Origin of the sequence: Colwellia sp. D2M02, from assembly GCF_018860755.1 — a bacterium.
Classification (GTDB): Bacteria; Pseudomonadota; Gammaproteobacteria; order Enterobacterales; family Alteromonadaceae; genus Colwellia; species Colwellia asteriadis.
Window position 1 is genome coordinate 1 of record NZ_JAHKPW010000078.1, and the last position, 57,671, is coordinate 57,671.

The 57,671-nt window shown below is 39.0% G+C and carries 42 protein-coding genes (1 of these 42 running past the window's edge); 13 read left to right on the top strand and 29 right to left on the bottom strand.

Annotated features, from left to right (window positions below; genetic code table 11):
* Positions 1-512: 512 nt before the first annotated feature.
* Together KO495_RS15160 and KO495_RS15165 are read right to left on the bottom strand one after the other, a co-directional pair.
* Positions 513-2,900, bottom strand: coding sequence for a Tex family protein (locus KO495_RS15160; protein ID WP_215981256.1), 2,388 nt, complete (start codon positions 2,898-2,900; stop codon positions 513-515).
* A gap of 216 nt (positions 2,901-3,116) precedes the next feature.
* The gene (locus tag KO495_RS15165) at positions 3,117-4,394 is read right to left on the bottom strand and encodes a diguanylate cyclase (RefSeq protein WP_215981257.1); all 1,278 of its coding nucleotides are present in this window, start codon (positions 4,392-4,394) and stop codon (positions 3,117-3,119) included.
* Positions 4,395-4,504: 110 nt separating this feature from the next.
* On the opposite strand from KO495_RS15165, the gene greB reads away from it, so the two are divergent.
* A complete protein-coding gene (gene greB / locus KO495_RS15170; RefSeq protein ID WP_215981258.1) occupies positions 4,505-4,981 on the top strand; it encodes a transcription elongation factor GreB in 477 nt (158 codons plus the stop codon).
* 10 nt (positions 4,982-4,991) lie between these two features.
* Here greB and traF read toward each other — a convergent pair whose 3' ends face one another.
* Both traF and KO495_RS15180 read right to left on the bottom strand, forming a co-directional pair.
* Positions 4,992-6,476, bottom strand: a complete 1,485-nt coding sequence (gene traF / locus KO495_RS15175) for a conjugal transfer protein TraF (RefSeq protein ID WP_252739003.1) — start codon at positions 6,474-6,476, stop codon at positions 4,992-4,994.
* Between the two features lie 235 nt (positions 6,477-6,711).
* A complete protein-coding gene (locus KO495_RS15180) occupies positions 6,712-7,617 on the bottom strand; it encodes a peptidylprolyl isomerase (protein ID WP_215981259.1) in 906 nt (301 codons plus the stop codon).
* A gap of 76 nt (positions 7,618-7,693) precedes the next feature.
* On the opposite strand from KO495_RS15180, the gene KO495_RS15185 reads away from it, so the two are divergent.
* From KO495_RS15185 to KO495_RS15225, 9 genes are all read left to right on the top strand, one after another.
* Positions 7,694-8,404 (top strand): DUF445 domain-containing protein, encoded by a 711-nt coding sequence (locus tag KO495_RS15185; protein WP_215981260.1) that lies wholly within the window; start codon positions 7,694-7,696, stop codon positions 8,402-8,404.
* Between the two features lie 201 nt (positions 8,405-8,605).
* Positions 8,606-9,796 (top strand): amino acid aminotransferase, encoded by a 1,191-nt coding sequence (locus KO495_RS15190; RefSeq protein ID WP_215981261.1) that lies wholly within the window; start codon positions 8,606-8,608, stop codon positions 9,794-9,796.
* Between the two features lie 115 nt (positions 9,797-9,911).
* Positions 9,912-10,550 carry a guanylate kinase gene (gene gmk, locus KO495_RS15195; RefSeq protein ID WP_215981262.1) on the top strand — a complete coding sequence of 213 codons (639 nt, stop codon included), beginning with the start codon at positions 9,912-9,914 and terminating at the stop codon, positions 10,548-10,550.
* A gap of 127 nt (positions 10,551-10,677) precedes the next feature.
* Positions 10,678-10,974, top strand: a complete 297-nt coding sequence (gene rpoZ, locus KO495_RS15200; RefSeq protein WP_215981263.1) for a DNA-directed RNA polymerase subunit omega — start codon at positions 10,678-10,680, stop codon at positions 10,972-10,974.
* 165 nt (positions 10,975-11,139) lie between these two features.
* Positions 11,140-13,245 (top strand): bifunctional GTP diphosphokinase/guanosine-3',5'-bis pyrophosphate 3'-pyrophosphohydrolase, encoded by a 2,106-nt coding sequence (gene spoT, locus KO495_RS15205; RefSeq protein ID WP_215981264.1) that lies wholly within the window; start codon positions 11,140-11,142, stop codon positions 13,243-13,245.
* Between the two features lie 20 nt (positions 13,246-13,265).
* Positions 13,266-13,655: a RidA family protein gene (locus KO495_RS15210; protein ID WP_215981265.1), complete on the top strand. Its 390-nt coding sequence runs from the start codon at positions 13,266-13,268 to the stop codon at positions 13,653-13,655.
* A 202-nt stretch (positions 13,656-13,857) separates the two neighbouring features.
* A complete protein-coding gene (trmH, locus tag KO495_RS15215) occupies positions 13,858-14,565 on the top strand; it encodes a tRNA (guanosine(18)-2'-O)-methyltransferase TrmH (RefSeq protein WP_215981266.1) in 708 nt (235 codons plus the stop codon).
* A 32-nt stretch (positions 14,566-14,597) separates the two neighbouring features.
* Entirely contained in the window at positions 14,598-16,691 is a 2,094-nt protein-coding gene (gene recG, locus KO495_RS15220; protein WP_215981267.1) for an ATP-dependent DNA helicase RecG, read from the top strand.
* Positions 16,692-16,732: 41 nt separating this feature from the next.
* Complete coding sequence (locus KO495_RS15225; protein WP_215981268.1) at positions 16,733-17,680, top strand: transporter substrate-binding domain-containing protein; 948 nt, start codon at positions 16,733-16,735, stop codon at positions 17,678-17,680.
* Positions 17,681-17,711: 31 nt separating this feature from the next.
* Here KO495_RS15225 and polA read toward each other — a convergent pair whose 3' ends face one another.
* The 6 genes from polA to KO495_RS15255 form a co-directional block, all read right to left on the bottom strand.
* Entirely contained in the window at positions 17,712-20,516 is a 2,805-nt protein-coding gene (polA, locus tag KO495_RS15230) for a DNA polymerase I (RefSeq protein ID WP_215981269.1), read from the bottom strand.
* Between the two features lie 616 nt (positions 20,517-21,132).
* Positions 21,133-24,333 carry a CusA/CzcA family heavy metal efflux RND transporter gene (locus KO495_RS15235; RefSeq protein ID WP_215981270.1) on the bottom strand — a complete coding sequence of 1,067 codons (3,201 nt, stop codon included), beginning with the start codon at positions 24,331-24,333 and terminating at the stop codon, positions 21,133-21,135.
* A 19-nt stretch (positions 24,334-24,352) separates the two neighbouring features.
* The gene (locus KO495_RS15240) at positions 24,353-25,621 is read right to left on the bottom strand and encodes an efflux RND transporter periplasmic adaptor subunit (protein WP_215981271.1); all 1,269 of its coding nucleotides are present in this window, start codon (positions 25,619-25,621) and stop codon (positions 24,353-24,355) included.
* A 59-nt stretch (positions 25,622-25,680) separates the two neighbouring features.
* On the bottom strand, positions 25,681-26,046 hold the full coding sequence (locus KO495_RS15245) for a hypothetical protein (RefSeq protein ID WP_215981272.1): 366 nt from the start codon (positions 26,044-26,046) through the stop codon (positions 25,681-25,683).
* Between the two features lie 125 nt (positions 26,047-26,171).
* Positions 26,172-27,029 (bottom strand): S-formylglutathione hydrolase, encoded by an 858-nt coding sequence (fghA, locus tag KO495_RS15250; RefSeq protein WP_252739004.1) that lies wholly within the window; start codon positions 27,027-27,029, stop codon positions 26,172-26,174.
* 14 nt (positions 27,030-27,043) lie between these two features.
* On the bottom strand, positions 27,044-28,174 hold the full coding sequence (locus KO495_RS15255; protein WP_252739005.1) for an S-(hydroxymethyl)glutathione dehydrogenase/class III alcohol dehydrogenase: 1,131 nt from the start codon (positions 28,172-28,174) through the stop codon (positions 27,044-27,046).
* 207 nt (positions 28,175-28,381) lie between these two features.
* Between KO495_RS15255 and KO495_RS15260 the strand changes: the two genes are divergently transcribed.
* Positions 28,382-29,248: a LysR substrate-binding domain-containing protein gene (locus tag KO495_RS15260; RefSeq protein ID WP_215981273.1), complete on the top strand. Its 867-nt coding sequence runs from the start codon at positions 28,382-28,384 to the stop codon at positions 29,246-29,248.
* A 112-nt stretch (positions 29,249-29,360) separates the two neighbouring features.
* Here KO495_RS15260 and gorA read toward each other — a convergent pair whose 3' ends face one another.
* Positions 29,361-30,740, bottom strand: coding sequence for a glutathione-disulfide reductase (gene gorA / locus KO495_RS15265; protein ID WP_215981274.1), 1,380 nt, complete (start codon positions 30,738-30,740; stop codon positions 29,361-29,363).
* Between the two features lie 212 nt (positions 30,741-30,952).
* On the opposite strand from gorA, the gene prlC reads away from it, so the two are divergent.
* Both prlC and KO495_RS15275 read left to right on the top strand, forming a co-directional pair.
* Positions 30,953-33,016, top strand: a complete 2,064-nt coding sequence (prlC, locus tag KO495_RS15270; protein WP_215981275.1) for an oligopeptidase A — start codon at positions 30,953-30,955, stop codon at positions 33,014-33,016.
* Positions 33,017-33,144: 128 nt separating this feature from the next.
* Entirely contained in the window at positions 33,145-33,876 is a 732-nt protein-coding gene (locus KO495_RS15275; RefSeq protein WP_215981276.1) for a DNA-3-methyladenine glycosylase I, read from the top strand.
* A 31-nt stretch (positions 33,877-33,907) separates the two neighbouring features.
* Here the strand turns inward: KO495_RS15275 and KO495_RS15280 are convergent, their stop codons facing one another.
* The 18 genes from KO495_RS15280 to KO495_RS15365 all read right to left on the bottom strand — a co-directional run.
* Positions 33,908-36,406: a hypothetical protein gene (locus tag KO495_RS15280; RefSeq protein WP_215981277.1), complete on the bottom strand. Its 2,499-nt coding sequence runs from the start codon at positions 36,404-36,406 to the stop codon at positions 33,908-33,910.
* A gap of 52 nt (positions 36,407-36,458) precedes the next feature.
* Positions 36,459-36,845 carry a diacylglycerol kinase gene (locus KO495_RS15285; protein WP_215981278.1) on the bottom strand — a complete coding sequence of 129 codons (387 nt, stop codon included), beginning with the start codon at positions 36,843-36,845 and terminating at the stop codon, positions 36,459-36,461.
* 6 nt (positions 36,846-36,851) lie between these two features.
* A complete protein-coding gene (locus KO495_RS15290; protein ID WP_215981279.1) occupies positions 36,852-38,276 on the bottom strand; it encodes a mannose-1-phosphate guanylyltransferase/mannose-6-phosphate isomerase in 1,425 nt (474 codons plus the stop codon).
* A 165-nt stretch (positions 38,277-38,441) separates the two neighbouring features.
* On the bottom strand, positions 38,442-39,641 hold the full coding sequence (locus KO495_RS15295) for a hypothetical protein (protein ID WP_215981280.1): 1,200 nt from the start codon (positions 39,639-39,641) through the stop codon (positions 38,442-38,444).
* The gene (locus tag KO495_RS15300; protein ID WP_215981281.1) at positions 39,638-41,128 is read right to left on the bottom strand and encodes a chondroitinase-B domain-containing protein; all 1,491 of its coding nucleotides are present in this window, start codon (positions 41,126-41,128) and stop codon (positions 39,638-39,640) included. The genes KO495_RS15295 and KO495_RS15300 overlap by 4 nt, the downstream gene beginning before the upstream one ends.
* Positions 41,129-41,250: 122 nt before the next feature.
* Positions 41,251-42,390 carry a glycosyltransferase gene (locus tag KO495_RS15305; protein ID WP_215981282.1) on the bottom strand — a complete coding sequence of 380 codons (1,140 nt, stop codon included), beginning with the start codon at positions 42,388-42,390 and terminating at the stop codon, positions 41,251-41,253.
* A 328-nt stretch (positions 42,391-42,718) separates the two neighbouring features.
* Positions 42,719-43,957, bottom strand: a complete 1,239-nt coding sequence (locus KO495_RS15310) for a glycosyltransferase family 4 protein (protein ID WP_215981283.1) — start codon at positions 43,955-43,957, stop codon at positions 42,719-42,721.
* Positions 43,958-43,975: 18 nt separating this feature from the next.
* A complete protein-coding gene (locus KO495_RS15315; protein ID WP_215981284.1) occupies positions 43,976-45,214 on the bottom strand; it encodes a polysaccharide pyruvyl transferase family protein in 1,239 nt (412 codons plus the stop codon).
* Positions 45,215-45,277: 63 nt separating this feature from the next.
* Entirely contained in the window at positions 45,278-46,771 is a 1,494-nt protein-coding gene (locus KO495_RS15320; RefSeq protein WP_215981285.1) for a lipopolysaccharide biosynthesis protein, read from the bottom strand.
* Positions 46,771-47,982 carry a glycosyltransferase gene (locus KO495_RS15325; RefSeq protein WP_215981286.1) on the bottom strand — a complete coding sequence of 404 codons (1,212 nt, stop codon included), beginning with the start codon at positions 47,980-47,982 and terminating at the stop codon, positions 46,771-46,773. The genes KO495_RS15320 and KO495_RS15325 overlap by 1 nt, the downstream gene beginning before the upstream one ends.
* A complete protein-coding gene (locus tag KO495_RS15330) occupies positions 47,979-48,947 on the bottom strand; it encodes a polysaccharide deacetylase family protein (protein WP_215981287.1) in 969 nt (322 codons plus the stop codon). Before KO495_RS15330 ends, KO495_RS15325 begins: the two co-directional genes overlap by 4 nt.
* Positions 48,940-50,250, bottom strand: a complete 1,311-nt coding sequence (locus KO495_RS15335; protein ID WP_215981288.1) for a putative O-glycosylation ligase, exosortase A system-associated — start codon at positions 50,248-50,250, stop codon at positions 48,940-48,942. Before KO495_RS15335 ends, KO495_RS15330 begins: the two co-directional genes overlap by 8 nt.
* A 79-nt stretch (positions 50,251-50,329) precedes the next feature.
* Positions 50,330-51,529 (bottom strand): glycosyltransferase family 4 protein, encoded by a 1,200-nt coding sequence (locus KO495_RS15340; RefSeq protein WP_215981289.1) that lies wholly within the window; start codon positions 51,527-51,529, stop codon positions 50,330-50,332.
* The gene (locus tag KO495_RS15345; protein ID WP_215981290.1) at positions 51,529-52,743 is read right to left on the bottom strand and encodes a TIGR04063 family PEP-CTERM/XrtA system glycosyltransferase; all 1,215 of its coding nucleotides are present in this window, start codon (positions 52,741-52,743) and stop codon (positions 51,529-51,531) included. The genes KO495_RS15340 and KO495_RS15345 overlap by 1 nt, the downstream gene beginning before the upstream one ends.
* A 16-nt stretch (positions 52,744-52,759) precedes the next feature.
* Positions 52,760-54,706, bottom strand: coding sequence for an XrtA/PEP-CTERM system amidotransferase (locus tag KO495_RS15350; RefSeq protein ID WP_215981291.1), 1,947 nt, complete (start codon positions 54,704-54,706; stop codon positions 52,760-52,762).
* Between the two features lie 4 nt (positions 54,707-54,710).
* A complete protein-coding gene (locus KO495_RS15355; protein ID WP_215981292.1) occupies positions 54,711-55,814 on the bottom strand; it encodes a TIGR03088 family PEP-CTERM/XrtA system glycosyltransferase in 1,104 nt (367 codons plus the stop codon).
* Entirely contained in the window at positions 55,807-57,303 is a 1,497-nt protein-coding gene (xrtA, locus tag KO495_RS15360; protein WP_215981293.1) for an exosortase A, read from the bottom strand. Before xrtA ends, KO495_RS15355 begins: the two co-directional genes overlap by 8 nt.
* Positions 57,296-57,671: the end of a TIGR03087 family PEP-CTERM/XrtA system glycosyltransferase gene (locus KO495_RS15365; protein WP_215981294.1), read on the bottom strand. The gene runs 887 nt beyond the window's last position; only the last 376 of its 1,263 coding nucleotides appear in the window; its start codon lies off the right edge, out of view — the gene reads right to left on this strand; its stop codon occupies positions 57,296-57,298. The genes xrtA and KO495_RS15365 overlap by 8 nt, the downstream gene beginning before the upstream one ends.

The following is a 57,671-nucleotide window of genomic DNA, read 5'->3' on the forward strand; positions in this document are numbered from 1 at the left end:
AAACATTTTTTAAGCCGAGCTCAGGTTAACTAGTGAGTTAAAACACGCCCTGCTCCTAATGCAACGGTTTCATCCCAATATGACATCACAAATATTAGAGACCTGCTAAACAATGTATGAGAACACATAGGCATTGCATTGAGTGGTATAAAAATAAAAGAGAAGAGAATAATTCGAAGAGTGCTTGTTACTATAACGACAACTATTAGCAGTAGTCCTTAATGATAACTTACCTTAAAGATTTTCAAGAATTTAAAAAGAAAAAGCCAGCGGCGAAAACGCAGCTGGCAAACCATCAAAAATTTTAAATCGATTGACTCAATAAGAATCCAAAGTGGGTACTTAGTGGTTATGTGTCCTGGAGCATAACCACTAAGTTCCGTGCTTTGCCGCTGCTTAGTTAACTGAGAGAGCATTCACTTACCTAAGCAACAATTAAATAGTAATCATTCTCATTTTCAATGTCAACAATATTTTGAAATTGTTTAAAAATAAAACTACTGCTAGGTAATTTATTTTTTTAGTTTCGCAAAGGCATCAGCAAAAGCGTTGCCCATAGCGGCATTGTCAATTTTTTTCGGTTTTGTCGAACCCGCATTTCTATTTTTGTGATTACTATTCTGGTGAGGTTTTTTAGGTTGGCTCTCTGCTGATTGCGCTTTATTGTTCTTACCTTGCGCATTATTTTTAGTTTGATTAGCTGAACTCGCTTTTTCATCTAAACGCATGGTTAAGCTAATACGCTTTCTGGCAATATCAACTTCGAGTACTTTCACTTTAACAATATCGCCCGCTTTAAGTAATTCACTCGGATCACTCACAAACTTGTCGGTAATAGACGAAATATGTACTAAACCGTCTTGATGAACACCAATATCAACAAAGGCACCAAAGTTAGCCACATTAGAAACAACCCCTTCTAACACCATACCAAGCGTTAAATCCGCCATAGTATTAACGCCTTCAGCAAAAGTAGCCGTTTTAAATTCAGGGCGCGGATCGCGATTAGGTTTAATAAGTTCATTAATAATTTCTTTCACGGTCACTTCACCAAAGTGCTCATCAGCCACTGTTGCTGCATCAACCTTGCTCAGTGCAGTTTCATTATTAAGTAACTGTAAGGCATCAAGGTTTAATTGCTTAACAATACGCTCAACAACGGGGTATGTTTCAGGGTGCACCGCAGATTGATCTAATGGGTTATCGCCATCAACAATTCGTAAAAATCCAGCCGCTTGCTCGAAAGCTTTCGGACCAAGACGAGCAACTTTTTGTAACTGGCTTCTATTAGTAAAGCGCCCTTCGCTATCACGATACGCAACAATGTTATTCGCCATGGTTTTGGTTAACCCTGAAATGCGTGTTAATAGTGCCGCGGAAGCGCTATTTAAATCAACGCCAATGGCGTTTACACAGTCTTCTACTACATCATCAAGGGTGTTACTTAGTTTACTTTGACTTACGTCGTGTTGATATAAGCCGACACCTATTGCTTTTGGGTCTATTTTTACTAGCTCAGCTAACGGGTCTTGTAAACGACGAGCAATTGATACCGCACCACGTAACGACACATCTAAATCAGGAAATTCTTTAGCCGCAAATTCAGAGGCTGAATAAACAGAAGCGCCAGCTTCGCTAACCACTACTTTAGTCGGTATAACAAGGTTAGTTTTAGCTTCATCGTTATTTAGCGCTTTAATTAGCTCATCAATGAGCTTGTCACTTTCACGTGAACCTGTGCCATTACCAATCGCTATTAATTCAATTTTATACTGACGACATAAATTCACTAAAGTGCGTATCGATTTATCCCAATGGTTTTGTGGAGCATGAGGAAAAATAGTGGTGGTATGTAATAGCTTTGCGGTGCTATCAACAATGGCAATTTTACAACCTGTTCGTAAACCAGGATCTAACCCTAAAGTTACTTTAGCGCCAGCAGGTGGAGCCATTAATAAATCATGTAAGTTATTAGCAAATACTTTAATCGCTTGTTCTTCTGCTTGTTCTCTTAATTGCGTTAACAGTTCAGTGGTTAAGCTTTTGCTCAATTTCTCTTTCCAGGTGAGCTGCACTACTTTGGTTAAAAATTTTGCTCCGGCTTGTTGCGTTAGGCGTAACGTTAGGTGTTCACTAATAACCTGTTCAGCACTTGAAACACGCTGGCTTTCCTGCCCTGGGTCAACATCTATCGACAGTTGAATAAATCCTTCATTTCGTCCACGTAACATCGCTAACATACGGTGCGACGGGACATTGCGGAGTAATTCGTTATGATCAAAGTAATCACGATACTTGGCCGCTTCTTGTGTTTTAGCTTTAACAACACTACTTGTTAAGTGTGCTTGTTTAAGAATATGTCGACGTAACTTTTGTAATAACGCGGCATCTTCACTAAAGCGCTCAGCAAGAATATAACTTGCCCCTTCAAGTACTGCGGCTTCATCAGCAAAACCCGCCTCAACATTAATATAATTTTTAGCTTCAACTTCTGGGTTAAGCTGCCAATTATTGAATAGCTGATTTGCCAGCGGCTCAATACCCGCCTCACACGCGATTTTTCCTTTAGTGCGACGCTTAGGCTTATATGGTAAATATAAATCTTCTAAGGTAGTTTTATTATCTGCATTATCAATTAACTGATTCAGCGCAGGGGTAAGCTTACCTTGTTGCTTAATATTGGTTAGAATAATTTGACGTCTGTCATTAAGCTCACGTAAATAGCTCAAGCGCTTTGCCAAGTGGCGTAAGTGGTTATCGTCTAACCCTTGAGTCGCTTCTTTACGATAACGCGCGATAAAAGGCACGGTTGAGCCGTCATCAAGTAAGGTAATAGCGGCATTAATTTGTGACGTACTAACTTTAAGTTCTTGAGCGATTGTGTCAGCAATAGTTAACATTAAATTGCAATTCCAACTAAGAAAAAATAAAAGCAAATCATAACAGAAAATAACTTTAGCGAAAATCAGCAACTGCTATGGGTGGTAGATATTTTATAGTGGCTTACAAGTAATCATTAATGGCTATTAATGTGCATATAGCGTAAGTGAAGTCAGAGAAGCATTTATTAAACCAAGATCAGGTTAAATAATGTTAACTATTCGGCAGATAAGTTATTACGGTTTGGGTCTAACCGCATTTCCTCCTGAGGATTTGGCTTGATATGCAGCTTTATCAGCTAAATTAAACAGTGCTTTATAATCAAATACATCTTGTTCAGTAGAAGAAACGCCGAAACTACCCGAAATATTAACTTCATCATGATTAACATTAAGTTGCTTAATAAGCGCTCTAATCATTTCAGCTTTCTGAATAGCCTCTTGCTTTGAGCAATTAGGTAGTACTAATAAAAATTCATCTCCTCCCAAGCGAACGGCAGTATCTTCTAATCGGCAATTTTTTTGTAAAACACCAGCTACTTTTAGTAAAACGTCATCGCCCTGTTCATGGCCAAAATTGTCATTAATGTATTTAAACTTATCAAGATCAATCATGATTAAGCTTAGTGGGTGGGCATGACGTTTGACTTGACTTAACGATTTACGTATCGCTAAATGTAAATAATAACGATTAAATAAACCGGTTAGCTGATCGGTCATCGCAATTTTTTCAAGCTCTTTCTTTTGTAAAATCACTTGTTGATACAAGTGGCGCGTATCGATAAGATTTTTAACTCTTACCGCCAATTCGGCCTGTAAAACCGGTTTAGTAATAAAATCATTCGCTCCTACTTTTAATGCGCGAATTCTTTCATATGAATTACTAATTGACGATATTGCCAGAATAGGAATACTTTTCTTTTCATCACTACGTGCTCTGATCGCTTGAATAACATCAATACCATCGCGATCACCGGGTAAAATAATATCTAGCAATACTAAATCGTAATGATTATTTGCAAAGGCTTCGATACTTTCATCTGCCGAAGTAAAGTGCTCAACGGTCAGACCCATTTGCGCAAGAATCTCCATAGTCATGTTTGCTAATGTTAAGTGATCTTCCACATACAACACATGTCCTGAGCTTTCACAAACAACCAACTCACCTTCACTAATATGAGCGAGTGTTTTTTTCAACTCGGTAATATCCATTTTTTGACATACTGCATTAATATCAGCAGTGTGCATTTTGTCTAATTTACCCTGCTCAGTTTCACTCGATAATATAATGATAAAGGCATTACTTTGCCGTGATTTCAACTGATGGGCGAGTTCAACGCCTAGCATGTCAGATAGTTGCATTGAAACACAAACTAAGCCAAAGTCATTACTTTCACAGGCCTTAAGCGCCTCTGCACCTGAGGTAACTTCTTCGGGTATAATTGAGTAACCGTACAAAAACTCTTTTAATAGCGCTCGATAGGTTTTAGAAGAATCAACAATTAACGCTTTCATTGATACACAGCCTCAGAGTAAATAATCTTAACTCAATTATGGTAGGTATTTTTATATATGCCAATCACCTATACTTGACCCGTTGCTTAACCTAACTTAATAATGACCCCATGAAAAAATCAAACTACATTACTCGCGCTGGTTGGGATCGACTCGATCAAGAGTTAAAATTTCTCTGGAAAGACGAACGTCCTAAAATAACCCGTTCGGTAAGTGAAGCGGCAGCCCAAGGCGATCGCAGTGAGAATGCTGAATACATTTATGGTAAGAGACGACTACGCGAAATTGACCGCCGAGTGCGATTTTTAATGAAGCGTACTGAAGAGTTAACCATAGTTTACCCTGACCCACAGCAAGAGGGCCGTGCATTTTTTGGTGCTTGGGTTACCTTAATTAATGAAGCCGACAAAGAGTTTGTCTATCGTATCGTTGGACCCGATGAGTGGGACGTAAAACGTGGCGAGATTAGTATCGACTCACCTATGGCACGCGCCTTACTAGGTAAAGCGGTTGACGATGAAGTAGTGGTACAAACTCCTGAAGGTGAAAAAATATTTGATATTATTGCCATTGCTTATAAAAAATAGTGTGTCACTATCAATAATCAAATTGAAACCCTATCTGAATATGTGCGCCACGCATCCATTTTTCGCCATCAAGGGTAACAGTATCTAGCGTACTTGCCACATCAATATTGATAAATTTCATTACTGTTATTCCCGCATTGAGGTAAGAAAGCTGCGACCCTGCTAAATTACGGCTAAAACCAATTCTCGCACTAGGTAACCACCAACTATCATTTGCGTAACCGCCTGTGATTGTAAGCCATTGATATCTATCTTTCATCGGGTCAACAGTAGGGTTTGCATCAAGCTCAGCATTAAGGCTCCACTGCCTGTCATCAGTATAAATACCTGCTTCAAGCTTTACTTGACGCTGCATAGTAAAAGACTTGTGGCTAGATAGTTTACGTATAATTTGTAAAGAGTTGAAATCGTCTTCCAGCTCAGGGTATTCATAAGTATTTTCAATGAGGTTAGTAACAGATGCACCGACTTGGTAATTATCTGTCGCCCACACTAGCCCTAAGTCAATATCAAAACCGTTTTCATAGATGAGGTCGGCATCTTTAATGTCATTAAACAATGCTTCAGAATCAGTAACATCACCTAATCGCGTACTCACATTTGTTAAACCTACACGATAAAAGTTAGGCTTTACCCCCCAATATAAGTTCCCAGCTCCCGAAGATAATGCTTTAGCACTGTATGCTAGTGAAGCTCGAAAAACCGTCGTGGCTTTTACCAGTAGTAAACTGTCATTATCGATGCTTAATTTCACCTTTTGATTAGCCGGATTATAAAAAAGGGTAATACCTCCTGATAAGTCAAGCGCTTGAACTGGATCGCTTTCATTGAAGTCGGGTATAGTCTTTAATTGCGTTCTCGCTTGTTCACTATCAAAGTTAATATCTTCAAAAATGCCTACAGCTTTAGCATTACCCTTAAAATCAGTGCTAAATAGCAAACTGCCACCGTAAAAATCATCGCTCAAGACAAAACTGGCATTTGCGATAGCTTCAGCTTTACCGTAACCTTCGGTAGTAATTAATGCTAAAACTCCTGCCGTGGTTAGCACTTTATCTTCTAAAACGTCGATTCGGTCCTCTAATTCAGGATACGCTTGAAACAAGTCCTCCCATGTGTAATCTCTAATAGGGTTTTCTAGGCTAGGTGGAGATCCTGGGGTACCCTCATCTTCGCTTGGTGAAAATTGCGACGATATATCATCTATTTTTGCAAATAACTCATCTAAATCGCCATATTCCAAACCCGCACCAAACTCAATAATACCTCCGGTCATCACGTAAGGATCGTTTCGCTCAATCACTAACGCCGCAGCGGCTGGATTACCCGCATTAGTTAGCGCGCGCTGCGAGTAGTTTAACCCTCCGCTTGGATGGCTATTAGCAAGCGCCTTTATTGGTATTAACAAAAGTAATAAAGAGGTAATAAAAAAGATATTAACATTTTGAAGTGGTTTGTTAATCGTATATGGCGACATCAAGAAAGAGTATGTCAAAATAGTAATCACCTTAAAAAAATAAACTACCTAAGAGCTGTTGAACTTTCAGAGGTAAAATTTATTCAATTTAAAACGGATTTAATTGCAGCCCGAGTTTTTTATTATAGTTATTCTATTAAAAAGCGAGCAACCATGGATAAATCTATTTTTTATCAAAATCACCACTAAAATTAGCATACAACTCAAAAATGGCTAATAAAGTAGTGATTAAAAAAATAGCGACATGCTTTTACTATTTAATGAGCCTACTGCGTACTGGTGTCTGACAAACATCAAGTACTGGAGGTGGCTTTTTATAAAAAAAGGCATTGTCACGAGCACGTCGCTGAGCAATACGTTTAGCAAAAGCTTTATTATCGGTATTTTCCACTTCAATAATTAACTGCTCTTGTGCTGGTACATCAGCCATTAATTGCATTTGAGTGATCACCGTATGTTGTGCTGCGCTAATTGGCTTTTCGCCTTCTATTACACTGGTACGCTGTATTGCTTGAATATGCTGCATACCATAAACCACACGACCAAAAATCGTCATAATGCGATCTAAATAACGCGGCGCTTGCCCTATTACAAAGTAAAAATGACTTGAGGCACTGTCGGGATCATTACTACGCGCCATTGCCAAGGTTCCGGGGCAATGCGTTAGCCATGCCTGACCACCTTGCTCGTTTTGATGAGTGGCCAATGCGAAACCGGCTTTAAAACCTGTTTGCTCTGCAAATAAATCGGATTGTTGCACTGGCGTAAATGACCAATTTTTATCGATGCTCCATTCGCCCTCAATCGCTAACGTGGTCACTGCTTTATCTTTTACACTGCCGTCTTTAGGTCCTGCTTGTGCGACAAAACCATCAATAACACGATAAAAAGCCGTACCATCATAAAAGCCTTGCTGCACTAATTGGCTAAACTGCTTTACATGATTTGGTGAAAATTGTGGTGCTAGTTCAATAACTACTTTACCGTGCGGCAACGTCAGTAGCACCGTCTTTTTAGGGTCTAACTGCCGCCATAAACTCTCATTGGGCTCACTAGGTAAACTACTTGCTGTGCTATAAGCCGGCTTAATCGCCGCAAAAAATGTTATTGCAGTAAGAGCTAGCCCTAAAGTAACTTTAGATAAAAACAGTTTATTCATAATCAACATCAAATATATGCCAAGAAAATTAAATGCTATCATAGCGGTTTCAAAAATTTAAGTTGGAGTTTTATTCGTGAACAAAAGTGTTATTACCAATATTATTGCCGTAACGGTAACGCTATTAGGGTACTTTACCAACCAAGCAATTATATTTACCGTGGGTATTTTTGCCTTATCAGGCGCTATTACTAACTGGTTAGCAATACACATGCTCTTTGAAAAAGTGCCTTTTTTATATGGCTCTGGCGTAATACCAGCACGTTTTGACGAGTTCAAACTGGCGATAAAACAATTAATGATGGAGCAATTTTTTACTGAAGATAATATCGACCGCTTCTTGTCCAACAGTTCAGGTAAAGCCAGTCCATTAAACTTAACTCCTGTTATTGAGAAAGTTGATTTAACATCTGCATTTAACAACTTAGTCGAAGTTATTGAACAATCGTCATTTGGCCCAATGCTTGCCATGGTTGGCGGCAGTGAAGCAATCCAGCCGATGAAAGCGCCTTTTATTGAAAAAATGAAAGCCTCAATACAAGAAATAAGTCAAAGCGAGCAATTTAATACACTACTACGTGAAGAGTTAGAGCAGCCCAACATGATTGCCAGTATGCGTGACAAAGTGAGCGACATTATTGATAAGCGCCTAAACGAACTAACTCCTCAGTTAGTAAAAGAAATCATTCAAGCGATGATAAAAAAGCACTTAGGTTGGTTGGTTGTTTGGGGTGGTGTGTTTGGTGGCGCTATCGGTTTAATTGCTGCATTAACTAAAAACTTTTAGTCACTAGGCAAAGACTTATAAAACAATCAATAAAAAATGTAAAAATTAGTCTTAATATTTAGCGAAAATACCACAAAAATCGCTTTAATTTCGCCCTGTGCTTAGGGTATGCTTGAATGATTAAAATTTGGGAAGTATTGCGAGTAATAGCAATGACGCTTTATTCAGTTTTTCCCGTACAACATAAGGTAAACTTCTGTCATGTTTGGTAGTTTAAAGGCTTTGCCTGCCGATCCAATTTTAGGATTATTGGCTAAATATAGAAAAGACACTAACCCAAATAAAATCGATTTGGGTGTTGGCGTATACAAAAATGAAGCAGGTCATACTGCTATTCTTAATTGTGTAAAAAAAGCTGAGCAACACCGCCTAACTACCGAAGACACCAAAGTTTACATTGGCCCTACAGGCTCTGAGCTATTTAATGTTGAAATGGCTAACTTAGTTTTTGGTCAAAACCATAAAGTATTAACTGAAAACCGTGCACGTACTGTGTCAGCTCCAGGTGGTACAGGCGCATTACGTGTTGCTGCTGAATTTATTAAATCATGTAAAGCAGGCGCTACTGTTTGGGTAAGTAACCCAACATGGGCAAATCATACGGGTTTATTTGAAGCGGCTGGCTTACAAGTTAAAACTTACCCTTATTACGATTACGAAAACAAAGGCTTAGACTTCGACGGTATGTTAGCAGCACTGAAAGAAGTGTCTAGCGACGACGTAGTATTACTACACGCTTGTTGTCATAACCCAAGCGGTATGGACTTAAACAACGAGCAATGGCAACAAGTTGCTGAAGTAGCAAAAAGCGTTGGTTTTACACCATTAATCGACATGGCTTACCAAGGTTTTGGTACCGGTTTAGATGAAGACGCTTACGGCTTACGTTTAATGGCTGAAACTGTTAACGAAATGATTGTATGTAGCTCATGTTCTAAAAACTTTGGTTTATATCGTGAACGTATTGGTGCTTGTACTATTATTGGCGAATCAGCCCTTAGCGTAGATATTGCTAGTTCAGTATTACTTTCTGTCGTTCGTGTTATTTACTCTATGCCACCAGCACACGGTGCCGCTATTGTAGAAACCATTTTAAGCTCTGATGAGTTACGTAACGAATGGCACAGCGAGTTAAAAGAAATGCGTGACCGCATTAACGGTAACCGCCAACTATTAGTTGATAAGTTAATTGAAAATGGCGTAACGCGCGACTTTAGCTTTATTGCTCGTCAAAGCGGTATGTTCTCTTTCTTGGGTATTACCCCAGAGCAAGTACAACAACTACAAGACGAATACAGCATATACATGGTCGGTTCAAGTCGTATGAGTATTGCTGGTATTGCCAATAGTAATGTTGATTACTTAGCGCAATCTATTGCAAAAGTTTTATAACTAACACTTTGCAATAAAAACAGGCTGGGCTTTTTTTACGTGAATAGCGTAAAATAAGGTTCAGCCTTTTTTATTGGCTATTTTTAATATTCAACACACCTTATAGGAGCACCTTGTGACTGTGCCAGGCAACTTATTCATTCTTTCAGCACCAAGCGGCGCTGGTAAATCAAGCCTAATCAAGGCATTACTTTCACAAGAAAATTCGGTTGCAACACGCCCAATGCAGGTGTCGGTATCACATACTACTCGCGCACCTCGTCCTGGTGAAAATAATGGCGAACATTATCATTTTGTTAGTGTAAATGAGTTCAAAAAACAAATTAGCAAGAATGCCTTTTATGAATATGCTGAAGTGTTTGATAATTACTACGGTACTTCTGAAGTCGCTATTGATGCACAACTTGCGCAAGGCATTGATGTTTTTTTAGACATTGACTGGCAAGGTGCCCAGCAAGTTCGCATGAAAAAACCCTCAGTGACTACTATTTTTATTAGCCCCCCCTCAAAACAAGAGCTTGAAAAGCGTTTACGTAATCGCGGTCAAGACAGTGAAGAAGTAATTGCCAGCCGCATGGCACAAGCGCAAGCTGAATGTTCTCACTATCAAGAATTTGATTACATTATTGTTAATGACAATTTTGAGCAAGCCGTCAGCGAATTAAACGCAATTGTATTAAATCAGCGTTTAAAATGCCGTCAGCAAGCACAAACTCACGCACAACTATTTGCAGAGCTGTTAAGCGACGCGTAGTTTATTAGCAAGTAGTATTTGCAATGACATAACCGCAGCGTTAATTTTTCTTGCTTAATTAGCAAGCGCTAAGTAAACTATGCGGCTATTTTGTAAGTTGTTTTATTTTATTAGTTGGAGTGACCAAATGGCTCGCGTAACTGTTGAAGATGCCGTAGAAAAAGTCGGTAATCGTTTTGATTTGGTGCTAGTTGCATCACGTCGTGCTCGTCAAATTGCTACGGGCGGAAAAGATCCATTAGTTGAAGTTGAAAACGACAAGCCAACGGTAATTGCTTTGCGTGAAATAGAAGCTGGCTTAATCACTACTGATGTAATGAACACTTCTGACCGTAAAGAGCGCATTCAGCAAGATAATGCTGAATTAGACGCAGTAGCAGCAATTGTTGGTGGTCAACAACAAGACGAATCAGGTCAAATTTAAGCGCGCTCTTCTCACTGAACCGTTTATTATTTAACCATTAAAACGCGTACCTTATTCTGCTTACAATCAGAAGCAAGGTTACGCGTTTTTTATTGCTTTGCATTTAACAAAAATGCCGCGTATTCTAGTATTTATTCTCCCGTTTTTAGTTATTTGGAGTAGTCAATGTACTTATTTGAACCCCTAAAAGAACTCTGCTCAACCTATCTATCAAAAGTACAAATTGATTTACTTAAACATGCCTACATTGTGGCTAGAGATGCCCACGATGGCCAAATGCGTTCAAGTGGTGACCCTTATATTACTCACCCTGTAGCCGTCGCGATTAATTTAGCTAAAATGCACCTTGATCACGAAACCTTAATGGCGGCTTTACTTCATGATGTTATTGAAGATACTGAAGTTACTAAAGAAGATTTAGCGGCATTATTTGGTGATACCGTTGCTGACTTAGTTGAAGGAGTTAGTAAACTCGACAAGCTTAAGTTTGATAATAAAGAAGAAATGCAAGCGGAGAACTTCCGTAAAATGGTACTTGCCATGGTGCAAGACATTCGCGTTATTTTAATTAAACTCGCTGACCGTACTCACAACATGCGCACCTTGGGTTCATTAAGACCCGACAAGCGTCGCCGTATAGCTCGTGAAACCTTAGAAATATATGCACCCATTGCCAATCGCTTAGGTATTCACGATATAAAAAATGAATTAGAGCAATTAGGCTTTCAAGCACTTTACCCTATGCGCTCTCGTGCACTAGGCTCTGCAGTAAAAAGCGCACGCGGTAACCGCAAAGCCATTGTTGATAATATTCAAAAAGAAATCTTATCACGCTTAGAAGAAAGTGGAATTGAAGCACAAGTACAAGGCCGTGAAAAACACTTGTATTCTATTTACCGTAAAATGCTCAATAAAGAGCTAATGTTCAACGAAGTAATGGATATATACGCCTTTCGCGTTATTGTTCATGAAAAAATTGATAACTGTTACCGCGCGTTAGGGGCAATGCACAACTTATTTAAGCCGATTGAAACTCGTTTTAAAGACTATATTGCTATTCCAAAAACCAATGGTTATCAATCGCTACATACTTCTTTAATTGGTCCGCACGGTATTCCTGTTGAGATTCAAATTCGTACCCAAGATATGGATCAAATGGCTGATAAAGGGGTTGCTGCGCATTGGCTTTACAAACAAGATGGCGACAATAGCGATACCACTGCACAAATGAAAGCCCGTCGCTGGATGCAAAGTTTACTTGAATTACAGCAAAGTGCTGGTAGCTCATTTGAATTCATTGAAAACGTTAAGTCTGATTTATTTCCCGAAGAAATTTATGTATTTACCCCAGATGGTCGCATTATTGAACTACCAATGGGCGCTACCGCGATTGATTTTGCTTACGCAGTGCACACTGACGTTGGTAACTCTTGTGTGGGCGTTAAGGTTGATCGCAAACCTTTCCCTATGAGTAAACCAATAGATTCAGGGCAAACTATTGAAATTGTTACCTCAAAAGCGGCTAGACCTAATGCAACGTGGCTAAACTTTGTGGTAACCGCTAAGGCACGTTTACAAATACGAACCTACCTGCGTAGCCGTGAAAAAGATGAATCGCATACTTTAGGTTTACGCTTATTGAGCCATGCGCTGGGTAAGTCTAAATTAGCAGATATTAGCCAAGAAAAAATTGCAGAAGTTGTAAAACAAAGCGGTTATAGCACTTTTGATGAGCTGCTAACCCATATCGGCTTAGGCAACGCATTAAGCATTGGTATTGCACGCCGCTTAACTGATGAATTTACCGAAGATAACGACAATACCGACACTAATCGCGCCAAAATGCCAATTAAAGGTACCGAAGGCATGCTCGTTAGTTACGGCAAATGTTGTCGCCCTATTCCGGGTGACGCTATTTTAGCTTACTTAAGCCCAGGTAAAGGGTTAATGGTGCATCAACAAGGCTGTCGTAATATCAAAGGTCATGAACAAGGGAGCTTATTCCCAGTAAAATGGGACAGTGATATTAATAAAGAGTTTATTGCTAAGTTACGTGTTGAAATTGTTAATCACCAAGGGGCACTCGCCTTACTAACCAATGTGGTCGCTAAATGTGGCTCTAACGTCCACAGCTTAAATTCTGGCGAGAAAGAAGCCGGTTTATATGTAATAGACATGGAAATAACTTGTCGCGATCGCATTCACTTAGCTGATATTATTAGAAAAATTAAAGTAATGGTTGACGTACAACGCGTCATCAGAAATAAATAATTATTGAATTAGGAAGAAGTATGAAAAGCATTATTAATACCGAGCAAGCTCCAAGCGCAATTGGTACATACAGCCAAGCTGTAAAAGTAGGCAACACTGTGTATTTATCAGGTCAAATCCCATTGATTCCTGAAACAATGGAAGTGATTGAAGGCGGCTTTAGTGAGCAGGCTGAACAAGTATTTAAAAACTTAGTGGCAGTATGTGAAGCGGCAGGTGGCAGCATTAACGATATGGTTAAAGTGAACATTTTCATGACCGATTTAGATAACTTTGCCACAGTTAATGAAATAATGAGTCGTTATTTCAAAAAGCCTTATCCAGCAAGAGCGGCAATTCAGGTATCTAAATTACCTAAAGCCGTAGATATTGAAATTGACGGTATTATGGAACTGCCTAGCGTTAACTAAAAATAGGCTTCATTAATACTATTTAAGCTGCATTATCTACGCTGTGAGTTCAAGTCACTTATCGACATAAGCTCCATGAACTCACAGCTTGAAAGCTTTGCTTAAATAGCATTTATATTGCCTCTTGGGCTCGCTCAGACGAAGTATAAGTAGCTCATAAAGATTTTATATTAGATCATATTATTTAAAAGAATAAACCAACATGACTCCAGAAAGATTAGCACGCATAAATACCATGTTAGACAAGCGCCAACCAGATTTAACAGTCTGCATGGAAGGTCTTCATAAATCTCATAACTTAGCCGCGGTTGTACGTACTTGTGATGCCATTGGTATTAGCGATGTTCATGCAGTATGGAAAAGTGAAGAAGCTGAGGTGCGTGGTGGCAGTGCGGCCGGTAGTCAAAACTGGATTGACGTTCATAATTACCATAAAACAGCGGATGCCATTGCCGCGTTAAAAGCCCAAGGCATGCAAGTATTAGTAACTAATTTGTCAGATACTGCAGTTAATTTCACCGAAATTGATTATACCAAGCCAACAGCGATTATTTTAGGGCAAGAAAAATTTGGTACCTCAAAAGAAGCGCTTGAATTAGCAGACCAAGACATTGTTATTCCTATGGTTGGCATGGTGCAATCGTTAAACGTATCGGTGGCTTGCTCGGTAGTTTTATACGAAGCACAGCGCCAACGTGTTGCTGCTGGCATGTATGAGCAACCACGATTAAGTAATGAGCGCCGTCAACGCATTTTATTTGAAGGTGGGCATCCTATCTTTGCCGAGGCTTGTCAACGTAAAGGCTTACCTTACCCTGTTATTGACGAACAAGGTCAAATTGTTGCTGATGATGACTGGTGGCAAAAAATGCAAATGAACAAAAGTGCCTGGCAACATCTCGACGATTAAGCCTATCTAATCAACATTAGGAATGTAACGCCATGGCAATGGAGGCACTAAGTAAACTCTCACAAGTCCCCCTTTCAACATTAAAAGGTGTCGGACCTAGCTTAGCGACTAAACTAGAAAAGATTGGCTTACTTAGCGTACAAGATTTACTGTTCCATTTGCCATTGCGTTATGAAGATAAAACCCGAGTTACCACAATACGTGATTTAATCCCTGGGGTTTCCACCAATATTATTGGTGAAATCACCGGCAACCAAATTACGCAAGGTAAGCGTCGTATGCTGGTGGTTACCTTGCATGACGGCACTGGTAGTATTCAACTCAATTTTTTTAGTTTTTCTGCCAGCCAAAAAAACAGCTTAGCGATTGGTCGTACTATTCGCTGTTACGGTGAAATTAAGCGCGGTCCACGTGGCTTTCAAATTGTTCATCCAGAATACAAATCTCTTGATGATGACCGTGAATTAACCCCTGTTGAAGAAACGCTAACGCCTGTTTACCCCAGTACCGATGGGTTAAGACAACACTCCCTAAGAGCATTAACCGAACAGGCACTTATTCGCTTACAGCGCGGCAGCGTAGAAGAGTTACTACCGCCGAGTTTATTTTCAGAGCAATATAGCCTCAGCCAAGCCTTAGCGATTATTCACCGTCCGCCGCCAGATGTTTCAGTAGAGCAATTAGAATTAGGTAAGCACCCTGCGCAACTACGCTTAATTAAAGAAGAGTTACTCGCTCACAACTTGAGTATGCAAAAACTAAGACAAAGCAGTGATATTCATGATTCACTCGCATTGCATGGTAGTGAGCAAACTAAGCAAGCCTTTCTTGATTCTTTGCCTTTTGCGCCAACTAACGCACAAGCACGCGTAGTTGACGAAATAAAAACCGACCTTGCTAAACATCACCCAATGATGCGTTTAGTGCAAGGTGATGTTGGCTCAGGTAAAACTTTAGTGGCAGCATTAGCCTCGTTAACCGCGATTAGCGAAGGTTATCAGGTCGCGCTGATGGCACCTACCGAAATACTAGCCGAGCAACATGCAATAAACTTTGCTAAGTGGTTCGAGCCGCTTAATATTTCAGTAGGCTGGCTTGCAGGTAAAACCAAAGCAAAAGCACGACGATTAGCGTTAGAGCATATTGCCAATGGTGATATGCAAATGGTGATAGGTACACACGCTTTATTTCAGGCTGATGTTATCTTCAAAAACTTAGTGCTGATTATTATTGATGAACAACATAAGTTTGGCGTACATCAACGATTATCACTACGTGAAAAAGGTGTCTTCGATAATAAATATCCGCACCAACTGATTATGACAGCGACTCCTATTCCACGCACCTTAGCGATGACCGCTTATGCCGATCTTGATACCTCAGTAATTGATGAATTACCACCGGGGCGCACCCCTATTAATACCATAGCCCTGCCTGACTCACGCCGTGATGATGTGATTGAGCGTATTAGACAAGGTTGTATTAATGACAATCGCCAAGCTTATTGGGTTTGTACCTTAATTGAAGAGTCCGAAGTTTTACAATGCCAAGCTGCTGAAGATACTGCGCTTTATTTAAAAGAACAGCTTCCTGAGTTAACCATAGGCTTAGTGCACGGGCGAATGAAAGCAATTGAAAAACAAGAAATAATGGACGGTTTTAAAGCCGGCTCTATTGATTTACTGATTGCCACTACCGTAATAGAAGTGGGCGTTGATGTACCTAACTCTAGCTTAATGGTAATAGAAAACCCAGAGCGCTTAGGTTTAGCACAACTGCATCAACTACGCGGTCGTGTTGGTCGAGGCTCAGTCGCATCACATTGTGTGCTAATGTACAAAGCACCATTGTCAAAAACCGCGACTAAACGATTAGCAGTATTACGTGAGAGTAATGATGGCTTTGTCATTGCAGAAAAAGATTTGGAAATACGCGGACCTGGTGAGTTATTAGGCACACGTCAAACGGGCTTAGCCGAGTTAAAAATTGCCGACCTAGTACGCGATGGCTACTTAATTAGTGAAATTCAACAAAAAGCTTACTTAATATCACGCCAACACTCTGAATATATGCAACCATTAATTCAACGTTGGTTAGGTAATAAAGAACAGTATTCTAATGCTTAATTAAAAACAATGATAATGTTGGTATTACCTAAGGAAAGTGAATGTCAGTACAAATATTATTAAAAACCTTGTTGTTTATATCACTGTTAATACTAACTAGCCTCTCGGCGATAGCAAAATCAATTGATAACACACTCACTATTGAGTACACCTTAGCGGGTAAAACCACCATTATTATTGGTGAAAAAACAAAACAGGGTTATCGCTTTAATAAAAGCTCTACTAAAGTGGTTCATTTAGCAACCACTAGCTGGCCTCCTTATATTAGCGAAGGTAATTGCAATAAAGGTTGGGTGTTTAAGCTTGCAGCCGCACTGCTAGTTAGCAAAGGTTATCAAGTTAATATTAACTTTTACCCGTGGGCACGCTCAAAAATGCTTGCCGAACAAGGGCTGGTCGATATTGTATTTCCTCAATATGATAATAGAAAAACAAATAACGCTGAGACTGTTACTACAAACAATCCACTTGTTTTAAGTGACCCCTTTCCTGGCGGAACCCTCTCGCTAATCACTCATAAAGATAGTGCCGCTTTAAAGGCTGATGATTTAACCATTTTATATAATAAAGTGGTTGGGGTCGTTAGAGGCAATAACTACACTGTAGAAATAAATAATATGGTCAATACACATATTTTTTCGGTCGTGGAAGCGGTCGATGAGCTACAGCTGGTTAGGATGATGGTAGCAAAGCGTGTTGATTTTATTTTAGGTGATCGGAAAGTGTTTAATCATAGCGTCACTATTAGCAAACTTTCTGATACGGAAAAGCGCGACTTGCTACAACAGTTAAAATTGTTGGAGCCTAGTTTAGCTGAACATCCGTTGTTTTTTGCGTTAAGTACCAAAAGGCCACATTGGCAATCATTACAAACAGATCTTAATGATGCGTTACAACGCTTTAAAGTCTCAGGAGAAACTCAGCGCTTTATCGACAAAAACGCTACATTTCGCTGCTACCAACCTGAAATAGAGTACACTCCTTTATAATAGTGCTAAGTAGCAGCGACATATTTAGCCGTTAGTGCGCTTCATCCCAGTTGTCTCCAATGCCATATTCGGCAATAAGAGGCACACTCAGTTCAACGGCATTATTCATTAACGCTACGAGCTTTTGTGTCGTTTCTTCAACAATATCTTGATGAATTTCAAAAATTAATTCATCGTGTACCTGCATAGTCATTTTCACTCGGTCATCATTTTGCTCAAGTAGCCACTGATCAACCGCTAACATTGCCTTTTTGATAATATCGGCTGCCGTACCTTGCATTGGCGCATTAATCGCAGCACGCTCTGCAGCTTTTTTACGCATACCATTTTTAGCATTAATATCAGGTAAATACAGACGACGACCAAAAATAGTTTCAACATAGCCTTGCTCTGTTGCTTGTTGACGAGTGTCTTCCATATAGGTTAATACGCCAGGATAGCGCTGGAAGTACTTGTCTTGGTACTCTTGAGCTTGCTGACGGCCAATATTAAGCTGTTTAGCTAAACCAAAGGCCGACATGCCATAAATTAAACCAAAGTTAATTGCTTTAGCACTACGGCGTTGATCTGTGGTTACTTCATCAAGCTCAACTGCAAAAATCTCAGCCGCGGTTGCTTTATGAATATCTTTACCTTCGCTAAACGCAGTCACTAAACCTTTATCGTTAGATAAGTGCGCCATAATGCGCAATTCTATTTGCGAGTAATCTATAGCGACAATTTTATGATCTTTGGGAGCAATAAATGCTTGGCGAATTTTACGACCTTGCTCACTACGAATTGGAATATTTTGCAGGTTCGGCTCAGTAGAAGATAAACGACCCGTTGCCGTTACCGCTTGATGGTATGATGTATGTAAACGCCCTGTTTTCGGGCTTACCATTAGCGGGAGCTTATCAGTATAGGTAGACTTTAATTTACTTAAGCCTCGGTTTTCTAATATGACTTTCGGTAACGGGTAATCGAGCGCTAATTCTTGTAACACTTCTTCTGCCGTGGAAGGCGCGCCTTTTGGTGTCTTTTTGATGACCGGAATTTTTAATTCTTCAAACAATATTTGTTGAAGTTGCTTAGGTGAGCCTAAATTGAAGCTCTTACCTGCTAAGTTATGCGCTTCAATTTCAAGTTCATCTAAACGCTGACCTAAACTATGGCTTTGTTGGTCTAAAACATCACTATCAATTAATACGCCGCCTTGCTCCATACGGGCTAATACCGGCAGTAATGGCATTTCTATGTCGTTAAATACACTTAATGGCTTTTCTGATTGCGCTAAGGCAGGGAAAATGGCTTGGTGTAAACGTAATGTAATGTCAGCATCTTCAGCGGCATAATAACCCGCTTTTTCAATATCTATTTGGTTAAAAGTTAATTGCTTAGCGCCTTTACCGGCAATATCTTCAAAGTGTACTGTGCTATAACCTAAATATTTAAGCGCTAGCGCATCCATATTATGACGTGTAGCAACGCTGTTATAACAGTACGACTCAATCATAGTATCAAACGCAATACCTTTAACTTCAATGTTGTACTGACTAAGGACGTTGGCATCGTACTTTAAGTTTTGGCCAATTTTTTTAATCTCAGTGCTTTCAAGTAACGGTTTCAACTGGGCTAACACCCAATCTCGGTCTAACTGCTCGGGAGCATCAGCATAATCATGCATTAACGGTACGTAAGCGGCTTTTCCGGCTTCAATCGCAAACGATAAACCTACCAATTCAGCTTTCATATAATCAACGCTGGTGGTTTCGGTATCAAACGCAAAGGCGATACTGCTATTAAGTTTATCTAACCACTGCTCAAAAAGCGCTTGGTCTAAAATGATATCGTATTGGCTCTCACCGACCTCAGCAGCAATAACTTCAACTTCACTTGCGCTGTTTTTTGGCGCGGCGGCTTTTACAACCTCGGTATTGTTAGCGCTAGTTTTACCTTTAGTGAGATCGGCTAATAACCTTTTTAGTTCGAATTTTTGATATAGCGTAGTTAATGCTTCAACATCGGGTTCGCTAGCGGCTAGTTGCTCTGCGCTTTGTTCAAGCTCAACATCACACTTAATGGTTGCTAATTGATAAGATAACGGTAATTGCTCAAGTGCTTCACGTAAGTTTTCACCAATTTTACCTTTCACTTTATCAGCATTAGCTATAACACCTTCCAGTGTACCGTGCTCTGCTAGCCATTTAACCGCCGTTTTAGGACCACATTTCACCACACCTGGAATATTATCAACTTTGTCGCCCATCAAGGCTAAGTAATCAATGATTTGATCTGGGCGTACTCCAAACTTTTCACTAACGCCTGCCACGTCCATTTCAACATTGGTCATGGTATTTATTAAACGCACATGCGGCGTAACCAACTGCGCCATATCTTTATCGCCCGTTGAAATAACGGTTTCCATACCTTGCTCATCAGCCTGTTTAGCTAAGGTACCAATAACATCATCAGCCTCAACATCGGGGATCACTAATAACGGTAAGCCCATCGCGGTAATGATCTCATGTAATGGTGCAATTTGGCTACGAAGCTCGTCAGGCATCGGTGGACGATTAGCTTTATATTCTGGATACATATCATTGCGAAAGGTTTTACCTTTTGCGTCAAAAATAACAATGATATTACCGTTAGGGTAATCTTTTTTTAAGCTACCTAGCATGTTCAATACGCCAGTAATTGCCCCTGTCGGTTGACCATCTGCGGTTGATAGTGCTTGTAAATAAGGTACGTGATAAGCACGGAATAAATACGACGATCCATCCACTAAAATTAAAGGGCTTTTTGTACTTTCAATCGTGTTATTTTCAGAAGTTGAACTTTGAGAAGTTGTCATAAGATGTAGGCAAATAACTATAATAAACTAGGATAACGCTAAGCATGCCACAAAGCGCCTGCAGGCTCCACTATACAAAAAAACTTTATAGGATCTTCTTGTGGATAACCTTGTGAATAGGCACAAAAAATCGTCAAAGCAAGTGAGGATCTTACTTTGATCTTATTAGATCTATTTTATTGAATTCATTGAAAAAAGCGAAAAAGATAGGCTTTAAAATACACAATGTTATTATTTTTATCATTTGTGGATAAATTATTTATCGCTGTCAATTTACCTTGTGCAAAAAACAAACAAGATTATTTGATGACGTAAGAGATTATCAGAATTGGGCTTAATTACCAGCGGATTATTAAACTTTTTTTACAGAAAAAAGTGAGCTTAAAATAACAAAATAATCTAAGTCATTATTGGTGGGTGTTAGCTGGCAGCATGCTCGAAAATATAAATTTAAAGAATTCTTATTTAATTTTGGAGCCATAAAAAATTCATACGAAAAAGATAAAATAATAACAACAATGCGGTGGTTTATTAAGGTAGATAAACCACCGCTGTTGTTACCGCCGAAGTCATGTACTAATGTTCAGTAATTGGTAAACCGCCATTAGAGCGCAACTTAACCTTTATTGCCTTGGCGCCACAAAGCAATACAAGACTTTGAAAACATGCGATATAACACAGGTAAAACAAATAAGGTCAATAAGGTTGCACTGGCTAAACCACCAACAATAACCGTCGCTAACGGTTTTTGAATTTCAGCCCCGACACCTGTCGACATTAACATAGGTAACAAGCCTAATAATGAGGTAAATGCGGTCATTAGAACGGGGCGTAATCTCGCAATTGCGCCTGAGAAAATAGCTTGCGGAAGATCAGCATCGGCTAATTTTTTCAGCTCACTTTTTATTTGCAGATTAATACTTTCAACCATCACCACACCGTTTAGTACGGCGACACCAAATAAGGTAATAAAGCCCACCGAGCTAGGTACTGATAAATATTGACCACTAAAATACAACGCGGCAATACCGCCAATAACCGCTAGCGGCACATTCACCAAAATTAACAACGCCTGCCCAATAGAGTTAAAAGCAAAATACAGCAGTAAGGCAATTAAGGCTAATGATAATGGCACCACTAATAATAGTTTTTTCTGAGCGCGTTGTTGCGATTCAAATTGACCGCCAATTTGAATGCCGTAGCCACTAGGCAAGTCAACTTGCTCGGCAATAGCGGCATTAATATCAGCCACAACACTGCCCATATCTCGCCCCTGAACATTCGCTTGAATAACCACACGCCTTTGCACATCATCACGACGCACTTGTGGTGGGCCTGACTCAATAGCAATATCGGCAATATCGGCTAAACGTAACCAAGCGCCATCAGGAGATAACAACCGTAATTCACCAATAGCAGCTATATCTTGTCGGTATTGTTTAGCTAAACGTACATAAATATCGTAACGCTCATTGCCATTAATGATTTGTCCTGCTGCACTGCCACCTAAGCCGTCTTGCACGACATTCATAACATCGCTAACCGACATACCATAACGAGAAAGTTGTCGGCGTTTTGGCTTAATCACTAATTGTGCTTCACCTGCAATTTGTTCCATCGCAACATCTTTTGCGCCCGCAATGGTTTGAATTACTTTGGTTATTTCCTCACCTTTACTCGCTAATATGGCTAAATCGGCACCAAATAATTTAACCGCTAATTGCGCTTTAACGCCTGATAATAACTCATCTACCCGCGTAGCTATTGGTTGCGAGAAGTTAAACAATAATCCTGGAAATTGCTCTAGCTCTTCAGCCATCAGTTGTTGTAATTCAATACGACTTGAGGCTCGCTGCCATTGAGCTATCGGTTTTAGCCCTAAATAGACTTCAATATTATTAACTGGCTCGGGATCGCCGCCAATTTCAGGGCGACCGACACGACTTAAAGCATAGTCAACTTCAGTAAAGCCCAAGAGTATTCTTTCAATTTTAGGTGCAATACTCAACGCTGTTTCTAAACTGGCGGAAGGCGCTAAAGTTACCCGTAAATTAATGGTACCTTCTTCTAATTCAGGAACAAATTCAGTACCAATAAATGGTACTAAAGCTAACGCGCTGCACATTAAAACAAATGCACTAGCCATTAAGGTTTTACGCCAGTGAAATGCTTTGAGTAAACAGTGACGATAACCGCGCTCTAGCAAAGCAACCATCGGGTTAGTTTTTATTGAAACACCACGGCTAAATAAAATACTGGCAAGTGCAGGCACAATGACGGTGGCAACAAATAGTGCAGCAATCATAGCTAACATAATGCTTATCGCCATTGGTTGAAATAGCTTAGCCTCAACACCTTCAAAACTAAACAGTGGCATAAAAACGACAAGAATAATCACAGTAGCGAAGACGATAGGTTTAACCACAGCACAAGCGGCTTGGTTAATAGTGCTTTGTATTTGCTGCGCTGACAGTTTATTTTGCTCTTTGTTATTAGCTTGCAATAATGATTGCTGCACTGATAACTGCTTCACAATGCTTTCTACCATTACTACAGCACCATCAACTAACATCCCAATAGCAACAGCTAAACCGCCTAACGACATTAAGTTAGCTGAAATACCTAGCCATGCCATTACCATTAGCGCTAAACCGATAGCAATAGGAATAGAAATAAGCACTAAAAAGGTTGCTGATAAATTCATTAAAAACAGCGCTAAAATAACAATGATCAAACCAAAGGCAAGTACTAACGCATCAACAACGGTATTAACAGCTTGCTCAATTAAGTCAGCCTGATCATAAAGCACTTCAAAACGCACGCCTGGTGGCAGCGCCTTATTGATCATTTCTGCGCGCGCATTAATACCGTCAATGGTTAATTTGGTATTCGCTCCCATACGCTTTAAAACAATGCCAGTAACCACCTCACCTTTCGAGTTAATATTGCCTTGTTCATCGCGGGTTGACATCGTTACCGCACCTTGACGAATTTCACTACCTAAAGAGACGGTCGCTACATCACCAATGGTAACCACAACACCGTTAACCGTTTTAAGTGGAGTTTGAGCGATTTGCGCTAAAGTGTCCTCTCCCGCAGTAAGCCACCCCATGCCCCGAATAACTAACTGTTCGTCACCGCGATTTAAATACCAGCCACCCGCATTTTGATTATTTTGCTCAATAGCCGCCATAACTTGCTGCTGGGTGACTTGATAAGCCAATAATAAACTTGGATTAATATTAACCTGATATTGCTTGACCTCACCGCCAAATGATAAGACTTCGGTAACGCCATCAATAGGCATCAACATTAACTTTACTAACCAGTCATTAAGGCTACGTAACGCCATCAAATCTAGATCTGATGATTCATCACTGGTAAGTAGGTACTGATAAACCTGACCCAAACCTGATGTATTGGGACCAATTTCTGGTGCGCCAACGCCTTGTGGAATCAACTCTTTTGCTGCCAATAAACGTTCAAAAACTAATTGTCGGGCAAAATAAATATCGGTACCTTCTTTAAAAACAACCGTGATACCAGACAAGCCGGTTTTTGAAATAGACCGTACTTGTTCTACATCTGGTAATGCGTACATTACCGCCTCAATTGGAAAGGTAATAAGCTGCTCAACCTCTTGAGCTGCCAACCCTGGTGCTTCTGTATTAATGGCAACTTGCACATTAGTGACATCAGGAAATGCATCAAGATTAAGTTTAGGTAATATTAGGGTACTGCCAACAATTAACGCCAGCAATGTAATAACCACCAATAATTTATTGGCGATAGACCAATGGATTAAACGATTTAACATATTACTGCTCTCTTAAAAATTAATGGTTATGAGTATCAAAGCCACTTTTAGCGCCTTGCGAAGCAATAAAAAATGCTCCTGTCACCGCAATGTTACTGTTTTCACTAACGCCATAAATTTCACGCCAGCTATACCATTGCTTATTTTCTTGAGAATACGTTCTATATAAAGCGCCTAACTCCACCTCTTGTGCGATAAAGGCAACACTTTCTTCATGTTGTTCTGTTATAGGTTGCTCAGCTTCATTGTGTTGATGCGCTACTTCACTCTGTTCATCGTGTTGCTCGACTTCATTGTGTTGGTGTGCTACTTCACTTTGTTCATCGTGTTGTTCACTTTGTTGCACATACACCTGCCAATCACCATCAGCACCACGTAATAGTGCCGTTTCTGGAACCACTAACACTGGTTTTTCGGTGGTTAGAGCAAAGTACACGTCGACAAAGAGTCCCGGGTGCAATTGATGATCGTCATTATTAACCTGTAAGCGAACAATACGCGTACGTGTTTTAGGGTCAATGGTATGAGACTGTTGAATAACCTCGGCTTGATAATTTACTGAATCGTTATTACTACGAGTCAATACAACTTCAGCTTTAGTGCCTTTCGATAAAATAGCGGGGTTGTTTGCAGCTAAACGCGCTTCAATCCATAACTCACTTTCATTAGTAAGTACCATAATGCGTTCGCCAGCACTGACCCGTTGTCCTTGCTGAAAATTATCAGATAAAACCGCACCAGATCGCTCGGCTTTTAAAGTATATTCGCCTAACGCTGAGCTATGATCATTGGCAACAATATCAATGGCTCTATCGGTTAATCCATATGCTTTAAGGCGACTGTATGCGGCAATATAGTCGGTTTTGGCGTTTAAGAGTTCACTCTCGCTAATAACACCGTTACCCACTTTTTTGGCGCGTTGCCAATCCGCATAGGCAATACGATATAGCGCCTGTGCTTCTGCTACCGTTTCACTAAATAGTGTTACTAGCGCTTGTCCTTGCTCAACGTGCTCCCCTAAAATGGCATGACGGCGCACAATAACCGACTCAACACGCGGTGAAACCACGTAGCTGGTATAACCGTTGGCTTGTATTTCCCCTGGGGCATATAAACGTTGATCCATATAACGTGATTTAATTGTCGCCACCTGAATATTGGCAAGCTGCATTTGTTTGTTGGTAAAGCTAAGCTGTTGCTCTCTTTGTGGTGTGCCAGCATAAGACTCAGATAAAAATACTGGCGATATAACAGCCACCAGCAAGCTGATAACATTGAAAAGTTTCATAATTTTCTCGTTTTAATTAATTAAGAATAAGGCGGATTTTCCGCGTAACTAATAACGAATTAAACGATAGGAGGGCGTAAGCTTGGGCTCACTGGCGCTGAGGTAAAAGTAATTTTTTTAGCGATAACTTGCTTATTTAGTAAACGATTAAATAACTGTAGTCCTGCTAAATCAAAATAGACTAAGTTGCTATGGTGACAGTGATTATGATGGCAATCTGGGTGTTCAACATCACTATGATTGGTATGATCAGCACTTTCACTTGAGACAATATGATTGTGGGCACTATGAGTTTGCTGATTAGCTTGGACTTGATTAGCTTGCGCAATATCTTGAAAGGTGTGCTGCTGTTCTGTGTTTTGATTGCTATTTTGATGTCCGATATTATCTGCGGCGATCGTCAAAGTCGATTGCAATGCAATCACTATAACCACCAAGTAGCAGAAAAATAATCTCACAATAAACACTACACAAAAGTCCTAATTGACCTCTACTCTAGCAAATTAATCACTAATGTGTAAGTTTATCATCACTTATTTACGAGTAATTCTTATTTAGATTCATTAAGATGCTCAAAATGAAAACGTAAATGCTCATCAATAAATGATGATATGAAATAGTAACTATGATCGTAGCCCTCATGTATCGCAAGTGCTAGCGGATAGTTGCTCGCCTTTGCCGCGGTCACTAAAGTTTCAGGCATTAACTGTTCTTGTAAAAAGTTATCAGCACCGCCTTGGTCAACCTTAGCTGGTATTAACTGCGTTGCTTTGCTCATCAACTCACTTGCATCATGCTGCGGCCATGTTGATTTATCTGCGCCTAAGTATGTTGTAAATGCTTTAATACCCCACGGTGCATTAATTGGATTACAAATAGGGCTAAATGCTGAAACCGAGCAATAACGTTCAGGGTTCAACAGCGCAATAGTTAATGCCCCGTGTCCGCCCATTGAATGTCCACTAATAGCCCGCTTATTTGACACCGGAAACAGCGCCTCAATCAGCGCTGGCAATTCAGTAACCACGTAATCGTACATCTGATAATGTCGGTTCCAAGGCGCTTGTGTGGCATTCACATAAAAACCCGCACCTTGCCCTAAATCATAACCTTCATCATCAGCAACCTCACTTCCTCGCGGACTAGTATCAGGAGCAACAATAGCAATACCTAATTCAGCAGCCATACGTTGTGCCGCTGCTTTGTGCATAAAGTTTTCATCAGTACAGGTTAAGCCCGAAAGCCAATATAGTACCGGAACCTTTGCGCCACTAGAGGCTTGTGGCGGTAAATAAATAGCAAAACGCATAGCACAATTGAGCGTGCTAGACTGATGGCTGTATTGCTTATGCCAGCCACCAAAACTTTTATTCATACTGATATTTTCAATTACATGATTACTTGCCATGTTATTAACCTTTATTATTTAGCAAAATGAATAACGCTACGAATACTCTCGCCTTTGTGCATTAAATCAAACGATTCATTAATATCTTCAAGCGGCATAGTATGAGTAATAAAATCACTTAATTTGAATTCACCCGCTAAATAACGCTCAACGTAATCTGGCAATTCAGTGCGACCTTTTACACCGCCAAAAGCGGTACCACGCCATACACGACCCGTTACTAATTGAAATGGACGGGTCGATATTTCTTGCCCTGCGCCAGCAACACCAATAATTACCGACTCACCCCAACCTTTATGGCAACACTCTAACGCTGAGCGCATTAAGTTAACATTACCAACACATTCAAACGAGTAGTCAACACCGCCATCGGTTAACTCAACAATAACGTCTTGAATTGGCTTATCAAAATCTTTGGGATTAATACAATCGGTTGCACCTAATTGTTTCGCTAAATCAAACTTACTTTCATTAATATCAATGGCAATAATACGACTCGCTTTTGCCATGGTTGCACCAATAATAGCCGATAAACCAATACCACCAAGCCCAAAAACGGCTACCGTGGCACCTTCTTCAACTTTGGCGGTATTCATTACCGCGCCCATGCCGGTGGTAACACCACACCCAAGTAAGCAAACCTCTTCTAATGGCGCTGCTTTGTTAACTTTGGCTAATGAAATTTCAGGTAACACTGTATATTCAGAAAAAGTTGAACAACCCATGTAATGATAAATAGGCTGTCCGTCTTTATAAAAACGAGTAGTGCCGTCTGGCATCAAACCTTTACCTTGTGTTTCACGAATTTTTTGACATAAATTAGTTTTGCCCGATAAACAAAATTTACACTCACGACATTCAGGCGTATATAAAGGAATAACATGATCGCCTACTTGAACACTAGTAACACCCTCACCAACTTGCTCAACAATACCACCACCTTCATGACCTAAAATAGCAGGAAAAACACCTTCAGGATCTTCTCCTGATAAGGTAAAAGCATCAGTATGACAAACCCCTGAAGCAACAACTTTAACTAAGACTTCACCTTTGCGAGGTAACATAACATCGACTTCTTCAATCGATAATGGTTGCTTAGGTCCCCAAGCAATAGCGGCTTTTGATTTAATAAATTGGTCAGTCATGGTTTTTCTCTCTTTAAATGAATAGGCAAGCTGAACTAGAAATAATGAGCATAGCTCTATTTTACGTTCTCTTTTTAATTATATGTTTAGGCTTTGTATTTACAGGGGTTAACGTCAGTTAACATGTTATAGCGCTAGTCTACTATATTTATATATCTATGATAATGTACTCAATAAGTAATTCACTTTTACATATAGGTAACAATAATGCAGTGGGATGGTATCAGCGAGTTCGTTTATGTTGCTGAAAATGAGAGCTTTACACGCGCTTCAAAAAAAATGGCTATTTCTACCGCCCAAGTGAGCCGTCAGGTCAGTGCCTTAGAAAAGCGATTAAATATTAAGTTGTTTTACCGTACCACGCGCAAGGTTTCATTAACCGAAGAAGGACGGGTTTTTTATCAACACTGTCGCAGTGTACTTGACGGTCTAGACGCTGCTGAACGTGCGATTACAAATTTACACTCTAAGCCCCAAGGGAAAATAAAGTTAACTGCGCCAGTTACTTACGGTGAGCAGCAAGTATTACCACTGGTTAATAACTTCATTTCACAATATAGCGATATCGAAGTTTCAGCTTATTTAAGTAACCGCAACATAGATTTAGTCGATGAAGGTTACGACTTGGCAATTCGCCTAGGTAAGCTAAGTGACTCAACCATGATGGCTAAAAAATTAGGCAAACGCACTAGCTATGTTTGTGCATCCCCCCGTTACCTTGAAAAGCATGGTGTCCCTCATGCACTATCTGAACTTAGCCAACACAGCTGTTTATTAGGCACCTTAGATTATTGGCATTTTAGCGAGTTAGACAGAGAAAAAAGCATTCGTGTTTCGGGTCGGTTACGCTATAACAGCGGTTTTAGTTTAACCGATGCAGCGCTAAAAGGTTTAGGCATAGTGCAGCTGCCTGACTACTATGTAGAACAACATATAAAAAATGGCGAACTAATTAGCTTATTAGATAGCTACCGCGCACCTGATGAAGGAATATGGGCGGTTTATCCACAAAATAGACACCTATCCCCAAAAATACGGCTACTGGTAGATTATTTAGCTGAGAAATTGCGTTGAGCTTAATCCCATAAAAAAAACACCGAATGAGTCGGTGTTTTTATCGTTGAGCTAGCCTAATAAAACTAGGCTAGCTAATAATATGCTAGCAAATTAAAGTTACTTAAAATCATTAAGTTAAAGTAACAAATTCTTCTGCCGAGGTTGGGTGAATGGCAATGGTATTGTCAAAATCTGCTTTGGTTGCGCCCATTTTCATGGCTACGGCAAAGCCTTGTAGTAGTTCATCACTACCAAAACCAATACTATGTAAACCAACCACTTTTTCTTCTTTGCCGGCGCAAATTAACTTCATGCGAGTTGGGTCGCGATAATCTTCAGTAATCGCTTGGTAAAGTGCGGTAAATTGAGAGTTATAAACCGTAATATTGTCTTGGCCGTATTCTTCAATTGCTTCTGCTTCAGTTAAACCAACGGTGCCAATAACTGGGTGACTAAATACTACTGTCGCAATACCTGAATAATCTAAATGTTCATTAGGTTTATTGTTAAATAAACGCTCACATAAACGGCGACCTGCGGCAACCGCAACAGGGGTTAACTGTGCACGGCCTGTGTTATCGCCAACGGCATAAATACCATCAACATTGGTGTTTTGAAATTTATCTGTTGGAATAAAACCACGCTCGTCTAGTTTAATACCTGTTGATTCAATATTAATGTTATCGGTTGCTGGCTCACGACCAATTGCCCACACTAAGCAGTCGACTGGTGCTAACGATGTGCCATTAGTAAAGTGCACCACTAAACGACCGTCACTGAGTTTTTCAATACGCTCTGGGGTGCTGTGAGTATGTAATGTTGGCCCGTGCTTGGCCATTTGCTCAACTAAAGTGTCGGTTAGCATATCGTCAAAGCCACGCAATGGTTTTTCTTTACGCACAATTAAGTGGGTTTCGCTGCCTAGTGCATAAAAAACACCTGCAAGCTCAACGGCAATATAGCCTGCGCCAACAACGGCAACACTTTTAGGCTGTTCGGTTAAAGCAAAAAATCCGTCTGAATTAATGCCGTATTCTGCGCCTTCAACTTCAGGAATGGCAGGTCTGCCACCTGTCGCAATAGTAATATGATCTGCGGTATATAATTGGCCATCAACTTCTACCGTATTTTTATCAACAAACTTAGCAAAGCCATTAATTACCGTGACTTTATTAGCGTCAAAACCACGCTGATATGCTGCGTGAATACGTTCAATATACGCTTCGCGATTTTCTACTAATTTTGCCCAATCAAACTTTTTAGCGTCTTGGCCGTCGTTGTTATTAAGGTAGTGACTAAAACCGTAATCGTTGGCGTATTTCAACGCATCTGATATTTGTCCGGCATACCACATCGCTTTTTTAGGTACACAACCAACATTGACACAAGTGCCGCCAATATATTTAGCTTCTATTACAGCGGCTTTTTTACCTAACTTTGCTGCGCGATTTGCTGAGGCAATGCCGCCACTACCACCGCCAATGGCAATATAATCAAAATGTTGTGTCATGGTTGTCTCTATTTTTTTATAAAAAGATACTCAATATATATGCCCATTACCTCGCTATTTCAAGTAACGCATTGTAATCATCTTAAAAAGGCTAATGACCTCGAGCTCAGGTTAATGATTAAGGCGAGTTATTTAATATTGCAGACCTACCTTGAAATAGCGGCGAATAATCATTACATATAGAGTAACGATTCATTAGCCCAAGAGCCATTATGACCAATCCATTACTTATTCAAGGTGAGTTACCAGCCTTTTCACAAATTAAACCTGAACATGTAAAGCCAGCGGTTGAACAAGCTATCGCCAATTGTAAAAAAACAATCAGCGACGTATTAAATAATAACGCGCACTATACTTGGGATAATTTAGTATTACCTATTGATGAAATAGACGATGTGCTTTCTAAATTATGGTCGCCTGTTTCACATATGAACTCAGTAGTAAGCAGTGATGAGCTACGTGATGCTTATGAGTCATGTTTACCATTACTGTCTGAATACGGCACTTTTGTTGGCCAAAATCAGCAGTTATTTGAAGCGTATCAAAGTCTAAAAAACAGCGCCGAGTTTGATAAACTCGATACCGCACAACAAAAAGTTATTACCAATGCACTACGCGACTTTACCTTATCAGGCATAGCCTTAAATGATGAAGATAAAGCACGTTACGGTGAAATTGTTACTCGCCTTTCTGAGTTAAGCTCAAACTTTAGCAATAATGTATTAGACGCAACCCATGCTTTTAGCGTAACCATTAATGATGCGAGTGAATTAACAGGCTTACCTGACAGCGCACTTGCTGCAGCACAAGCATTATTTGCGAGCAAAAATGAAGATTCAAGCGAGCAGGGTTATACTTTTACCTTAGATATTCCAAGTTACTTGCCGGTAATGATGTATTGCGATAACGCGGCACTGCGTGAGCAACTTTATACTGCGTTTGTAACTCGCGCATCTGATCAGGGTCCTAACGCTGGTGAATTTGATAATAGCGCGATCATGAACGAGCTATTAACACTTCGTCATGAATTAGCTAACCTACTTGGTTTTGATAATTACGCAGAGCACTCGCTAGCCACTAAAATGGCAAACACCACTGATGAAGTAATGTCATTTTTAGAAAACCTAGCCGTTAAATCACAACATCAAGGTCAACAAGACTTTAAAGAATTAACTGACTTTGCCCAAAGCGAATTTAATGTGAGTGAATTACACGCTTGGGATTTAGCTTACTACGGCGAAAAACTTAAACAAAACCGTTATGCTATTTCAGACGAGCAATTACGCCCTTACTTTCCTAAAGACAAAGTGGTATCGGGCTTATTTGAAGTAGTACATCGTTTATTTGGTTTAACCATTACTAAGCGTGATGGCGTGGATGTTTGGCATGATGACGTGGCCTTCTACGATGTTTTTGATAATAAAAATCAACTGCGCGGTAGCTTCTATTTAGATTTATACGCGCGCGAGAAAAAACGCGGCGGTGCTTGGATGGATGACTGTGTTGGCAGAGCTAAACTCAGCAATGGTTCAATTCAATATCCAGTGGCGTACTTAACATGTAACTTCAATGGCCCTGTAGGCAATAATCCTGCGTTATTTACCCACGATGAAGTAGTTACCCTATTTCATGAATTTGGTCACGGTATTCATCACATGCTAAGCCAAGTTAATGCTAGCAGCGTTGCCGGTATTAATGGTGTACCATGGGATGCCGTTGAATTACCAAGCCAATTTTTAGAAAACTGGTGTTGGCAAGACGAAGCGCTTGCCTTTATTTCTGGTCATTTTGAAACCGGTGAGCCATTGCCGCAAGCCATGTTAGATAAAATGCTAGCAGCGAAAAACTTTCAATCGGCCATGCAAATGTTACGTCAGTTAGAGTTCAGTATTTTTGATTTTTCGATGCATGAAAACTTCAAACCTGATGCAACTAATAACGAAAATCATATTCAACAAACTTTAGATAACGTTCGTGAAAAATATTCTGTTGTAAAACCACCAAGCTTTAATCGCTTTCAACATGGCTTTAGCCATATTTTTGGTGGCGGTTATTCTGCAGGTTATTACAGCTATAAATGGGCAGAGGTACTTTCTGCTGATGCTTTTGGCTTATTTGAAGAACAAGGTATTTTTAACCCCGAAACAGGTAAATCTTTCTTAGAAAATATTTTAGAGAAAGGCGGTTCACAAGAGCCAAGCGTGCTGTTTGAAAACTTTCGCGGTCGCGCCCCTGAAATAGAGGCATTACTACGTCACAGCGGTATTGAAGCGTAATAATCGCAATACTGTCACTCATCAAGGCACTTTTTAAAGTGCCTTGATTGTGATCTTACCCTCATTAATTTTCGTATTAGTTTGCGACTAACGACCCGACTTAATCCTTGAATTCAAGAATAAAAAACATGACTCACGAACCATTTAAAGCGCTTTACCAGCGCGCCGCTGACCGTAAGGGCGGCGAAATAGCCCTTGAAGTATTACTCGGTAAACGTATTCTAGGTAAAAAACTTCTTGATGATAACGCCGCACACGAAAGCGTAGCGCTGTTAACAGACGACAGAGTATTAGCGGCATTTACTAAGCAAATATTCAAATCAGGCTTTGTTTGGCGAGTAGTAGAAAATAAATGGCCAGACTTTGAGGAGGCCTTTTTTAATTTTAATATTGAAAAAGTGCTAATGATGCCCGAAGAAATGCTAGAACGAAAAGCGGCTGACCCTAAAATTATTCGTAACTACAATAAAGTAAAAACCATTAAAGACAATGCACAGATGATTTTTGAGCATCAGCTAAATGGCAAAAGCTTTGCACAATTTATTGCCGATTGGCCAAGTAATGACATTATTGGTTTATGGGATTTTCTTAAAAAAAATGGCGCACGTTTAGGTGGTAACACCGGCCCATACGCCTTGCGATTGCTCGGTAAAGATACATTTATTTTAAGTAGTGATGTTGAAGCGTATTTACGTGCACAACAAATTATTGATGGTGGCTTACAAAGTAAAAAAAGCCTTAACGCAATTCAGGCTTTCTTTAATGACTTGCAACAGCAAAGTGGCTATACCTTAACGCAATTAAGCCGATTAATAGCCTTTGCAAGCGGTGATAATTATATGCAGGTTGACGCCACTTAAAAAGTTTACCTGCACTTACCTTTATTGATAATCAGTCTGAAGCACGGTTATGTTTTTGTAAGTAATAATTATACAACTGCGCTTCATATTGTCCCTGCCATTTATCCCAGCTGCCATAAGGTTTATTGCCACCAATGCCGTATTGAACAAAATGAATGGCATGATCAGCATATTTAGGGTTTTCTACATAAAGCGAATACCAGATTGCCGCATCAACAAAACTCAAACTACTACCCGAAGCTTTAGTATTGACTTGATAATCAACCACACTGCGATAGTAACTATAATTAGCGTATAAATAATTCCACTCAACGTGATTATGGATTAAGTTTAATGTGACTTCCTGATCTGGAAATTCATTATATAAATCAATAAAAACCTTAACTAAAAAACCTTGCTGAAACACAGCCGCTTTAGGGTTTGTCAACTTTATCGTACCGACTGAAATATTGTGCGGCGCAAGTACATATTTACTATGTATTGTACTGGTATAGTTTTTAAGAAGCTGACCTAACTTTTTATTATCAGTTACACGATAAGATGATAATGCAACACTCAAACTATGCCCTTCTGCTCTGTTACTTCTATCTGGCCAAGGGTCAAGCTCTTGTATATATGCTTGTTTAAATTCTGCCATGAATTCATACCAATCTTTTAGCCACTTATTGCCTGACATTAAATACGCTTGTTCAACATGATAAAACCAAGCATGTTGGTCATCTCTCGGTTTAGCAACACGTTTACTATCCTCTATATATGAACGGGTTAGTGTAGCAACACCGTGACCTAAAAATTTTCGCCATGTATTGCCCGCATAAGGGTTAGTGGTCGGCATAACATTATCAAAGTCATCGTCATGGGTATAACCTGAGAGCCACTGCGGTCTAATATTAATTTCAGCTTTCGCCATATTTTGCGCAAAATAGTAATCTTTGGGGTTACCTGAAATAAAAAACTTACGATTAGAGTATGGCCAACCACCAGTGCCACTGGTTGCCAGCTTTCGAGCTAAATCTATACCAAAGTTATCTTGACCAAACCGATAAGCACCATGTAACGGTGAAAAGTCTTTATCTGAATATTGAGGTAACCTAGCTAACTCGGTTTCTGGCTCAGTTAATGGAAAGTAACCACCCAATTCAAGCGTTACACTGGTTTTTTGATAATATGATTGCGGAATAATAGCTACTGGCGGATACTGAAAATGTAATGAAGTACGTGTAATATCTTCATCTGTTTTTTGCTCGGAGAAATCAAACAGTAATTCTTTATAAGTTTGTTTCATATCGTCCAACCAATAATAATCGCCGTTAACAAAATCATTATTCAAATATTGTTTCGACCAGGCAGGATATAACTCTACGTCCAAACTACCATCATCATTGACCTGCAAACCATTAGGAAATCGCTGCCAAAAATCTCTCATAAACACAGCAACTTTAGGGCTGCCAATATAGCCCGCCCCCTGCGAAGTAATACGCTCTCTCTCTAAATTATCAGCTTTAAGCTCTGCAGTCGTTGTTGCACCAACACCATCTAACCTCAGTTGGTGACTTTTATAATAAAGTGGCGCTGAAAAAACCGTATTTAATGCCGAGTTTTGTAACTGAAAATCTGTTTTAACTAAATGGCTATTGGCGTGGATATAAAGCCTGAGCGCCCAACCATGTTTAATATCTGTCGGGCTCATATAATCGGTTTGAGAGGATATTTTAACAACAGTACGTTGTGCACCTAACTCGTCTAATTCAATTTTAATATCCTTATGATTAAACGACTTATCGACAATTCCCTTTTCTGTAGTAAATAACGATGTTAGTTGGCCAGCCGGCGTGGTAATAATTAGCGGATTTTTTTGTATATTAAGGGTAATTAAGCCATTAGAGATTGATATTTCTTCGTCAGTTTCTACCGTACAAACCGAGTTTTTGGCTACTGCATCCGCCTTTCCAGCATGCAAATAAAACCGCTTACTTCCAGTATCGGGCTTACCAGTAGTATACACAGGTAAATCAATAGTGAAGTGTGCCTGAACGTGTCGTAGTGAGCGGTCTTTTGCCCACCAACGGTTTAAAACATTAAATTGTGCTGGGATTACTACCCCTTCATCATTTTTAATATGAAATTCGCCCGCATAAAAATGCTCACCAGGGGGAAGTGGAAACACCATAGAGACAGGGTAATTAACAGCTGCAACACCTGCTGATTCTTTAACAATAAAGCTCGTTAATAGTTGGTCTTTAACCGTGCTTGCTTGCGGATTATGGTAGGAATATTCTGTATCAAAGTGATTTTCCGCTAGGGTGGCTTGCGTCTCACAAACAGGCTCTTCTTCCTTCTCTTTTTCAGGCTCTTTTTCAGGATCCTGCTCTTCACCTTGATCTGTGTCGGTACTTTGCTCGGTCGTTTTTTCTACAATAGGGCTAGGTTTAGCGCTATCACCGCCACCACACGCGCTTAACACTAATAATGCAGAAACAAGAAATACAATACTTAATGTGGTTATTATAAAGTGCTTTAGAGTAAACATAATCAACTTAAGAGCGTAAATGAATAAAATAGTACAGTGCAAAAAATACAGACTACCAAAAACATGCTCTTATTATTGTAGCTGACCAAACTAAGACAACCATCAACATAGCAATAAAAACACCTGCTGAGCCTAAGTCTTTAGCGCGCCCAATTAATTCATGATGCTCTAGCGATATTCGGTCGGCTAATGCCTCTATTGCTGAATTTATTATTTCAGCAAATAATAAAAAAGCTAATGTAAAAATTAGCAATAGCCATTGCGTCAGCGTTGCCGCAACAATAAAGCTAAAAGGCAAGAGTATTACGCATAACAATAGCTCTTGTCGAAAAGCAGCCTCATGCTTAAAAGCCGCCTTAAAACCCAGGAAGGAACAATAAGTTGCTTTCACTATACGCGCTCCACCTGAGCCATTAGGCTTGTTAGCTTTCAACTGCATACTCTATTATTTGCCATCAACTCGACCGTAGCGATCTTCAAAGCGCACAATATCATCTTCGCCTAAATAACTACCAGATTGCACCTCAACCATTTCTAACGGTAACTTGCCTGGATTTTCTAAGGCATGTACAGCGCCAACCGGAATATAAGCTGATTGGTTTTCGGTTAACAATACGGTTTTTTCATCTATGGTGACTTTCGCCGTACCTGAAACAACAATCCAATGTTCTGCTCTATGATGATGCATTTGTACCGACAATTTAGCACCTGGCTTAACGGTAATACGCTTTACTTGGAAACGCTCGCCATTATCAACACTGTCGTATTTTCCCCAAGGTCGATACACTTCGCGATGTAATACCGCTTCAGAGCGTTGCGATTTTTTCAGTTGCTCAACAATATTTTTAACGTCTTGCACTTTATCTTTATTCGCAACCAACACTGCATCAGGCGTATCAATAATCACTAAGTTATCTACGCCAACGGTGGCAATAAGCTTATTTTGACTATGGATATAGCTGTTAGTCGTTTGCTGCGCAATAACGTCGCCTTTTACAACATTTTTGTCTTCATTTTGCTGACACACTTCCCATAATGCAGAATAAGAGCCAACATCACTCCAACCCGCATCAAGAGGAATAACAACCGCATCATCGGTTTTTTCCATTACCGCGTAATCAATAGATTCGCTAGCACAGGCTAAAAAATCGGCTTTATTAGGTCTTAAAAAATCTAAATCATGTTCAACATCAGTCATTGCTGCTTGGCATTGCGCTAGAATATCACCACGATACTTAGCTAGTTCTTCAAGGTAACGTGATGCTTTAAATAAAAACATTCCGCTATTCCATAAAAAATCACCTGACGCAAGATAACCAATAGCCGTTTCTTCATTAGGCTTTTCAACAAACTGAGCTACCTTAAAGGTATTATCTTTTTGCTGTTCGCCTTTTTTAATATAGCCGTAGCCTGTTTCAGCATGTGTCGGCACGATACCAAAAGTGACTAGTTTTCCTTGCTCTGCAGCAATGCTAGCTTGAGCAACCACCTGATGAAAAGTTTCAGTGTCTTTAATTACATGATCGGCAGCCAATACTAACAGCATTGCTTCTTTATCTTGTTTAAGTGCATTTAATGCGGCTAACGCGATAGCTGGCGCGGTATTTCTCCCCTCTGGCTCGAGCAAAATAGTACCTTGCGAAACAGACAATTGTCTTACCTGCTCTGCGACTAAAAAACGATGCTCTTCATTACAAATAAATACGGGATCACTACAATGATTAGGCAAACGCAATAAGGTATCTTGCAACATGCTAGTGTCATTAACTAACGGCAAAAATTGTTTAGGAAAAAGTGCGCGAGAAAGCGGCCAAAGACGTGTGCCGCTGCCGCCGCACATAATTGCTGGGAAAATAGTAGCAGAACTCATGTTTATTCCATTGATGAGGTTATAATGGCGTAATGATAAGCTATAGGCTGATTATTTCATATATCTTACGCCGAAAAATCTCTGTTTATGACGATTAAAGTTAAATGTTGCCAACAAAAAACATCTAAAAATTCACTTAATATAACTAATCATTTCACAATAAAATTATTTAATCGGACAATAATGCCATTGTTCACAAAAACTGTTAGGTAAGGATGGAAAAGCAGGTAGCCCAAGCTCACTCCGATCATTAAAATAAGTATTACTATCACTGACGTAAGATGAGCTATCTTTACCAATAACAATGTTCTTATTTTGAGTCAATTCAATAGCCTGTGACTCTTTAGGTAAAGCTAAAAGATAATTTACGCCCAAGCGTTCCAAGTAAACGACATTATCGGTCATAAGAATGCTATTACGTAGATGTGAAATACCTTCAAGCCCATAACCAATAACCTGACCATTGACTGAATTAGGACCTTGCGCAAGCAAAGAGTTTTTCACCATTAGCTCTCCGCCATTAGGCATATCAATTAAACGACTATCATCAGCTGATAATGAGGCAATAACACTTGCATTAACCACCAAACTTTCACCTCTAACTTTAATGGCATGCCCTTGGCTTTTCGTTGCAACGAAAACAGACTCTTCGATGTAAACAGACGCTTTATTGCTATAAATACCATGAGCTTGTCCATTATGCCCTAGGCGCTCAAAACGACTTTGATATATTTTGATAAACCCCGCTTGTTTGGCAGTTTCTAACACTCCTTCTTGACTACCATGAAAAAAGATATGTTTTAGCGTTAAATTAACGCCTTCTTGACGAATACAAGCACCATTACCGTCTCTATTACTAATACCATGACATTCAATATTATTGACGGTTAGGTTATTGCCTTTACTTAAAATAAAACCTTTACCTTGCGCAATGCCTTTTTGAAAAATAACATGCCCCAAGCCAGTGATAGTAATATCGTGTTTAGTAATAACTAGCGGCGTATGATAGGTTCCTGGGGCAATCAGTAGTTCATCGCCATGCTGTAAAGCCGAAACAGCACTTGTTAGATCGCTATATTCTGTACCATTAACTGAAAACGGTTGAGTAAGATGTTGATCCGCAGGCTGAGGTTTCCAAGCATGAAGCACGCTATCAATTTCATCAGCAACACTTTGCATACGCCCATTGGTTAGCGCTTTATAGTCTTTACTTTTTTGCCATGAGTAATACTCCTGGCTAATTTTTTTAGTCACTTTAGCGATTAGATACGGCTGGGTAAGTAACACACCGAACACTACTAAATGCGCCAATAACCCAGAAACAAATAGGTAGTTCGTTATTATTTTTCTAAAGATGCTTTTCATCGTACTAACCTATCTCTATCATTACTGTTTGTCTGACTCGTTAGGTTTAATTGATACGTACAAAAAGAGTCCGAGGAATACGCCCCAACATAAGGTTTACTCGGTAAATTCTGACAAAAATCAATAGAGTACTCTGCCGATGACTTATCTCGAGGTAAACTTTCAAGCGGTTTTTTCCAAGAAAAATTCCCTATATCGGGAGCCACAAAGTAGTTTGAAAGCGTATCTTTACCCGTTAAAAAATTACGGTTTTCAATTAAATTATTGGCTTGTATAATGGTGGCATTATCACGATTTTTTATTCGACCCGACAGTATGTTATGTTCAACATTGGCAGTACTCTCAGGGTACCTCACATCAATACCTAAAGTGTTATATAAGGTATTATGTGCAATAAGGCTGTTACGTGAACGATTTACATAAATTCCGACGTCATTTGAACAATGCATAATAATATTATGGCGAATAACCCCACCAACATGCTCCGCGCTATTTTGATTACGTCGGTGCTGCTGTAATGAGCCGCCGCCACCTAAAGAAAGTCCCAGTGCAGTATAATCATCGGATAAATTTGCCGCACAAATTACTAGATTGCGTTCAAAAACTCCTTGTTCGGAGCCGCCTTTAAAAAAGGCAGCATAACTGACCTTGTCGCCCGCTGATTTTTGAATATCAAAAATAAAGTTATCACTCACTTGCCAATAGCTAGCGTGCATTAAATCAAAAGGAGTTACCGGATTAGCGGTCTTACGGGGGCTAGTATTGAAAAAAGTATTGTGCTGCACACGACCATAATCAGGATATGAATCACTTACACCATTAACCTTAATCATGGCGTTGAAGTCTTGCATAATATTATTTTTGATGACCGTATGTTGTGCTTTTCCAACCACATGGAACGCATGTTCACATTGCGTGTGGCTTTTACAATTACCAATTAGGTGTAAGTTACTAAATTGCCAGTAAGGCTTATTAACAACAAAGCCTTCTCCTTTAATTAATAACTTTACGGTACCTAATGAGGCAGCTGTGACTTTAATGGGGAAATGACTAGTACCACTGTTACCTATCTGAATGCTAGCTTGATTAATTTTATATTTACCTGGCAATAATAAAACAGTTTGTCCAGGCTTAACCTTTTTTAATGCGGTAAGCAGTTCTGATGCATTAGAGACATAAATATCTTCTAACCTGCTTTGATAGGTGCTTTTTTTATTCGCCCCAGTACCCGACCAATTAGCTAGATCAATTTGTCTAAAATAGTAATTTTCAACTTCAAAATAACTCATCGTATTCAAAATTGGCGCTACAATACGATATAGGTTTGGCTGATTAACTTGTAGGTTATTTTTAACTTTTTCACTAAAAAGCGGAAGAGATAAACCCGTTGAATACACTTTCAGTAATACCACAGCAACAATAACTGCCATAAATATATTGGCAAGTGCACCAATGATAATAAAATACCTTTTTAAGATTGCTACCACGCAGAAACTCCATCTATATAGCGATAATTTTTTAGGTAAAGTAAACCGTTACTGCTTATCAGTTTGTCTTAAAACTCTTTGATAAAGAGCCTGTAAACCTCTATAAAAAACAAACCTACTCACTATTTATCTAACGATTTTATATGATTTAATATTGTCTTTACCCTACATTCCCATGTGTTATTTCTAGCGACACTTTTTCTTTCAGCTAAAGCGGTAGATTGCCCATTTTCATTTAATAATTGTTTAATCTTTTCAATCCACTCTTCGGCACCTTCAGCAATAGAAACAACATGAGAGAACTCTCTAACAGCTTCTATATCAGCAGAAATAACTGGTTTACCCACAGCCAAGTATTCATGAAGTTTTAATGGATAACCCGACGATGCCCAACCACTTTTATCAGATTTATAAATCATGGTATTAATATCAAAATGATGCATATAAGAAGCTATTTCTTCTTTCTTTTTACTTCCTAAATAAAAGCTATTTTTTAAATTTTTTAATTGATTAAAGGCGTGCAAATCTTCTTGTGTTAGATTATTAACAGGCCCAATCAAAACAAACGAAACATCTTGAAAATAATTAGCCAACGCTAACCATAGTGACAAGTCCGCTTTTTGGTTAATCGCTCCAACATAGCCTACTCTCGGCTGAGGAATATTATCTAATTCAGCAGGTTGCTCACACGCATTAGAGAAAGCATCATAATCAACCCCATTAGGTACAAACTTTACTTTATTCTCTGATTGCGATTTTAAATAACGCTCCTGAATAAGTACCGACGAGGTAATGATAAGATCTGCTTGGGTCGATAACCGAGCATCATTTTCTTTCTCATGACTACCGTAACCACTTTGCTTTGAATAGTCATCGTAAGCATGAAAAACTAAGTAATCATGCTTAATATGTTTTACATATTCAAAAAATAATGGATGAAATATATATAAAACTACCGGTTGCTCTTTGGAAATATGCTTAGTGAGTTTAGCTACATAATGCTCTATAGATGTTTTATCAAGCAACGCTACTCTAGGAGTTCTCAAAAATAAGTAGCTAGGGTTAACTACTGTAACATTATCTTGTTTTGTGTGTGCTGCGCTAAAAAGTGAATTAACAAGTTTTCCAAACGTAAAGTGCCACGTAAATAATGCTCCGTTTCCGTATGTAACACTATGTTGCTGACCAATAAGGCTAAATAGTTGCTGTCTATTCATCCAGCGACTTTGCCATTCGTTTGGAGCTAACACGATAAATTGCATCACTTTTCCTTTAGTATTGATTGATAGATACTTTCTATTTTCGCGGTATATGAATTCAATGAATAACGACTCTCTATTATTGTCTGGTACTCTTGAGAGTCGTAACGTTTTTTGCCATTTAAAATTGCAGAGACAGGACCTCTAACAATAAATTTAATTAACAACCATGGTGCAAAAAGTCATTTTAAAAAGCACTTTGCATTAAAGTAACAAATAAATTGTCTATTGCAGTATGAGTATTTATGCCCTTTCGAATAAAAGCTTCGCTATTATTCACCGTCAGAGTGTCACACTCATAATGAACAAAAATTTGTGTTTTTTTTCATTTTTATTTAGTTCGCTTTAGTATTCTGTATAGCGTTGGGTAATCTTCTTCTAATTTATCAACAAACAATTGCTTTTTACTTTTAGCATGCTTTTTCAGCATTTTATCATCATATTTTAGTGCTGACTTTTTCGCTTCATTAACCTCCTCCGCGGTAAGTACTCTAACATTAGACAAAGTATCAGCGATTTTTTTGGTATTATTTTCCCATGAAAAGTGACGCACAGCATACTCTCTCGCTTGTGCTTTTAAGTTTTGAATATTATTTTGATTATCAACATAAAACTTTAACGATTCATGTAAAGAATCAAGCGCAACTTCACATTGCGGCCAATAATAACCATCCCATCGAGACCATAATTTTTCAATATTGACAGCTTTTCCATTTTCACCATGCTCACCAACAAACTCATTCATAGGTCCATTATCGGGTACGATAATAGGTAATCCAGCCGATGCGGCTTCTAATATTGTAAGGCCTATACCGTCTAATCTAGATGGATAAACGTAAACATCTCCTAAATGATATAGACCTGGAGCAGAAACAGTATATTCATGCAACTCTAATGAGCCTGAGCTTAATAGTTTATCTATATCTGCTGCTAACTGAGGAAAAGCCGTTTTGAGGTCTACTTGACTATGCACTATTAATTTAGCTTCGCCCTCTAACCTAAGAAATGCTTTTATTAATAAATCGGTTCCTTTTCTGTAAGGGCTCATGCCCGCAGAATGGAAAAACTTAACCCCTCCTTCATCTCCTTTGTGCTCTTGCGGTTGATAAAGGTTGGTATCTGTTCCCCATGGAAAGAAAAGGCACTGAGGGTGATGCTCAAACACACTACGGTGTCGTTCAGTATTACAAATTAAAAAGTCATAAACCCCAAAACACGGTACAATTTCTTCAGTATAGTAATCAATATATGCCCCTGTTTTGATATTCAAGTCTCGACAAAGAAGAACTGGCGCCCATATTTTTTGCTCATTAAAAAGTACAAGCTCAATTTCGTTGTCTAGTAACCAAGCTCTGAAGTTTTCTAAGTTGATATCTGTAAAAGCAAACGTGAGTGGCTTTTTTGCCCAAGTAACATAATCACCATCCCAATTAGGATCACCTATTGCAAATTCTTCGCCACCACGAGCATAAATAAAGACGTCATGCTCGTGTTCAAGCACTTCTTTAAATTGCTTTGATACATACGCAGCACCTCGCTCAAACCATGTTGTTACAATGCCGATTTTCATAACTTTCCTTATTAATAATTACCAGTTAAATTTCAATTTTGAACGGATATACTCTTTAAATTTTGAAGGAAATAGCTTACTGGTATACCTTCCGATGAACAGGGCAAACTTTTGTAGTCGCACTATGATAAATGCGTCATAGAACAAGTTGATACAATGGCCTAAAGTCTTTCCTCTTCCTTTAAATTCAAACTGACTGTGGTCTGCTGACATAAACTCCGAAATATTTAACTCGTTTAATTTAAATGCATTATTTAGCTTATCTGAGGCTACTGTAGAAGGAGAAAATCCTTTCAACTTAACGAGTACATCCTCAGCACTATTATCTAAAGTTAGAATGGCATCTTGATATCCCAGTCTACCAATGACATTATTTATCTTTGGATCATAAGACAACGCAACAAATGGTATATTAGACATAATGGCAAATAAATTGGCATGCAGTCTCATCGATATCAAACCTTCTAAGCCCTTAATAGACTCTAATGTTTTGGAAAAACAACGCTCGTCACTAAGTTCTATTTTCTCGGGAAACAACTCTAATAATTGTCGATACAAAATTAAATCATCAGATTCATAAGCAAAAAATACAGGTGTAACGCCATCATTCAGCAGCTTTTCAATTATTTCGGCTAGGAAATCAATATGTAAGCCCTTCCATTGTCTAAAAGCTAATCCTACTCTGCTTGTTTTCTTTGCTTCATGTTTGGTTAATTGGCTATTGATCAAATATATTGAATCACTTCCTAATTCGCATTTATAACTATATTCACCATAAGCATTATTTGACGCATTCAACGACTCAATATCTCTATAATTAATTCGTTGTACGCTATCTAAGAATCGATGACCCAAAGTATGGCCATAGTCCGAGCTAATAGGGCCAAAGCCTACTCCTGTAGCCAATGACGGTATTTTGTAATACTTTGCTATGGCTGCAATAAGGGTACAGTGCTCCATTAGTTTGGCACTATGAACGTCTTGCAGAATTCCGCCCCCTACAAAAATAACACGATCCATTTTTCGAATCGTAGCAACTAATATAAAAAAGTCTTTGGTTGTAATAGGCCTCCCTGGATACGTACATTTTAAGTAGTGGTAAGATTTACCTAAATATTGTTCACTTACATCAGGCTGTCCTGTGGCAATATATATTTCTGTACTATCATTTTGAATTTGCTGAGCGACCGCTGCACCTATGGCTTCGTCACCGACGTTCAACCCACCTATATAGCCTACTAACAATACTTTTTTCATACTTTCATCTTTTATAATCATCATCCTTAAACCACAGTAGGGACATGCCACCTACCAAACCTTTTAACTAGCTTTCAACAACTTAACCTTTATTTTATTTCGAATACTAATCAAATTTAATCTCACAAATTGAGATAAATCTGACTCGGGAAAAAGTCTTAGATATATCAAGGTGAAGAAACTATAAATGACTATACCTATTATGGCTTTCAGTAGCAGCATTAATAAATTACTTCCCAAACTCACGACTTGTAAATAAGGAAGAAGTAACTCAATACTTATGTACATTAGTAAGCTAGTAAAAACAGGGAACACAAATACCTTGGCACATTTGATGAGAGATATAGATAAATATCTACTCACAATTAAAAAACTTAATGGCATGGTAATGAGTGATACAAATAAAATAACAAGTGATGCTCCAAGTGCTCCAGAGCGCTCAACGAAGTACAATAAGAGAGGGATAATAAATATAATGCGCACAAGAGATATTAATGACGGTATATTTGGTTTACCAATAACAACAAAAACAGTACCAATATTTTGTACCGCACACCGACTAAAACCGTAGAGAGATAATATAGCGATGATAGGGATTATTGGTTGCCACTGGTCCCCTAGCCCTAACTGAACAATTTCTGGGGAACATATTGAAATCCCCACCGACACTGGCGCACTAACGAAAATAATAATTTCCGTGATCTTTAAAAACGTCACTCTAAGCTTTTCAATATCATTTTTTAATTTCGCATAACCTGGAAAAATAGAACGACTCAGAGGGAATAATAATTCTGTTGTTGGCAAATTTGAAATTTCATAACCTACAGTATAATAACCTAGTTGCTCAGCACTTGATTGTTTACCAACGATAATGTCAGTAACCTTATGGTTGAAGAAAATAAGTAAGTTATTAAGTAGTAGCCATTTAGAAAACTTGAATAACTCCTTAGCTTCACTTAATTCTAACTTAGGCCTGTATGGGTGCATTAAAAACGACATGAAAGTCTTAGCAATTGCATTAGCATACATACCTATCACTAATGCCCAGTAGTTTTCTAAATAAAATGTAAAACCTATGGTTATAACAAAAGAGAATAATTTTGAATACACCTCAAGCGGAAACTCTTTGGCTAAATCCAACTCTTTTCTATACAGAACAAATCCAATATTTTGTACTGCGGTGATAAATGGCAACAAAGCTACAGCAAGCACCAATTCCTCTACTCTTTGATCGTTATAATACGTAGCGACTAAACCACTTACAGAGACTAATACAGTAGAGAGTATTAATCCCATTATTAACTTTAGGGTCCATGCAGAATTTAAGGTTTTATTCGTGACGTTATCTTTTTGAATAATATTTAAATCAAAACCAAAACTGGTGAACACCTCAAGAAAAGCCACAACAATCATACACATAGCAATTACACCAAAATCTTCTGGTGCTAATAACCTTGCTAAAATGACGGTGCTTATTAATCCTAAAGATTTAACTAAGAACTTAGTGAATACAGCCCAACCTGCTCCAATTGCAATTTTTTTATTGAGAGCATCCATTAATCAAGCGCCCTTAGTAATAAATCTAGTTGCTGTGTTTTGGCATAACGAGAATAACTTGCACTCTGCCTTTCGCCGTCTGTTTGTTGTTCCAACATACGTGAAATGGCTCGCTTAATATTTTCACTCGTTTCAGCGACTTCTGTTGCCGCAACAGTACTTAGTAATGTTCCTGTGGCGCCTTCTTCTGGCGTGAGCGCGAGTATAGGTTTATTACAACGAATATACTCATAAGCTTTACCCGGAATTTGATTATTAAAAAGCTTGCCCTGAATTAACACCAACGCATTGGCTGACATCATTTCAGCTAACGATTCTTTATAGGCAATATTGGCTCTAAACTCTACGATATCTTCAATACCTAGTTCATTAACCTGAGATTTAACCGCTGGACTATTCACTGCTCCTCGAAAAGCCAAAACAAAGTTGCTACTGTCAATAACGCCTTCATTTTTAAGCACTGATAATGCACTAAATAAAGCTTGGGGATCACGTCCTTGAGGGTAAATTGCGCCACTATGCAATAGCGTAAAACGAGAGCTATCAACCGTTGCTACAGTAGGTAAATCATTAAAGTTAGCTTCATCAAAGCCGTTTTCAATCACGCAAAACTTAGATAACTTTTCGTCGGGATATAATCGTCGATAAAGCTGCGCTGATCGCTCAGTAGTAAACACCGCCTTGCTACAATGAGTTATTGTTTTCTTTTCAATCCACTTTGCGACAAAGCTGTATTGCTGAGCATTACTGTCATAACGACACTGTAAAGGGTCACGATAGTCTGCTACCCAGTTAATTTGACTATGTTGATGCAATTTATAAGCAATATAATGCGCCGTAGAAACCGGGTAAGTTGACCAAATAATATCTGGCTTATATTTGGCAATTAATTTTTTGCCTAATGGTACAGCACTAATAGCCCAGCTCCACCAACGATCTGGCACTTTACTCCAAGAAAAGTATTTACCTTTAATTGATAAGTCTCTTGCTGAGTCGAGTGACTTACAGCGATAAACTTTAATGGACTCGGGTATTTTTATATTGCTATCCACTGACCCATAAACACTTTCATTTACCGTTAATACTATTGGTTGCCAACCCAGATCAGCTAAGTACTCAGCAAACTTTAATGTTCTTTGGACACCTGCACTTTGACAAGGCGGAAAGTCTAACGCAACCATAAGAATGGTTTTCTTTTGAGGTAAACTCATTTACCAATTAACCTTGTATATTTTTCATTAAAATTTAACGCTAAACGTAAATTAAACTTGAACTCGGTAACATCCCACGGGGTGAACCGACTCAATGAAAACAAATTATTATTTTTAGGGGAGATACAGCCCCAGTCAGTACTAAATGCGGCGGTAAAGCCACACTCTTTAGCTATTCGTTGATGGTTATCATTAAAATCGACCTGATATTTGCCATTAGGGTAAGCAAGAAAATTGACCGGTTTATTAGTTATTTTCTCTAAGTACTGTTTTGAAAGCATCATCTCAGATTGTACTGTTTGGTCTTGTTCACAAGTTAATATTGGGTGGTTAACGGTATGCGCACCAATTTCCATTCCTGCTTCAGAAAGAGCAAATATTTGTTGCTCACTCAAAAATTGATGTTTGAGTTGAGGTTTACCTGTTTTATTTAATAACTGCTCAATTAAATGATTACGCTCATCATTGCTTTGATATTTAATTATTTTAGCTATTTTCTTAACGCACTCTATTCGTTGACTATAGGTAGCAACAGGGTAATTTACCGCTAAATAAACTAATGTTTCATCACTAGCAGGTAACTGCATAATTGCTGATGAAACCAGCTCATCCCACAAATAGCCTTGCTGTATTCCTGAGGTACTAATAAAGAATGTCGCAACTAGCTCATGTTTTTGTAACAAAGGAAATATTTTAGTGTAACTATCTGAGTAACCATCATCTATGCTAATCGCTATTGATCGTTTAGGTAACTTACCTTGCGCCTGTAGTGCTAAGCCCTCAGTTAAGCTAATAGGGTTAAAATAACGCTTAAGCCAAACAAGCTGCTGCTCAAAGAGTTTTTCGTCCATACATAGCTGATTATACGACTCACCAACACGGTGGTATGTCAGTACTGTTAAGCTATTTCGGCTAACTAACGCTGAAATAATACTAACAAACAACTTAATCGATATTTTATGCATATCGATGTCCTTCCCTTTTAATAGCGACTTTCGTTTCTTTTCTTTTAATTAACTCGCATAAGATATGTGCTAACGCAAAAATAGCAAACGAGAGATCAAAGTAAGGTAAACTCAATGCCGCACCACCCGCACAATAAGCAATTAAAGAAACCTTTAACATACGTGCTAAGCCAATAAGCCATTCATCGTCTGTATTACGCGTGACCCAGCTTAATTTTCTATAAGTGATGAGGAGAATACTTAAAAACATAATTAACCCCACAAAACCTAAATCACCCAGTACCTGAAAATAAATACTATGTGCCGCTTTAGCTTTAGGAAAGTGAATACCTGTGGTATCAACAATAAAGTTGAGTTTATAAAAATCAGGCTCGTATAACATCCATAATCCTTGGTTTTGCCCTGCTTTAAAACCAGCGCCAAAAATAGGATTATCTAGTGCCATCAGTGTTGCTTGCTTCCATGCCATGGCTCGACCTAAAAACGACGTATCTTGGTCCATTGTTTCTATGGTATTCATGCGCCCAGTCCACTCATCAGAAACAAAAGCGCTACTGACACCAACAGCTACAACAAGAAAAATCGAAACCAGTAGTTTACGTTTACTTTGTAGAAAAAAGTAACCGCCAACCACAATGAGTGCAAGTGTTCCGCCACGAGAATAAGAGCCGAGAATAGCAACAATATTAAAAGCCACAGCCCCCATTAATGCCAACCTAAGCCATTTAGATTTGGTTTGGCTTAATAAAAACATAATCAATGGAATGGTCATATTTAAAGCTAATGCTAATTCGTTTCGATCCTCTAACCGACTTCCTGGAATACCAGCAACTGTATGTCCACCAGCAGTAACAATATACTTAAGCCCTTCAGCAGCGCCAAAATAAGCTGCCGATAAACAAATAGCCCAAAGAAAAACATTGATGTGATGTTTAGTTTTAATGACAAAAATACAAAGGAAGTAAAAAATAATGATTTTGAGGAAAATATTCCATTCAAACCAAACAATGCTAGGGTTAGATAGCGTTAAAGCACTTGAAATTGTCGACCAAATAAAAAAGATTAAAATTAAAACCGTTAGCCCTGAAGCTTCAGTTTTAACTTTATTTCTTTGAAAGAAATAAGAGAGAATTGTCGCAAGCGCAATAAGCATGTTATAGCGTAACGACGAGGCAAACCCCCACACCCAACCGTTAGGGAAAAACATCGCACTCCAGATCCATAACGATACGCCAATGTAGGGACGCTTGAAGATGAAATATAATAAAGCAGGGAAAACTAAAACTAAAAATATATCGCGCAACTACTTGTCCTCGTTATCATTTTTAACAGCCCAGTAGCATAAAAATGCGATAGATATTAAGTTAACTAAAAACAATAAACTATCCATGACGACTGATGTCCTCTTGATGAGTTTTAATAACTTGCTTAAGCAATAGGTATTGTTTTTCACTAACCTGTTGCCAACCAAAATGCTCTGCCTGCTCTCTTACCTTAGCCGATGAAATATTCTTAGCGAGTACTGAATGAATACTCGCTGCTATAGCACCGCTATCTCGCTGCATAATTAACTCGCCAGCGTTAGGATGAGTGATTATTTCAGCACTACCGCCAACATTAGTCGCCACAACAGGAGTGCCTGATGCTAACGCTTCTAATAAAACGTTTGGCATACCTTCTCTACTTGAGGCTAACACTAATAAATCAGCACTAGCATAATAGCCAGGTAATTCGGCTTGCTGAATGTTACCAGTAAAAAATACTCTGTCTTGTAAGCCTAACGCTGTCACTAATTGCGTTAACTCGGCTCTCATTTGACCTTCACCAATCACAATAAGCTTAACCTTAGGTAATTGAGTTAGCGCCTCAATGATTAAGTGATGCCCTTTCAACTCAATTAAATTACCGACACTTAGGATTAATTTTTCATCTTTTTCAAATGAAAAAGGTAACGTTGGATGAGTTGCATCAGGGGTAAAAAAATCTAAATCGACGCCATTACGCAATACGATAGGTTGTTTTGCTTGAGGTGCGAGCTTGACCATTTCATTCGCTAAAGCTTGAGAGACCGCGGCACTTGCATTAACTGTCATTAATGCCTGTTTAATGCGTTTACCTGCAATAACATTATCTGGAATAACATTAATATCGCTACCACGGGCTGTTACCATAACCGGAATATTCAGCTTTTTACCTAACCAAGCAGCGACGACACCATCTGGGTAAAAGTAATGACTATCTATCATATCAACTTGGTAACCGCTTAACGTTAAAGACTTCAGTGCCTTTAGGCAGCTACGATATAAAAAATACGGTGTTATATTCATTCCTACTTTGGGAATGACAAGGTATTTAGGGTGAAAAACGTCAATTCCACTCCGTTTTTCCTGTGTTACGACTTGGCTATATTTTTTATATTCGGCAGCAGGCAACCAGCTCGGAAAATACGGCACAGGCGCAATCACTTTAACCTGAGCATCAGGATAACGCTTAACTAATTCTCTCACTCTATTTTCAATAAAAACACCATGACGGTGCTGAATATTATTAGGGTAAAGTGTAGTTAATACGACAATATTCATTATTTTATCAGTGAGTTATATAATGGAAGGTAATTACTTACGCTGTTTTTCCAATTACGGATATTTTCAACATAGTTTCTACCGTTAACTAAGACACTTTGTAATTTTTCTTTGTCGTCAAGTAACTCAATGATGCGCTCACTTAGCTGTTCATCATCGCCCGCCTGAAATAAAAAACCGGTTTCGTTATCAATAATCAGTTCTCTATGTCCACCAACATCAGATGCAATAACGGGTTTACCTTGCGCCATAGCTTCTAATGGTTTTAACGGTGTTACCAATTCAGTTAAGCGCATAGGTTTACGCGGATAAACTAATAAGTCGACCAAACTATAGTACTTACCTACTTCACTATGGGCGACACGACCCGTAAAAATAACTTTGCCTTCAATACCTAATAGCGTTACTAACTGCTTTAAGTTTTGCTCTTGCGGGCCACCACCTACTAATAATAATCGTGCCTTAGGATTATGAGCCAGTATTGCTGGCATTGCCTTAATCGCTAAGTCTAGCCCTTCATAGGCATAAAAAGAGCCTAAAAATCCCAGCACATCGCAACCTGTTAGCTCTAATGTTTCAGCAAGATCAGCGTTATTGGTTTTGTCTTGCGCTGTTATTACATCAAATTGCTCGATATTAACGGCATTACCAATAACGGTAAATTTACTTTCTGGGAAGCCACGATTAATCAAGTCGCCTTTAAGACCTTCACAAATAGTGGTAACGGCACTGGCATGACGAACAACATGGGTTTCCATTTTACGAGTTAAGCGATAACGTAAGTCGTTTTCTTTACAGCTACCATGGTCAACCGCTGCATCTTCCCAAAAGGCACGAATTTCATAAACCACCGGTAAACCAGACTTGCGCCCTGCCTTTAATGCGGCTAATCCGTTCAATGCTGGAGAGTGAGCATGAATAATGTCAGGCTTTTCGATTTCAATAACTTCTAAAATACGCGCAACCATAGGCGCAACATACGCCAGCTGATTTAAAACGGGTAGTTTTGACATAACCCCTGAAATAGGTGCGCTACGATAAAATTTAAGCCCGTCTACTTCTTCAACCTCAATTTGGTCATTACCATGTTTAGGGCTAGTAACATGGCACGTTTCTATACCCAATGCTTGTTGTTGCTTTAAAATAGAGCGACTACGAAAGGTATAACCGCTGTGTAGTGGAATTGAATGATCAAATACATGTAAAACTTTCATTATTTTCTAGTACCTTCTATGCTGCTTCAGCTTGTTTATAAAAAGAAGCAAACATTAATAATGTCCATAATGGTGCGCTATATTCACGTCGGCCTGATTGATGGTCATCTAACCATTGAGTAATGGTGTTCATATTAAATAAACCACTGTTATGCATTTGTTCACTCAACAGAGTATCACGTAGTTTTTGCTTTAACGGCCCTCTGAACCAGTCAGCTAATGGCACTCTAAAGCCCATTTTTTTACGATAAAGCACATCGTGTGGTAAGTGTGGCTCCATCGCTTTTTTCAAAATATATTTACCACAACCGTTTTTAAGCTTTAATGCTGTTGGAATTTTAGCGGACCATTCTACAAATTTATGATCAAGAAACGGTACCCTCACTTCTAAGCTGTGCGCCATACTTGCACGGTCAACTTTTGTTAAAATATCGCCAACTAAATAGGTTTTAATATCTAAATATTGAATCAATGATAATGGGTCATTACCATCAAAGTTGGCTTGGTGTTCTCTAAACACTTCAAGTGCGGTATAGCCTTTTAGTTCTTGATATAGTTCATCAGAAAACAATGCCTTGCGCTGAGCATCATTTAATAATGACACCCCATGAAAGTAACCTTCGGCAGTGTCCATTGCTAACGATTGAAAAGTAGTTTTTGCGCGTAAAAATTGTGGTGCCCAATCCATTTTAGGGTAGATTTTACCTAAGGTACCAAAAATAGGCTTACGTACCGAATAAGGTAAAATAGAACGTACTTTTTCTTCGTTCATCATCAAACCATAACGACGATAACCCGCTAATAACTCATCTGCGCCATCGCCCGATAAACAAACAGTAACTTTTTCGCGTGCCATTTGGCAGACACGGTAAGTAGGCATAGCAGAGCTATCAGCATAAGGTTCATCATATAAGCCCGCAAGAATATCAACTAACTCAAAATCATCGCTGGCAACAATTTGCTCGTGATGGTCAGTTTGGTACATTGCAGCAACTTCGCGCGCGAAATCGGTTTCATTATAATCTTTAACATCAAACCCTATTGAGCAAGTAGTAACTGCTTTTTTCGTGTCACTGTCTTGATTAGCATCTAAGGTTTCAGGATTAGACAATTGTGACATCATGGCGACAACAGCACTTGAGTCTACGCCTCCTGATAAAAAAGAGCCTAGTGGCACATCAGCCATCATGTGACTTGCAACTGCGCCTTTAAATTGTTTTTCCATATCGGCAATATAATCGTCTTCGGACATATTAATTTGCTGTGAGTAACTCACGTCCCAGTACTGTTCAATAACAGGTGTCGAGTTACCTGCTTGTAGCGTGATAGTATGTCCAGGAGGTAATTTAGCCACTTGCTGATAGATAGTATGCGGCTCTGCGGCATAGCCTAAAGCAAAATATTGCTCGATAGCCTTTGCATCAATTTTTTTATTCAATCCGGGTACTAACGTGATACTTTTCAGTTCTGACGCAAAATATAAAGTGCCCTCGATAATAGAATAGAATAATGGTTTTATCCCTAAGCGATCGCGAGCAATAAATAGCGTTTTCGCTTGTTTATCCCATATGGCAAAAGTAAACATACCTTGTAATTTATCAACACAAGCACTGCCCCATTGCATGTATGCATGTAGAATGACTTCAGTGTCACTATGACTATGAAATACATGTCCAAGCTGCTCTAACTCAATACGGGTATCTTTGAAGTTATAGATTTCGCCATTGAAAATAAGCACATAGTTGCCATCATCACTGGCCATTGGCTGTTGACCTGTTGATAAGTCAATAATGGATAAACGACGATGCCCTAGTGCAACATGTTCATCTAAATACTCGCCGCCCTCGTCTGGTCCACGATGAAATTGCGCCTGATTCATTTGCGCTAATAATTGTTGATTGACTGACGCTTCAGTTAGTGATTTTTCAGCTGCAAGGTGGAGAAAACCGGTAATACCGCACATTCGTTTATTGTCCTTTAACTAGCGTTTTGTATTGCTGCAAATACGCATTAACCATGTTTGTTTCATTAAAATTAGTAAGCACTTTATTTCGGGCATTTTCGCCATGCTCAATAATGAGTTCGGGTTGTTTTATGTAACGCTTTAAAGCTTGAGCTAGTGCTTCAGGATTACTTTTTTCCACTAAATAACCTTCAACACCATCGGTAATCACTTCTGGAATACCACCAACGTTGGTGGATACCACCGGAGTTTTTGCTGACATGGCTTCAAGAATAGTCATAGGAATACCTTCGGCCACTGACGATAAAACAAATACGTCGGTATTGGCGAGTATTTGTGCAACATCATCTCGAGCCCCTAAAAAGTCAACGTTGCTTAATTCATGTTCTTGGCAGAACGTTTCAAGTATTACTCTTTGTTCACCATCACCAACAATGGCCAACTGTGGCAATGCTTCAATGCCAATGTCGTTTTTGAGTAATAAAAAAGCCTTTAATAAGGTTGCATGATCTTTTACTGCGGTGATACGCGCGACAATGGCAAAACGAAGCTGCTTGCTTGGTGTTTTAGTAATATTAAAAACTTCGGTATTAATGCCGTTTTGAATTAATAGCGTTTTTTTCTGAGTAATGCCAACATGATTAACCAACCAAGAATGTAAGTCTTCACTTACACAGACATAACACTGAATAAAAGCCGACATTATTTTTCTTAAAAAGTTATGCTTTTTATTCAGTCCTTGTGGATCTCCAATATCGCGGCCATGCTCTGCATGAATATGCCCCTTCACGCCAGCTAACCAAGCAATAGGATGATACTCAATTGTTGGTAAATTATAAGTGTGCAATATCTGCGGTTTAAGCTGCCTTAATAGTTTAAACAACTTAAAATGAATACCTAAGTCACTCCCTTGTTTTTTACCCAAGCAATGTACAGTGACTGGATTATCTACGGCTTGCGCAAAGTTATTGGCATCGGTAAGCGAGATAATAATATGTTGGTAATTCTCATCTTGCATTTGGTTAATACAATTGAGCATTACCCGCTCTAAACCACCAATATCTAAACGATAAATAAGGTGAGCAATAATTGGCTTACTATTACTCACCACTTTCATCCTTAAATAATTCACTTTGCTTATTGAATGCCGCAATAAGTGTTTTTTCTGCTGTTTCAAGATCAGTAATACCACTAACAGAAACTGCGCGAATTTCACTAAAGTCCGATTGTTGAGTCAAGCTATTCCATGCTTGCATTAATTTGGCTTTATTAGCATTAACCGTAAAGTAATCACCTATTTTATATTGGTAAAGATAACTTCTTGGAAAGCCTCTGCTATTGCGTAAGTTTACGAGCATTGCATGTTCATTATTAATGATGACTTCTTTGCGAGAGGCTATGGTCCACAAATCGTGATTATGAGTAACATTTTGCCAAACAATTAATTCGCCTTGGGTTTGTTTATTGCCGTATAACGCTTTAAAAGCTTCAACACTTACGTTATTAGCACCACGAATAACGCCATAACGAGTTTCTATCGCATCAACAAAGCTTATACCCCAACTTGAATTACTAGTTTCCTGCTGCTTTTGCTCTACCGCTAAATCTACCGTAGGTATTGAGCGTAATGTAAATAGAGTGCCACATAAAATAACTAAGGTAGTTGAATAAAGTAAATAATTAGAGCGACTAATTGTTGCCGATTTATTGGCTTTATCACCCTCTTCGTTTACAGCTTCAGCATTGTTATCTGAGGTTTTTTCTGGGGCTTTATCGGCAAAAAAGCCACCAATCCAAAACATTAACATGATAACAAAACCAAAAAACAGCCAACCATAAATTAAATGATCAGCTCCTGTGGCATATTTCATATCAGAATAATAAGCAATAGCAACAATGCCATACGCTCGTATTCCGTTAGCTAAAATAGGTAGTATCATCGCAAAAAGCACAAACAATATTTGCTTATAGGTTTTGTTATAGGTTAAATAACCAAACAAGGTGCCTACGGCAACAGAAGCGATTAAGTAACGAATTCCCGAGCAAGCAACGGCAACTTCAAACATACCTGTAGGTATTTCAATATAAAGGCCATTTCGATAAAAAGGAATACCATTAAGGTCAAGGAAAAATACAGTGAACCAAGCGGTAACGTCTTGTAACCAAGGGATTAAATTTTCCCCCATCGGTACAGCAAATAATAAATAAGCTAATGGAAATTTATAATGCCACGCAACGTTATTACCCACCATAAACCAAGTTAAGCAAATTAATGAAACAACCGCCGAAAGCTGCCCTAAAACATTAATATCTGCTGCATAAGCAAATAACCAAACAAAAAGTGAACCGAATAAAAATGGTAGTGCCAACCAACTTGGTTTAACTTGGCTACCAAGTAAGTTTTCTTTATCACGCCAAAGTAACCATAAACTAATAGGAAGAATAAAATAGCCATGTGCAAACGTATCTGAGCGCGCCCATATAGCTTCCATACTTAATAACGCATCTTGATAGAGCACCGCCCACGCAACAATAATCAATGCAAACATAGCAATAAAGCGATTATCACGTATTGTCATACCGGTTAAATTACTCATTAATTATGTCCTTTGCAGAAAAGTACTGCTGTAATGGCTGTAATGTATTTTCCCAAGTAAAGTTGTCTATTATCCACTGTCGATTGCTTAAATTGACTGCGCTGTCATTTAAATATTTTAGGCAAGCTTGGGCATATACACTTGCCTCATCACTAATCACAACGCCGCTAGATTCTTTGGCGTTAATACCTTCCATCGCCATTGTGGTTACCACAATAGCTTTATTTAATGACATAGCTTCTAGCACTTTATTTTGTATACCTCGCGCTATTTGCAAAGGCGCAACAACACAAGTTGCCTTAGCAATAAATGGTCTAATGTCGTGTACTCGGCCAGTAACAACAATACCAGGCTGATCCGCCAATGCT

Bases quoted from the DNA above. Each gene is read 5' to 3' on its own strand.
- KO495_RS15160 (WP_215981256.1), bottom strand. From the start codon at position 2,900: ATGTTAACTATTGCTGACACAATCGCTCAAGAACTTAAAGTTAGTACG.
- KO495_RS15165 (WP_215981257.1), bottom strand. From the start codon at position 4,394: ATGAAAGCGTTAATTGTTGATTCTTCTAAAACCTATCGAGCGCTATTA.
- greB (WP_215981258.1), top strand. From the start codon at position 4,505: ATGAAAAAATCAAACTACATTACTCGCGCTGGTTGGGATCGACTCGAT.
- KO495_RS15180 (WP_215981259.1), bottom strand. From the start codon at position 7,617: ATGAATAAACTGTTTTTATCTAAAGTTACTTTAGGGCTAGCTCTTACT.
- KO495_RS15190 (WP_215981261.1), top strand. From the start codon at position 8,606: ATGTTTGGTAGTTTAAAGGCTTTGCCTGCCGATCCAATTTTAGGATTA.
- rpoZ (WP_215981263.1), top strand. From the start codon at position 10,678: ATGGCTCGCGTAACTGTTGAAGATGCCGTAGAAAAAGTCGGTAATCGT.
- spoT (WP_215981264.1), top strand. From the start codon at position 11,140: ATGTACTTATTTGAACCCCTAAAAGAACTCTGCTCAACCTATCTATCA.
- KO495_RS15210 (WP_215981265.1), top strand. From the start codon at position 13,266: ATGAAAAGCATTATTAATACCGAGCAAGCTCCAAGCGCAATTGGTACA.
- trmH (WP_215981266.1), top strand. From the start codon at position 13,858: ATGACTCCAGAAAGATTAGCACGCATAAATACCATGTTAGACAAGCGC.
- recG (WP_215981267.1), top strand. From the start codon at position 14,598: ATGGCAATGGAGGCACTAAGTAAACTCTCACAAGTCCCCCTTTCAACA.
- KO495_RS15225 (WP_215981268.1), top strand. From the start codon at position 16,733: ATGTCAGTACAAATATTATTAAAAACCTTGTTGTTTATATCACTGTTA.
- polA (WP_215981269.1), bottom strand. From the start codon at position 20,516: ATGACAACTTCTCAAAGTTCAACTTCTGAAAATAACACGATTGAAAGT.
- KO495_RS15235 (WP_215981270.1), bottom strand. From the start codon at position 24,333: ATGTTAAATCGTTTAATCCATTGGTCTATCGCCAATAAATTATTGGTG.
- KO495_RS15240 (WP_215981271.1), bottom strand. From the start codon at position 25,621: ATGAAACTTTTCAATGTTATCAGCTTGCTGGTGGCTGTTATATCGCCA.
- fghA (WP_252739004.1), bottom strand. From the start codon at position 27,029: ATGGCAAGTAATCATGTAATTGAAAATATCAGTATGAATAAAAGTTTT.
- KO495_RS15255 (WP_252739005.1), bottom strand. From the start codon at position 28,174: ATGACTGACCAATTTATTAAATCAAAAGCCGCTATTGCTTGGGGACCT.
- KO495_RS15260 (WP_215981273.1), top strand. From the start codon at position 28,382: ATGCAGTGGGATGGTATCAGCGAGTTCGTTTATGTTGCTGAAAATGAG.
- gorA (WP_215981274.1), bottom strand. From the start codon at position 30,740: ATGACACAACATTTTGATTATATTGCCATTGGCGGTGGTAGTGGCGGC.
- prlC (WP_215981275.1), top strand. From the start codon at position 30,953: ATGACCAATCCATTACTTATTCAAGGTGAGTTACCAGCCTTTTCACAA.
- KO495_RS15275 (WP_215981276.1), top strand. From the start codon at position 33,145: ATGACTCACGAACCATTTAAAGCGCTTTACCAGCGCGCCGCTGACCGT.
- KO495_RS15280 (WP_215981277.1), bottom strand. From the start codon at position 36,406: ATGTTTACTCTAAAGCACTTTATAATAACCACATTAAGTATTGTATTT.
- KO495_RS15285 (WP_215981278.1), bottom strand. From the start codon at position 36,845: ATGCAGTTGAAAGCTAACAAGCCTAATGGCTCAGGTGGAGCGCGTATA.
- KO495_RS15290 (WP_215981279.1), bottom strand. From the start codon at position 38,276: ATGAGTTCTGCTACTATTTTCCCAGCAATTATGTGCGGCGGCAGCGGC.
- KO495_RS15295 (WP_215981280.1), bottom strand. From the start codon at position 39,641: ATGAAAAGCATCTTTAGAAAAATAATAACGAACTACCTATTTGTTTCT.
- KO495_RS15305 (WP_215981282.1), bottom strand. From the start codon at position 42,390: ATGCAATTTATCGTGTTAGCTCCAAACGAATGGCAAAGTCGCTGGATG.
- KO495_RS15310 (WP_215981283.1), bottom strand. From the start codon at position 43,957: ATGAAAATCGGCATTGTAACAACATGGTTTGAGCGAGGTGCTGCGTAT.
- KO495_RS15315 (WP_215981284.1), bottom strand. From the start codon at position 45,214: ATGAAAAAAGTATTGTTAGTAGGCTATATAGGTGGGTTGAACGTCGGT.
- KO495_RS15320 (WP_215981285.1), bottom strand. From the start codon at position 46,771: ATGGATGCTCTCAATAAAAAAATTGCAATTGGAGCAGGTTGGGCTGTA.
- KO495_RS15325 (WP_215981286.1), bottom strand. From the start codon at position 47,982: ATGAGTTTACCTCAAAAGAAAACCATTCTTATGGTTGCGTTAGACTTT.
- KO495_RS15330 (WP_215981287.1), bottom strand. From the start codon at position 48,947: ATGCATAAAATATCGATTAAGTTGTTTGTTAGTATTATTTCAGCGTTA.
- KO495_RS15340 (WP_215981289.1), bottom strand. From the start codon at position 51,529: ATGAATATTGTCGTATTAACTACACTTTACCCTAATAATATTCAGCAC.
- KO495_RS15345 (WP_215981290.1), bottom strand. From the start codon at position 52,743: ATGAAAGTTTTACATGTATTTGATCATTCAATTCCACTACACAGCGGT.
- KO495_RS15350 (WP_215981291.1), bottom strand. From the start codon at position 54,706: ATGTGCGGTATTACCGGTTTTCTCCACCTTGCAGCTGAAAAATCACTA.
- xrtA (WP_215981293.1), bottom strand. From the start codon at position 57,303: ATGAGTAATTTAACCGGTATGACAATACGTGATAATCGCTTTATTGCT.